This window comes from Streptomyces sp. NPDC012474 (genome assembly GCF_042955185.1).
Taxonomy (GTDB): Bacteria; Actinomycetota; Actinomycetes; order Streptomycetales; family Streptomycetaceae; genus Streptomyces; species Streptomyces cahuitamycinicus.
Genome location: NZ_JBIBEP010000016.1, coordinates 114,552 through 171,908, shown reverse-complemented (window position 1 = coordinate 171,908; position 57,357 = coordinate 114,552). Strand labels below are relative to the sequence as shown.

Sequence of the window (57,357 nt, the reverse complement as noted above, 5' to 3'; positions counted from 1 at the left end):
GGGGTGCGGAGGACCGCGCCCAGAGAATCACCAAGACCATCGCGCTCTTCGAGAAGAAGTACCCGAAGATCAAGGTGAAAACGGACTTCCAGTCTTATCTCGACTTCTGGAAGAAGTTCAACACCCAGGCTTCCGGCGGAAATCCGCCGGACGTGTTCCAGAATGCGATCGGCTTCCTCCGGAAATACGACGCCAAGAACGTGCTGCTGGATCTGAGCGAGCAGGCCGAGGCCGGCAACCTCCGGATGGAGGGATTCCGCGCGGGCCTCGAAAAGTTCGGCGAGATCGACGGCAAGCTCCTGGGCGTGCCGGTGGGTTCGAACTCCATGGCCCTGGTCATCGACAAGCCCGTCTACACCCGCGCCGGCGTCAAGCCCGAGCAGGGCTGGACCTGGGACGACTTCGACGCCGCGATGAAGAAGATCCGTGACAAGACCGGGCGCGCCGGCGACAGCGGCATGTACGGCGTCATGTACCTCTACGACCTGTACCTGCGCCAGAACGGCAAGGCCTTCTTCACCGAGGACGGGCTCGGCTTCACTGAGTCGGACCTGACGGACTGGTGGACCAAGGCCGAGAAGGGCGTCAAGGACGGCATCTACGCCGATGCCAAGAAGGTCGTCCAGAACAAGCCCAAGTCGGCCGTCGCCGCCGAGCTCGCCGGTGGCGAGTTCACCTGGGACAACTTCACCGTCCGCTACACCGCCGAGGGCAAGAGCGAGTACGGCCTGGCGCCCATCCCGACCACGGACGGCAAGAAGACCGGCCAGTACCTCGGCTCGTTGATGCTGAGCGCCTCCAAGCGCACCCAGCACCCCAAGGAAGTCGCCCAGTTCATCGACTTCATGGTCCACGACCCCGAGGTCGCCAAGATCATGGGCTACGACCGCGGCGTCCCCGCGACCCAGGCCCAGTACGACGCGTACAAGCCGACCGACGAGGTCAACAAGGCGATAGCCGCCTACGAGGAGTCCCTCGTCGAGGCCGGAGTCCTGGAGCCCATCACGCCGCATCCGAACGGCGCGGACATCTGTGAGTCCGCGTTCCTGCGCATCGCCGAGGAACTCGCCCTGGGCAAGAGGTCGGTGGACGAGGCCGTCCAGCAGTTCTTCACCGAGTCGAAGACGGCTCTCGGCACCTGATGGGAACCACCGTGACACACGCCCCAGCGATGGAGGGCCTGACTCAGGACTCCGAGCCGCGGCACGGTCCGGTGAAGCCCGAGCGCCCCGCCGCCCTCAAGCGGCGGCGGCGCCGGGAGAACCTGGCCGGCTATCTCTTCATGTCCCCGTGGATCGCCGGGTTCCTGCTCCTCACGGCGGGCCCGATGATCGCCTCGCTCTACTTCGCCTTCACCGACTACAACCTGTTCGACGCACCGAAGTGGATCGGCCTGGACAACTTCTCCGAGATGTTCGGGGATCCGCGCTGGCGCCACTCGGTGCAGGTGACACTCTGGTACGTCGCCGTCGGCACGCCGCTGAAGCTGCTCGCCGCCCTCGGCGTGGCGCTGCTGCTCGCCCAGAGCCGGCGCGGGCAGGCCTTCTACCGGGCCGCCTTCTACGCGCCGTCGCTCATCGGCGCGAGTGTCTCCATCGCGATCGTGTGGAAGGCGATCTTCTCGGACGACGCGGTCGTCGACCGTACCCAGAAGATCTTCGGGATCGACGTCGGCGGCTGGACCGGCGACCCGGACATGATCATCTACAGCCTGGTGGCGCTCACCGTCTGGCAGTTCGGCGCTCCCATGGTCATCTTCCTGGCCGGTCTCAAGCAGGTCCCGCGCGAGCTGTACGAGGCGGCCGAGGTCGACGGGGCGGGCAAGCTGCGGCGGTTCTGGAACATCACGCTGCCGATGATCTCCCCCGTCCTCTTCTTCAACGTCCTGCTGGAGACGATCCACTCCTTCCAGATCTTCAGCTCGGCGTACATCGTGGGCGGCGGCGCCGGCGGCAACGCCTGTGGTCCCGCCGACGGTTCGATGGTCTACACCTGCTACCTCTACGTCCAGGGCTTCGAGAACAGCCGCATGGGTCTGGCCTCCGCCATGGCCTGGATGCTGCTCGTCGCGGTCGCCCTGGTGACGGCGGTGTTGTTCTGGTCCCAGAAGCGCTGGGTGCACTACGAGGAGGGCGCCCGATGAGTGCTCAGGCCACCGACGTCACGCCGCGACGGGGCGGACTGCGGCACAGGCTGCCCGGCTCCATGGCCTGGCACGTCGGGTCCCTGCTGGTCCTCGCGGTGATCCTCTACCCGGTGATCTGGGTCATCGGCGGGTCCTTCAAGAAGAGCGAGGACATCGTCGGCAGCCTGGATCTCTTCCCGGGTGACCCGGTCGTCGACAACTACAAGAGCCTCGCCGACGGCATCGCCGACATCTCGGTCTCCACGTTCTTCTTCAACTCGCTCTTCCTCGCGGTCGGTTCGGTCATCGGCATCGTCCTGTCCTGCTCGCTGACGGCCTACGCCTTCGCGAGGATCAGGTTCGCGGGCCGCAATCTGCTGTTCACGCTGATGATCGGGACGCTCCTGCTGCCGTACCACGTGCTGCTGATCCCGCAGTACGTGCTGTTCCGCAACATGGACCTGATCAACACCTACACGCCGTTGCTGCTCGGGAAGTACCTGGCCACCGAGGCCTTCTTCGTCTTCCTGATGGTGCAGTTCATGCGCAACATGCCCAAGGAGCTGGACGAGGCGGCCCGCCTCGACGGCTGCGGGCACCTGCGGATCTACTGGTCGATCGTCCTGCCGCTGAGCCGCCCGGCCCTGATCACCAGTGCGATCTTCACCTTCATCAACTCCTGGAACGACTTCATGGGCCCGCTGATCTACCTCAACGAGCCCGACAAATACACCGTCTCGCTCGGCCTGAAGATGTTCGTCGACCAGGAAGGGGTGGCCAACTACGGCGGCATGATCGCCATGTCGCTGGTGGCGCTGCTGCCGGTGCTCGCCTTCTTCCTCGCCTTCCAGCGGTATCTGATCGACGGCATGGCCACCTCGGGTCTGAAGGGCTGAGGCGGACATGGCCGGGACACGGGTGAAGGCACGGGTGAAGACCCGGGGGGAGTCGGCACTGGCCGAGCGGTTCGCCGTGTTCGCCGAGTGCCTGCTGACCGGTGTGTGGATCGCCGTGGCCTCACTGGGCGTCGTCACCTATCCCGCCGCGTTCGCCGCCGGGGCGCGGCATCTGCGGCGCCGTACCGCCCATGAGCAGGGCGGTTGGCGAGAGTTCGTCGCCGACTTCCGCTCGGCCCTGCGCGGCGGGTGGCTCGCCGGGCTCGCCGGGTGGGCGGCGGTGGCCGCCGTCTGGGTGGACGTGCAGGCGGCGCGGGCGGGGATCCCCGGCGGGCCGCTCGTCGGGGCCGTCGGGGTCGTCGCGCTGATCGGGCTCGTCGTGGCCGGGCTGCGCGCGGCGGCGGTCTGGACGCCGGGAGCCCGCTGGCGGACGCTGCTCGCCGAGGCCGGGCGGCGGACGGTGCTCGATCCGGCCGGGTCCTTCCTGATCGTCTGCGGGCCGGCCGTGGTGGCCGTGTCCGCCTGGTTCGCCGCACCGCTGGCGATCGCCGTCCTCGGCGCTGTCGCGGCGGCGGCCGTCGCCGTGGAGGAGCGCTACCGGCACCGCTGAACGGCGGTGCCCCCTCCCAAGCCAGGTCGGCGCTCCGGCGCCCGCACCTCTCTATGTCATGCCCCTGACCATCGCGTTCCGCACGGAACCGCTTCCCGCACGGACGAGGAAAGGCAGCATCGCCATGTCTCCCATCCCCCGCAGATCCCTCCTCAAGGCAGCCGCCGTAGCCGGAGCCGCCGCCCAGTTCAGCTGGGCGGTGGGGGCCCAGAACGCCCAGGCCGCGCCCGGAGCCGACCCCGCCGACGCGGACCCGGTGACCCTCGACTGGCTGGAGGACGGCGGCCTCGGCGCCGCACCCGGCTCCACCGTCGGCGTGCCCTGGCCCAAGGGGGCGTACCAGAAGGACCAGACCTTCGCGCTGACGGACGCCGGCGGCAAGTCCGTCCCCGTGCAGTCCTGGCCGATCGCCTACTGGCCCGACGGCTCCCTCAAGTGGACCGCGCACGCGGTCGCCTCGGGTGACGGCAAGCTCACCCTCGCCGCCGGGACACCTGCCGCTCCCGGGAAGGAGGTCACCGTCGAGAAGCGCGGCGGCACCATCGACATCTCGACCGGCGTCATCACCGCGAGGATCGGCAAGTCCGGCTCCACCATCGTCAAGTCCGTCACCCGCGGCTCCACGGAGATCGCGAAGAACGGCCGGCTCGTGCTGGTCCGCCAGCCCGAGATCGAGGACGAGGACCAGGGCGCGGTCAGGACCGAGCGCTTCGACGGCACGATCTCCAAGGTCGAGGTCGAGCAGGCGGGCCCGGTCCGCGCGGTCGTCCGCATCGACGGCAAGCACCGCAAGGGCGGCCGCAGCTGGCTGCCGTTCTCGATCAGGCTCTACTTCTACGCGGGCGCCGACTCCTTCCGCATGGTGCACACCATCACCTACGACGGCAAGCAGGAGCCGGGCAAGGCCAGTGGTGACTTCATCCGCGGCCTCGGTGTCCGCTTCACCGTGCCGATGCGCGACGAGTCGTACGACCGCCACATCCGCATCGGCGGCGACGGCACCGGACTGCTGCGCGAGGCCGTCAAGGGCATCACCGGACTGCGCCGGGACCCGGGCGCGGCCGTGCAGGCGGCCCAGTTCGAGGGCAAGAAGCTGCCCGACCCCGCCACCTGGGACCAGCGGGTGACGACCCGGCTGCAGTACATCCCCGAGTGGGGCGACTACACCCTCTCCCAGCTCTCCGCCGACGGCTTCACGCTGCGCAAGCGCACCAAGAAGGGGCACGGCTGGGTCGCCGCGGGCGGTGGCCGGCGCGCCTCCGGCTTCGGCTACGTGGGCGGGGCGAGCGGCGGGTTCTCCTTCGGGCTGCGCGACTTCTGGGAGAAGTTCCCCGCCCAACTCGACATCCGGGACGCCCACACCGACGAGGCCGAGGTGACCCTCTGGCTCTGGTCGCCCGAGGCGCAGCCCATGGACATGCGCTTCTACCACGACGGCATGGGCCAGGACACCTTCCCGGAGCAGCTCGAAGGCCTCAACATCACCTACGAGGACTACGAGCCGGAGTTCGGCACCCCGTACGGCATCGCCCGCACATCCGAACTCCTCTTCTGGGCCAACGAGACGACCCCGAGCCCCGACCGGTTCGCCGAGCAGGTCGAGGCCGTCCGCGTGCTGCCCCAGCTGGCCGCCCCGCCCCAGCAGCTCATCAAGGCCAAGGTCTTCGGACCGGGGCTGTACTCCGAGCCCGACCGCTCCACCCCGGCCAAGGCGAAGATCGAGGACCACCTCGACTTCCTCTTCACCTACTACAAGGACCAGGTGGAGCAGCGTCGCTGGTACGGCTTCTGGGACTACGGCGACATCATGCACACCTACGACACGTTCCGGCACCAGTGGCGCTACGACATCGGCGGCTATGCCTGGGACAACTCCGAGCTGTCGCCGGACCTGTGGCTCTGGTTCGCCTACCTGCGCTCCGGCCGCGCCGACATCTTCCGCTTCGCCGAGGCGATGACCCGGCACACCGGCGAGGTCGACGTCTACCACCTGGGCAAATGGGCGGGCCTCGGCACCCGGCACGGCGTGCAGCACTTCGCCGACAGTGCCAAGCAGCAGCGCATCGCCAACACCACCTACCGGCGCTACTACTACTTCCTCACGGCGGACGAACGCGTCGGCGACCTCATGCACGCCAACGTCGACTCCGACGAGACGTTCCTCGCCCTCGACCCCCTGCGCAAGATCCGCACCGAGCCGTACACGCCCGACCGGCACGCCCTGTCGATCGGCTTCGGCACGGACTGGAGCGGCCTGGTGTCCGCCTGGCTGACGGAGTGGGAACGCAAGGGCCCCAAGTGGGAGAAGGCCAAGGCCCGCGTGCTGTCCACGATGGAGACCATCGCCGCCCAGCCCAACGGCTTCGTCCAGGGCAGCGGCCTGTACGACCTGGACACCGGGAAGTTCGCCGTGGCCAAGACCGCCAAGGTGGAGGTCTCGCACCTCTCGGCCGTCTTCGGCCTCAACGAGCTGTGCGCCGAGCTCATCGACCTGGTCGACATGCCGAAGTTCAACGAGGCGTACTTCGACTACTGCCGCTACTTCAACGCCACGAAGGCCGAACAGGCGGCACGCTACGGCTCCAACTTCGGCTCCCTGCTGCTCTTCCAGGGCCACTCGCGCCTCGACGCGTACGCGGCCGTCAAGACCGGGGACGAGAAGCTCGCCAAGCGGGCGTGGGAGAAGTTCTACAACTCCGACGGCTACAAGGAGTCCGCACCCTGGCGGACGGAGAAGGTGAGCGGCCCCGTCGCCCTGGTGCCGGGCAGCGAGGCCACCTGGGTGTCCACGAACGACACCGCGCTGTACGGCCTCGCCGCCATCGAGAACCTGGCACTGCTCGGCGACAAGATGCCGTAGCGGAGGGCTGAACGAGCGGAAGGCCGGAACGAGCGGTTCCCGTGGCAACGCCCCGGCGGGAACCGCTCGTCCCTAGTCGATGATCTGGTTGAAGAACAGGACCGCCGGGGCCACCACCCCGCCTCCTACGCTCACCGCGACCGGCCACACCTGGCCGGCCAGCGCCGCCAGGACGGTGGCACCGATGCCGACCAGGGCCGCCAGCAGGAAGACGATCGCGGCGCGCTGACTGATGAGGGGTCCGTCCCGGCCGGGCCCTCGGCGGTCGGCCTGTGCCACCTCGGTGCCCCCCTACCCGACGCCGTGAACGGGTTCGTACTCCGGCTGTCGCCCGGGGACGCCGTGGCCGTCCGGGCCCGGCACGTCCCACGGATCCTGCGCGGGACGCAGGAGTTCGAAGCGGACCCCGCGGCCGTCACCGCTCGTCCGGACCCCGTACACGGCGGGTTCGGGCAGGCTGTTGTAGTGGAAGGGCGTCGAGAAGTAGTAGGCGCCGGTGTCCGGGACGGTGATGAGGTCACCCGGTTCCAGGAGCGGCAACGCTCGGTCACGCGCCAGCAGGTCCCCGGCGAAGCAGGCGGGTCCCGCGATGTCCTGGCGGACCGGTCCGCCCCGCTTGGCCGTGCCGCTCCCGTCGTGCGCCTCGATCCGCAGCGGCCAGGCGTCGGGGTTGAACACCGTCCGGGTGGCCACCTGCACACCGGCGTGGGTGACCGCGATCGGCCGGCCGCCCATGCTCTTGGTGTACTCGACGTACGCGGCGGTGAAGCCGTTCTTGGCGAGGACGGACCGCCCGAACTCGGTGACGATCTCGTACCCGCCGGAGAACAGGGCGGGAGCCTGGGCGCGCAGCTGCCGCACGTACGTGTCGAAGGTCGGCGCGGTCTCGTCGTCGGCGAAGTTGACGGGCAGTCCGCCGCCGATGTCGATGCCCACGACCTGGCGCCGTCCGAGCGAGGCGTTGACCTCCTCGGCGAACGCCACGGCCTGCCCGACCCCGCCGGCCATGAGGTCGAGCGGGCAGCCCTGCGAACCGGCGTGTGTGTGCACCCAGGTCAGCCACGGGTGGTCGTGGTAGGCGCGCAACAACCGCTGCCGGCTTCCCGGGTCCGCGAGGGGGACGCCGAACTTCGAGGTGCTGGTCGCCGTGCTCATCGCGGCGATGCTGCCGCCGCCGAGCTGGGAGTTGACGCGTACCCCGATCCGCGAGACCGGGGCGCGGCCGTCCAGCGCCCGGTCGATCCTCGCCAGTTCCTGGTGGTTGTCCGCGTTGACGGCCACACCCAGGTCGAGGGCGTGCCGCAGTTCGGCCTCCGTCTTGGCGGGGGAGTCGAAGACGATGCGGTCCGGTGTGAACCCGGCGGCCAGCGAGCGGGCCAGCTCACCCGCGGTGGCCACCTCGCAGCCCATACCGAGCCGCCGCAGCTCCGCCAGCACCGGCACCAGGCAGTTCGCCTTGGCGGCGAACGCGTGCAGCACACCCGGCGCGGAGGGGAAGGCGCGGTGCAGGGATGCGACGGTCGCGGCGACCCCGTCGAGGTCGACGAAGGCGGCCAGCCGGGACCGGCCGGAGTCCAGCAGTCCCTGCCGCACCGCTTCCTTCAGGATCCGTTCGCGCCGCTCGGCGGCGGGGGTCAGTCCGGTCATGGTGAACCTTCCGGTGTCGTACGCGAGGCGCCCGGGACCGCCCCGGGTGGAACACCAGGCTGCGGCCCGCACCGGGACGGCGTCTTCGTCGAGTCGTCAAAGACCCGTGCCTCACCTACGGCGGCCGGGAGCAACAACTCCTCTGCCGACCCGAGGAGTTGTGTGATGCGACAGAAGGGGAGCCCTTCGATGGTGGCACCCGCCGAACGGCGCCCGGCGCGTGCCCGCTCACCCTCGGGGCCGGACGCTCAAGGGCGTGCGCCGTCGGCCCCTCCACTCAGACGCAACTGCACCTGGGCGAGCAGCCGGGCGTCGGGACTCTCCAGGTCCAGCCCCGACACCTGCCTGATCCGGCGCAACCGGTAGCGCAGACTGTTGGCGTGCACGCCCAGCGCGCGCGAAGCGGCGGACACGTCACCGAAGTGGTCGAGGTAGGCGCGGAGTGTCTCCACCAGGCAACTGCCGCCGTGATCGGCGTCGAACTCCCTCAGCCGGGCCACCGAGGTCCGCGGTGGCAGCGTCACGTCGCGCAGGGCGTCGACGACCTGAAGGATGCCCACGGTGTCCGCGACGTCCTCGCTGCGAGCGACGGTATGCGGTCCGGCGGCCGCGATGAGCGCCTGCAGGGCTCGTTCGGCCGACCGGCGTGATGCGGGCGCCCCTGCCAGGCCGGGAGCCACGTCGCCGAGCCCTACCTTCACCGGCGAGCCGACCGTCGCCGACAGCTGATCGGCCAGCGCGTTCCCGAGCCGCCTGACCTGGCCGTCGGCCCGCTGGGCGTCACGCTCCAGCCCGCTCACCAGAACCCATGCCCCGCCGCCGGCAGGGACCGCCACGACGCGGTGGCCCAGGGCCGCGCAGTGCAGGGTCAGCAGGCCGTACAGCCCGGACGGGCCGTCGTCCCCGGGCCGACCGGACCCGAGGCCCACCGCCAGGACGGCACAGGGCTCCCGGGGCGGCAGCGAGGCCCGCTCCGCGAGCACCTCGACCGATCCGCGGTCCTCCAGCAGCGCCCGGGCCGCATCCTCCACCAGCCGGCCGTCCGAGCTGTGGGTGCGGTGATGCAGCAGGTGGGCGGCGGCTGTGCGGGCCGCCGCGCGCAGCGTCTCCGCGGCGTTCGGCGACAGCGGGCGGCCGGCCACCGCCGCCACCCAGATGGACCCGAGCGCCTCTCCGCCCGCCCGCACCGCGCCCACCAGACGCTCCGGATCCTGCCCGTGAGCGGGCCGGTGCAGCACATCGCCCGCACCCCACAGCGCCTGGAAGAACCCCGCCTCCCGCATGGCCGCCACCCGCCAGGGCGGCACACGACGGCCGAGGATGGTCAGCCGGCGCATCTCGTCCACGTTCTCCTCGGTGGACGAGTACGCCAGCACCCGCGACTCCGTGTCCTCGATCGTCACCGAGCCCCCCACCAGGGCGGCCAGCGCATCGGCCAGTGAGTCCAGATCGCCCAGGGGCACACCACTGGTGGCGGGCATCGGGGGAGCACCCGCTGCGGCCAGCCCGGCCCTCAGCACTCCCACGAGCTGTGCCCAGGTGCACCAGGCGGTGCGGAAGAGCACCGCCGTACCGCCCTCCTCCGCGGCCGCCCGCAGCGCCCGCGAGGTGGGCTCCGGCCGTCCCGGGCCGAACACCACACCCGCCGCTTTGGCCTCACCGGCCCGGCGGACCACGTCGACCGCATGCGCCGAGCCCGGATCGACGCCGACCGCGAGCAGTAACTCCCGCGGTCTGATGACGGGTTCCAGGGCGTCCAGCACATGCACACCGGTGACCCGCGCCCGCAGTCCCCCGGGGGCCGTGTGCAACTCCACGGCTCCCACGCCCACCACCGAGAGCAGGCGCTCCAATGTCCCCTGGTCCCCGGCGCCCGCGCCCCGGCCCGGCGATTCCCCCAGGTCCGTCATGATGCCCCCCGCCTCCTGCCCGAGCGGGCCGCCGACGCGGCGCCCGATCGGAGAACGTATGACATCACGGGACTTGTCCGCAGTCGAGACGGCCTCGGAAGCTGTCAGTCCATCCTCCCCAGGACCGCCCGCACCCGCCGGACGTCCCGGATCCGCTGCTCGTACGTCGCCCCGAGGGCGAGCAGCAGGAGCCCGGCGAGGGCGGGAGGTGCCCAGCGGGGGAGCGCCCCCGTCACCTGCACGACGTACGGGGCGAGTTCGTGCAGGGTGACCAGGGCGAGGGCCGAGCCGCCGAGCAGCAGCGGCGCCTGGAGGTGGTGCCGGGCACCCAGCAGCGTGACCAGCAGCGCCGCACCGCCCAGCAGCAGTGGCCGCGTCCAGTGCGGGTCCGCCCAGGCCGCGACCAGGCTCGGCAGGAGCGTGACGGCGAGTCCCGGGCCGTACGCCGTCCAGGAGGAGGCATGCGGGTCGCGGCGTCGGCGCAGGGCGCCGACGAGCAGCGCCGGGACGGTCACCGGGAGCGTGTACGCCTCGGGCGTGCCGACGTCCCAGGCCGCGAGACGTACCCACGCGGCCAGCACGAACAGGGCCGTGGCCGCGTAGCCGACGGGACGGCGCCCGTCGCGCAGGGCCGTCCCCGCGGCGATCACCCCGCACAGGGCCAGCACCAGAGCCAGCATCGGCGGGTCGGTGACGGCGAGAGCCACGCCGAACAGACCGACGGCGGCGCCCACGGCCTCGACGGGCACCGTCGTCCGGGACGGGCCGAGGCGCGCCGCCAGCAGGGCGGCGGCACCGGCGACCGCCAGTACCGGCAGGGCGGTTCGGGCCGGCGGCCAGTCCGCCGCGGCACCCGACGCCGCGGCCAGCGCGGTGGCGTGCACGAGAGCGGCCGGAGCTGTGAAGGGGGCGACGCCTGCCCGCCACGAGGCCGCTGCGAACAGCGCTGTCAGCGCGGCCAGCACGACCAGGGTCGCGGACTGGGAGGCGAGCGAGACCAGGGTGAGGCCGACGGCCGTGACCAGGGCGAGGACGAGGGCCGTGACCTGCGCGGCCCCCTCCGTGATCCGGCACGCGTACAGGGCGACCGCCGTCACGACGCCCGGGACCAGCATCCCCGCCGAGTACGGAGCCTCGAAGACCGCGGGGAGCATCAGAGCCGTGGCCCAGACCAGCCCCACGGAACCCAGCCGGGCACGCCCACGCCGCTCCTGCGAGCGGACCGCCGCAGCGAGAACGGCAGCCACGGCCAGCAGCACCAGGGGGGCCACTGCCGCGTCCGGCGGCCAGGGCACATCGGCGGCCACCGCCGCTCGGGCGTCCGCCGGAGCGCCACTCCACACCCGGCCCAGCCGGCCGGCCGGTCCCAGCAGCACCACGGCGAGGACGGGCAGCGTCCACAGCACCGCCAGCGCCTGGGCGACACCGGAGGCCCACACGAAGCCCCTGCGCATGACGTCCGGCAGCCGTTCGGCCCGCACCGCCCCCAACAGGGCCACACCGACGGCCAGATGAGCCGGAACCGCCCACTGCGAGGGCACCCCGGAACGGGCCACCCCGCCGATTGCGGCCACCACGAGCAGCCCGGACGTGATCGCGAGGCCGAGTGCGTGCTTGCTGCCCGGTGCCTTCCGGGTGGTACCCAGGGCGATCGCCGCCGCGAGCAGGAGCAGTGCACCGGCACGGGCAGCGTCACCCGGACCGCCGGCCGTCAAGGACAGCCACCCGGCACCGAGAACACCCCAGCCGCCCATGCCGTACGCACCGACGACCGCGGTGATCCGCGCGGCGCCGGCCGTCAGCCGCGGCACCGCCACCGCGTCGAGCCCGGCCGTCACCAGCAGCGCGGCCGTGATCGCGTACGCACCGGCGCCGGCGGACAGGGCCCACAGCAGCAGCGGGAACTGGGCCGCGGCCAGGGCGCAGGGCAGGGGCAGGCGCAGCGCGGCCGTGACCGGCAGCAGGCCGTACGCGTACCAGGTCACCGTCAGCGCCGCGGACGCGGCGGCCGCGTACGCCGTGCCGTCCGTCCCGGGCAGGGCCGCCGCGTGCAGTGCGTAGGCGTCCAGGACGGTCAGGGCGAGCCCGAGGCCCGCCACGGACTCGGCCGTCGACCGCAGCCCCCGCTTCAGCAGCGCCATGGGCGCGGCGAGCGTGGCCAGCGTGAGCGCGCCGAGCACCAGGGCACGCCCTGCGATCCCCAGGTGCCCCCAGCTGACCAGTGTGAACACCGCCGCCGCCAGCGTCAGCAGGACACCGCCGAGGACCAGCAACAGGTTCTGAACGCTGGGCGCGGTCGTCTCCGGGCGGGGCGCAGCGGCGGGCGGCGGCTGGGCCGAGGCCTGGGCCCGCGACGGCTGCTGCGTCTGGTGCAGGGCCGCAACCAGCCAGGCGCGACGCGTCAGCAACTGGGCCCGGCGGGCGTCCAGTTGCCAGAGTTCGGCATCGAGGAGCCGCAATTCCTCGGCCGGGGGCGGAAGGTGGGTCATGGTTCGCAGTGTGGTCCGCGTCACCTCGCGCGGCATGAGTGCGGATACTCAGGCGCGTACTCAGACGGTCCGAGTCGCGACTGGGCAGACTTCCGCCATGGACTGGAACCATTACCGCTTCCGCAGCCTGTGGACCCTGCCCGCGCCTCCCGCCACCGTGTACGACGTGCTGGAGCGCCCCGAGGACTACCCGCGCTGGTGGCCCCAGGTGCGGGAGGTGACCCGGCTCGACGACACCACCGGGGTGATCCGCATCCGCTCCGTCGTGCCGTACGGCATGACCTTCACGGCGCGGGAGGTGCGGCGCGATCCCGCGGCCGGCGTGCTGGAGACCGCGCTGTCCGGGGACATGGAGGGCTGGGCACGCTGGACGGTCACGCCGCACGGCACGGGCAGTCTCGCGCGGTACGACCAGGCCGTCAGCGTGCACAAGCCGCTGCTGCGGCGGCTCGCCGTACCGGGACGGCCCGTCTTCCGCGCGAACCACGCGCTGATGATGCGGTCGGGGCGGCGCGGACTCCTCCGGCACCTGCGAGCGGTTTGAAGGAAGCGTGCCCGGACCTGTATTGTTCAGTGCGTTCCCGGGCGATTAGCTCAGTGGGAGAGCGCTTCGTTCACACCGAAGAGGTCACTGGTTCGAACCCAGTATCGCCCACCGGAAACAGCCGGTCCGTCGCAGACGGACCGGTTTTTTCATGCTCGGGACGGCGCGACTCAGGCCGCCGCCGGCAGGTCCGGGCGCAGCGGCCACGCCGGGTCGACCGCCTCGTCCACACCGCTGCGCGCGAACCACGCCTGCAGGCCCCGCGCCTGCGCCGCGTGCCACACCGCCTGCAGGGTGTGCAACTCGCCCGGGGCGAGACGCTCCAGCCGGGACGCGAACCGGCGGCCCACCGCCCGGGTGACCTCCAGCGCCGCCACGGCGTCGGCCGCCGCGTCGTGCGCGCCTTCCAGGGCGACGCCGTAGTGCGCGCACAGGTCGGTCAGGGTGCGGCGGCCCTTGCGGTAGCGGTCCAGGTGCTTGTCCAGGACCCGCGGGTCGAGCACGGACAGCGGCGCCGACTCGAACCAGCGGCCGAGCGCCGAGGCACGGTGGCGGCGCAACTCCCGGTCCAGCATGGTCAGATCGAACGGCGCGTTCATCACCACGACCGGGCGCCCGGCGTGCGCCTGCTCGGCCAGCGCCTGCGCTATCTCGTACATCACCGGCGCCGGCCAGCGGCCGTTGAGCCGCAGGTGCTCCTCCGTCAGCCCGTGCACCGCCGTCGCCTCGGCCGGCACCGGCACGCCCGGGTTCACCAGCCAGCGGCTCACCCGCGGCCGGGTGCCCGGCGCGTCCTGGACGACGACGGCGGCCGACACGATCCGGTCGGTCTCCACGTCCACGCCCGTCGTCTCCGTGTCGAAGGCGGCCAGCGGCCCCTCGTACCAGCACGTCGTCATAGCCACCACAACCCCTCGTTCACCATCGGCAGTTGACGCACCGTCCGCTGCCCGATCCGGTGATACCCGGGCTGTTTGCGCCGTACGCCGGAAGGAGACAACAGGAGTACGGGTTGTTGCAGTTCAGCGGCTCGCAACGGGGAATCACTTGTTCTGGAAGGCTGTTGGCCATGGCCATAGCGCAGCCCGAACGGGGCGGGCTGCTGCCCGAGCGCACGGCTCCCTCCCGCGGCACTCTCGCCACCACCGCCTGCATGGAGACACTGCAGGTCGGCTATCTGCACGCCGTCGCGGCGGCCGCCGGCTGCTCGCTCTCCCAGCCTTTTCCCGACAACGGCATCGACTGGCACGTCAGCCACAGCGCACCCGGGCACACGGTCGACGACGAGGTCACCATCAAGGTGCAGCTCAAGGCCACGTACCAGGTGCCGCCCAACCCGCCGGGCCGCACTTTCGCCTTCACGCTCGACAACGACCACCTGGCGAAACTGGCCCGCACACCCGTGTCGGTGCACAAGATCCTCGTGGTGATGCTGGTGCCGCGCGCCCAGGACGACTGGCTGCGCGCCGGCCACGAGCGGCTCGACCTGAGGCACTGCTGCTACTGGACCAATCTCGCAGGACAGCCGATCACCGGCCGCCGCCGCACCACCGTGCGGATACCGACCTCACGCATCTTCGACGACCGGGCCCTGTGCGAGATCATGACGCGGGTCGGGACGGGAGGGAAACCGTGACGCACCGCCCGACCGAGGAGCCACTGAGGCCCGTGCGGCCCCATCCCGTCGACACCCCCTGGAGCGGCGGCCCTCCGCCCGAGCCCGTCGACGTCGACCCGGCCGTGCTGAGCGCCCTGCTGCGCCGGCACGGCTGGCAGCGGCGCGGCGGCGCCCCCGGACACTACGGCCGCTGGACCCCGCCCGGACCCGGCGGCTCCGGCACCAGCCTCCTGGTGCCCGAGAGCCGCGCCTTCCCCGACAGCGACGACCTGCTCGGCGAGGCCCTGCTCGCCCTGTCCCGCAACGGCTCGCCGTCCGCCCGCGAGGTCCTCGTCTCCCTCGCCGTGCCCAGCGACGAGATCCGCTGGTGGCACGACGTCCCGGCCGGGCCCGCCGGCGCCGCGTCCTGGACCGTCGAGGACCGGCTGCGCGGCGCCGCCCGCCGGATGCTGCTCGCCGCGGCCCTCGCCACCCGCGCCCGGGCCGGCTACCACGGCGCCCGCCACCGGCGCTCCGCCGCCGCGGCCCTGCGACACGTCCTGGTCGGCTCCGCCACCGACGGCCGGCTCACCGCCTTCGTGCCCGTCGCGGGCGGCCGCCCCCTGGCGGTGCGCCTCCACCAGGCCCTGTTCGCAGCCCGGGAGGCCATCGACTACCAGCGGGCCACCGGCGGCATGGACGCCTTCGACGCGGCGGTCGAGGCCGGCGTGAGCCACGAGCTCACCGAGGCCCTCGTCGCCCTCGTCCGCGGCACGGAGGGCGCCCGGATCACCGTCGAGTGGGCGCCGGCGGCCGGTGCCCCTCAGGGCTGCGCGCCCTCCGCCGAGCCCGTCGAGTTCTCGCCCGGCGACCTGGCCGTGCTGCGTGAGGCGGGCGCCCGCTACCTGCGCGAGGAACCCGCCGTCACGGTCCGCATCACGGGAGCGGTGGTCCGGCTGCGCCGGTCCGGGCCGCGCGGCGACGGCACCGTACGGCTGCGCGTGCTGGCCGGGGCCGACATGCGATACGTCCGGATGACCCTCGACGAGGAGGCGTACCGGATCGCCGGGCACGCCCACCTCGTCGGGCTCCCGGTCCGGGTGCAGGGGCGGCTGGAGAGCCGGGACGGGTTCCGCCGCCTCACGGGAGCCCACGGGGTCGTCCCCGTCCAGGTCGACGACGCCGAGCGGGACCGCCTGATGAAGGAGCTCCACGAGAACCTCGACTTCTTCGAAGAGGCCTGCGGAGGGGACTGCGGGGACTGATTTCGCGAAGGGCCGTCCCGGGTCGGTACGATCCTTACTCGTGCGCGCGCTCCGGTATGGCGCCCGCGGCCCCCTTCAGTCAGGAGAGACCGGTGTCAGACGTCCGTGTGATCATCCAGCGCGATTCCGAGCGGGAAGAACGCGTGGTGACGACGGGCGCTACGGCCGCCGAGCTCTTCGCCGGCGAGCGCTCGATCATCGCCGCGCGCGTGGCCGGTGAGCTCCGGGACCTGTCGTACGCCCTGGCCGACGGCGACGAGGTCGAGGGCGTCGAGATCTCCTCCGAGGACGGCCTGAACATCCTGCGCCACTCCACCGCGCACGTCATGGCGCAGGCCGTGCAGGAGCTCCACCCCGAGGCCAAGCTCGGCATCGGCCCGCCCGTCAAGGACGGCTTCTACTACGACTTCGACGTCGAGAAGCCGTTCACGCCCGAGGATCTCAAGGCCATCGAGAAGAAGATGCAGGAGATCCAGAAGCGGGGGCAGCGCTTCTCCCGCCGAGTGGTGACCGACGAGGCCGCCCGCGAGGAGCTTGCCGGCGAGCCGTACAAGCTGGAGCTGATCGGCCTCAAGGGCTCCGCCTCGCACGACGACGGCGCGGACGTCGAGGTCGGCGCCGGCGAGCTGACGATCTACGACAACCTGGACGCCAAGACCGGCGACCTGTGCTGGAAGGACCTCTGCCGGGGCCCCCACCTGCCCTCGACCCGTGCCATCCCGGCGTTCAAGCTGATGCGCAACGCGGCCGCCTACTGGCGCGGCAGCGAGAAGAACCCCATGCTCCAGCGCATCTACGGCACCGCCTGGCCCACCAAGGACGAGCTGAAGGCACACCTGGAGTTCCTCGCCGAGGCCGAGAAGCGCGACCACCGCAAGCTCGGCAGCGAACTCGACCTGTTCTCCGTCCCGGAGCAGATCGGCTCCGGCCTCGCCGTCTTCCACCCCAAGGGCGGCATCATCCGCCGGGTCATGGAGGACTACTCGCGGCGCCGCCACGAGGAAGAGGGCTACGAGTTCGTCTACACCCCCCACGCCACCAAGGGGAAGCTCTTCGAGACCTCGGGCCACCTGGACTGGTACGCCGACGGCATGTACCCGCCCATGCAGCTCGACGAGGGCGTGGACTACTACCTCAAGCCCATGAACTGCCCGATGCACAACCTGATCTTCGACGCGCGCGGGCGTTCCTACCGTGAACTGCCGCTGCGCCTCTTCGAGTTCGGGACCGTCTACCGGTACGAGAAGTCGGGCGTCGTGCACGGCCTGACCCGGGCCCGCGGCTTCACCCAGGACGACGCGCACATCTACTGCACGCGCGAGCAGATGTCGGAGGAGCTCGACAAGACGCTCACCTTCGTCCTCGGCCTGCTCCGCGACTACGGCCTGACCGACTTCTACCTGGAGCTCTCCACCAAGGACCCGGAGAAGTTCGTCGGCTCGGACGAGGCCTGGGAAGAGGCCACGGAGACGCTCCGCCAGGTCGCCGAGAAGCAGGGCCTGCCCCTGGTCCCCGACCCGGGCGGCGCCGCCTTCTACGGCCCGAAGATCTCCGTCCAGACCAAGGACGCCATCGGCCGCACCTGGCAGATGTCGACGATCCAGCTCGACTTCAACCTGCCGGAGCGCTTCGACCTGGAGTACACGGGTCCCGACGGCGCCAAGCAGCGCCCCGTCATGATCCACCGCGCGCTGTTCGGCTCGATCGAGCGGTTCTTCGCGGTGCTCCTGGAGCACTACGCGGGTGCCTTCCCGGCGTGGCTCGCCCCCGTCCAGGCGGTCGGCATCCCGATCGGCGACGCGCACGTGGAGTACCTGGAGAAGTTCGCCGCGGAGGCCAAGAAGAAGGGCCTGCGCGTCGAGGTCGACTCCTCCTCCGACCGCATGCAGAAGAAGATCCGCAACGCCCAGAAGCAGAAGGTGCCCTTCATGGTCATCGCGGGCGACGAGGACATGTCCCACGAGTCGGTGTCCTTCCGCTACCGCGACGGCTCCCAGGAGAACGGCATCCCGTTCGACGAGGCCATCGCGAAGATCCAGAAGGTCGTGGAGGAGCGCGCTCAGGTCTGATCCCGCGCCGCACGGGCCCCTGGGAGCTCCCGGGGGCCTTTGCCGTCCCCCCAGCTCGACGCCATATGCTGCACTGCATGACGAGTGAGCCGGAGCAGCAGCTGGGAGTGGGGACGCAGGACGCGTTCCAGCGTCTGTGGACGCCCCATCGGATGGCCTACATCCAGGGTGAGAACAAGCCCACCGGCCCGGGCGCCGGCGACGGCTGCCCCTTCTGCTCGATCCCGGCCAAGTCCGACGAGGACGGGCTCGTCGTCCGGCGCGGCGAGCAGGTCTACGCGGTGCTCAACCTCTACCCGTACAACGGCGGGCACCTGATGACCGTGCCCTACCGGCACGTCGCCGACTACACCGACCTCACGGCGGGGGAGACCGCCGAGCTCGGCGAACTCACCAAGCAGGCCATGACGGCCCTGCGCACGGCCTCCGGCGCACACGGCTTCAACATCGGCATGAACCAGGGCACGGTCGCCGGCGCGGGCATCGCGGCGCACCTGCACCAGCACATCGTGCCGCGCTGGGGCGGCGACACGAACTTCATGCCGGTGGTGGGGCACACGCGGGTGCTGCCGCAGCTCCTGGCGGACACGAGGAAGATGCTGGCGGAGTCCTGGCCTTCGTAAGGCGCGGCATCAGGCGGCACAGTCGGCTTGTCGCACTGCCGGGTGGGCGCGCGGCCCGGCGCTGCGGGGTGCCGCCGCGCCCACCCTCCCCCAAGCTCTCGGCTTCGCTCGAGCAGGGGGGACCCTCATCGCCCCAGCGGCACGACTGCCCGCGGCGGCGCCGATCTGCCTACGCGTCGTAGACGTCCGCCTTCTTCGGCGAAGCCTCCTGAACCGCCCCGCTGAGCGCCGACGACCTGGACCCGAACTTCTCCACGTCCACCCCGTTCTCCCGCAACACCTTCAGCGCCGCCGCATGCACCACCCGCAGCACGGGCGTGGCCGCCCGCAGCGCGTCGTCGGCCATGAACCGGTGCCGCCACGGCTGGTCGGCCCACGCGTGCCGCAGACCGAACGGCTCCGGCAGCGTCAGGCTGCCGCCGAGCCAGTTCAGCAGCGGCGGATACCAGGTCAGCGGGGCGCGCGCGGCCAGTCGTACCACCTCGTCGGCGTCGATCAGCGGGAGCTTGACGGTGCGGGTCTCCCAGAACCGGAGAGACTTCTGCACCGACTTCTCCTTGGCCGCCGGCTTCTCGTTGAACAGCGGGTTGACCGGCCCCAGGGCGTGCCCGGTGACCTCGATGCGCAGCGTGTCGTGCAGCACGGTCACCGTGATCAGCATCGTGATCACCAGGTGGCCGTCCCACAGGGTCCACTGCACGCCCAGGTAGTGCCGGTCGCCGCTGCCGAACTGCTGCTTGTTGCAGATGTCCTGCACGGCGTGCGTCCGGACCGTGTACGCGTCGACGTCCGTGCCGCTCGGCCGGGACACCTCCGTCGCCTTCTCGCCGATCGGCGTGACGACCCAGTGCGTGATGGACGGTTTGGGGAAGCCGCCGGTGTTGATGGACGTGCGCTCCAGCATGCCGAGACCGCCCTGGATCGCCACGATGACGTCCCAGCTGCGGAACGGGTGGAAATCCTTGCCCGGATCGGCGGAGACCAGCTCCTCGGCCAGCTGCCAGCTGCCCCAGCGCGTGCCCATGCCGAGTATGCCCTTGGGGCCGGCGTAGAAGACCGAGTTCGACCGCTGCTCGGCGGCGAGCCGGGCCAGCTCCTTGCGGACCTGCTCGGCCGCGTCACCGGGGTTCCCGGGGACGGCCTCGGGGATCTTGGCGCCCACGCCACCGCCCGACAGCAGGCTCGACCAGCGATCGCGCAGGTCGCGGGCGGTCCGCTCGCAGATCTGCTTCGCCCAGAACCAGCCGACGACCGGCATGATCACCGCCGCGCGTCCGTACAGGGCCCAGAATCCCGTGAACGGCATGCGGATCAGGAACAGCACGGCCAGCGCGCCCACGGCGACCAGCAGGGTGGTGGCGAGCGCACCCGCGCGCTTGTCCTCGCGTTTGGCCATGGTGGTGCGCAGCGTGAACACCAGCAGCCACACGAGGAAACCGGGCAGGAAGAGCACTCCGCAGATCACCGTGATCGCCGAGAGCCAGTTGTCGCGGTCGCGGCGGATGCGGTGGGAGGCCAGGCAGTGCTCCACGACGACCTGGGGCTCGATGCCGAAGGACTGGATGACCGGCTTGCGCCCCGCCCCCAGCATCCGGTCGATCACCGCGCGGGAGAAGGCCTCGCCGAACCGGGGGCGGAAGATCTTCGCCCAGGAGCGCGGGGGAGTCACCTTGGACTGGTGCCACTCGTTGTCGGCGGCCAGGATCTTGGTGACCTCGTCGTCCCGGTACGCCGCCGCCGCCAGCGCGTAGGTCGCCGCCGTCTGGCCGCTCGCACCCGCCAGGGGCACCTGGGCCCCAGGGCTGAAGTCGAATCCGTCCGTCACTGCCGCCCCCATCGCTGCCGCATCCGCATCTGCGGCCTTCCCGACTTCCGCGCTCCGCACACCTGTTGATCAGGTCATCAGCGTATCCGTCCGGACCGGCAGGCGGGGGCGGGTGGCCTGTCAAGCCGCCCGCCCCCGCGCAGAGGAGCCGTCAGGGGGGCACTTGGTGGCGCCCGGCGCCAACTACGAGGCCTTGCGCTCCTCTTCACGCACCCGGTCCGCGACCTGCTGCGGCATCGGCTCGTGGCGCGCGTACCGGCGGCTGAACCCCGCCGTGCCGTGCGCCATCGACCGCAGGTCGATCGCGTACCGGCCGATCTCGATCTCGGGCACCTCGGCCCGGATCAGGGTGCGCCCGCCGGGTGTCTGCTCGGTGCCCAGCACCCGGCCGCGCCGCCCCGACAGGTCACTCATCACGGCGCCCACGAAGTCGTCGCCGACCAGCACCGACACCTCGGCGACCGGCTCCAGCAGATGGATCCGCGCGTCGGCCGCGGCCTCCCGCAGCGCCAGGGCGCCGGCCGTCTGGAAGGCGGCGTCGGAGGAGTCCACCGAGTGCGCCTTGCCGTCCAGGAGGGTCACCCGTACGTCGATGAGCGGATACCCGGCCACCACTCCCTTGGCCGCCTGGGCCCGTACGCCCTTCTCCACCGACGGGATGAACTGCCGGGGCACCGCGCCGCCCACGACCTTGTCGACGAACTCGACGCCGGACCCGCCGGGCAGCGGCTCGACCTCGATCTCGCAGATCGCGAACTGACCGTGCCCGCCGGACTGTTTGACGTGCCTGCCCCGGCCGGCCGACTTGTCCGCGAACGTCTCGCGCAGGGACACCCGGTGGGGGACGACGTCGACCTGGACGCCGTACCGGCTGCGCAGCCGCTCCAGGGCGACGTCGGCGTGCGCCTCGCCCAGACACCACAGGACGATCTGGTGGGTGTCCTGGTTCTGCTCCAGCCGCATCGTCGGGTCCTCGGCCACCAGCCGGGCCAGGCCCTGGGACAGCTTGTCCTCGTCCGGTTTGCTGTGCGCCTGGATGGCCAGCGGCAGCAGCGGGTCGGGCATCCGCCACGGCTCCATGAGCAGCGGGTCGTCCTTGGCGGACAGGGTGTCCCCGGTCTCGGCGCGGCTCAGTTTGGCCACACAGGCCAGGTCGCCCGCGATGACGTGCGACACCGGGCGCTGCTGCTTGCCGAACGGTGTGGACAGGGCACCGATCCGCTCGTCGACGTCGTGGTCCTCGTGCCCGCGGTCGGCCAGCCCGTGCCCGGAGACGTGGACCGTCTGGTCGGCGCGCAGGGTGCCGGAGAACAGGCGGATCAGCGACAGCCGGCCCACGTACGGGTCCGAGGAGGTCTTCACGACCTCCGCGACCAGCGGGGCGTCCGGGTCGCAGGGTTTGAGCTGGCGCGGCTTGCCGTCGATGGTCGTGACCCGCACCGTGTCGTGCTCCAGCGGCGTGGGGAAGCCGCGCGTGATCAGTTCCAGCAGTTCCACGGTGCCGAGCCCCTGCCGGGCGCCCTCACCGGCCGGGGCGGCGGCCAGGACGGGGAAGAAGACCCCGCGCGCCACGGCCCGCTCCAGGTCCTCGATCAGCGTCCTGACGTCGACCGGCTCCCCGCCGAGGTAGCGGTCCATGAGGGTCTCGTCCTCGCTCTCCGCGATGATCCCCTCGATCAGCCGGTTGCGGGCCTCCTCGATCATCGGCAGCTGGTCCTCACCCGGCTCGGACTCCTTGCGCTCGCCGGTCGAGTAGTCGAACAGCTTCTGCGACAGCAGCCCGATCAGGCCGGTGACGGGCGCGTGCCCGTCGGGCGCCTCGGGGCCTCGCAGCGGCAGATACAGAGGCAGGACCGCGTCGGGGTCGTCAGCGCCGAACGCCTCCGCACAGATCCGCGTCATCTCCTCGAAGTCGGCCCGCGCCGCCTCCAGGTGCGTGACGACGATGGCCCGGGGCATGCCCACGGCCGCGCACTCCTCCCACACCATGCGGGTCGAGCCGTCCACACCGTCCGAGGCCGAGACGACGAAGAGGGCCGCGTCCGCCGCCCGCAGACCGGCCCTGAGTTCACCGACGAAGTCGGCGTATCCGGGGGTGTCCAGAAGGTTGACCTTGATGCCGTCCCACTCGACGGGTACCAGGGAGAGCTGCACCGAGCGCTGCTGCCGGTGCTCGATGTCGTCGTAGTCGGAGACGGTGCCGCCGTCCTCGACGCGGCCCGCCCGGTTCACCGCCCCCGCCGTAAGTGCGAGGGCCTCCACCAACGTGGTCTTGCCCGATCCGGAGTGGCCGACCAGCACCACATTCCGTACGGACTGAGGGTGGTCGGCCGCTTGTGCCCTGCCGGCGGCCCCAGGGTGTGTCTGTGCCTTGTCGCCCATGATCCTGCCTCCCGTGCACGGTGAGGTCCCTGTGGGCGCGGACACGCGGGATCCGCGTGCGGTGCGGTGCGGCTCCGGCGACGCCCGCGGTCATTCGACCTTCCCACTCCCGTCACGGTGCGTCCATACGAACGACGTGACCGCGCCGCCCACCAGCGGCTCGCGGGTTCCCCCGAAAGGGGTGCGGGTGCCCGCACCTCGCCCCCGCGCGCGCGTGACTACGATGGGCCAGCCGGTGGCCAGCAGGGGCCAGACGGCCACACCGACCCTCGGGAAGGCCATGCTGAACAAGTACGCGCGTGCATTCTTCACGCGTGTCCTCACACCGTTCGCCGCGTTTCTGATCCGGCGGGGCGTCAGCCCCGACACCGTCACGCTGATCGGCACCGCCGGTGTGGTCGCGGGCGCGCTGGTCTTCTACCCCATGGGCGAGTTCTTCTGGGGCACGGTCGTGATCACGCTCTTCGTGTTCTCCGACCTCGTCGACGGCAACATGGCCCGACAGCTCGGCCGTTCCAGCCGCTGGGGAGCCTTCCTGGACTCCACGCTCGACCGGGTCGCCGACGGCGCGATCTTCGGCGGCTTCATCCTGTGGTACGCCGGTGGTGGCGACGATCTCGTCCTGTGCGCCGTCTCGATCTTCTGCCTGGCCAGCGGCCAGGTGGTGTCGTACACCAAGGCCCGGGGCGAGTCGATCGGTCTGCCGGTCGCGGTCAACGGGCTCGTCGAGCGGGCCGAGCGTCTGGTGATCTCCCTGGTCGCGGCCGGGCTCGCGGGCCTGCACGCGTTCGGTGTGCCCGGCATCCAGTACCTGCTGCCCGTCGCCCTGTGGATCGTCGCCGTGGGCAGCCTCGTCACGCTGATCCAGCGGGTCGTCACGGTCCGCCGCGAGTCCGCGGAGGCCGAGGAAGCCGAGGAGGCCGGGGAGGCCGGGGAGGCCGGGGAGGCGGCTGCCGTCCAGGAAGAGGCGCCCGCGCAGGACAATGAAGGCAAGCAGCAGAACGCCTCCCACGGGAGCGAGGCGGCCACGTGAGCGCACAGGACCGGCTGACGGACGGGCTGTACGGCCTGGGCTGGAGCACCGTCAAGAAGCTCCCCGAGCCGGCCGCCGTACGGCTCGGCCGGACCATCGCCGACCTGGCCTGGAAGCAGCGCGGCAAGGGCGTCCAGCGCCTGGAGAGCAACTACGCGCGCGTGGTGCCCGACGCGAGCCCCGAGCGCCTCGCCGAGCTGTCCCGCGCGGGCATGCGCTCCTACCTGCGCTACTGGATGGAGTCGTTCCGCCTCCCGGCCTGGAGCGCTGAGCGGATCAAGGGCGGCGTCGAGGTCAAGGACCTGCACCACCTCACCGAGGGCCTGGCCGCCGGCAAGGGCGTCGTCCTCGCCCTGCCGCACCTCGCCAACTGGGACCTGGCCGGCGCCTGGGTCACCACCAAGCTGGGCATCCCCTTCACGACGGTCGCCGAACGCCTGAAGCCCGAGACGCTCTACGACCGGTTCGTCGCCTACCGCGAGGGCCTCGGCATGGAGGTCCTGCCGCACAGCGGCGGCACCGCCTTCGGCACCCTGGCCCGGCGGCTGCGCGACGGCGGCCTGGTCTGCCTGGTCGCCGACCGCGACCTGTCCGCCTCCGGTGTCGAGGTCGACTTCTTCGGCGACACGGCACGCATGCCGGCGGGACCGGCCCTGCTCGCCCAGCAGACGGGCGCCCTGCTGCTCCCTGTCACCCTCTGGTACGACGACTCGCCGGTGATGCGGGGCCGCGTCCACTCGCCGGTCGACGTGCCCGAGTCGGGTACGCGCGCCGAGAAGACGTCCGTCATGACACAGGCGCTGGCCGACGCCTTCGCCACGGGGATCGCCGACCATCCGCAGGACTGGCACATGCTGCAGCGGCTGTGGCTCGCGGACCTCGATCCAGCGAAGGGAACCACGTGAGGATCGGCATCGTCTGCCCGTACTCCTGGGACGTACCGGGGGGCGTCCAGTTCCACATCCGTGACCTCGCCGAGTACTTCCTCCGCCTCGGCCACGAGGTCTCCGTCCTGGCCCCCGCCGACGACGACACCCCGCTGCCGGGGTACGTCGTCTCGGCCGGGCGCGCGGTGCCGGTGCCGTACAACGGGTCGGTGGCGCGGCTGAACTTCGGCTTCCTGAGCGCCGCCCGGGTACGCCGCTGGCTGCACGACGGCGCGTTCGACGTGATCCACATCCACGAGCCGACCTCTCCCTCGCTGGGCCTGCTGACCTGCTGGGCCGCCCAGGGCCCGATCGTGGCCACGTTCCACACGTCCAACCCGCGCTCCCGCGCGATGATCGCCGCGTACTCCATCCTCCAGGCCGCCCTGGAGAAGATCAGCGCCCGGATCGCGGTGAGCGAGTACGCCCGGCGCACGCTGGTGGAACACCTCGGCGGCGACGCGGTCGTGATCCCGAACGGCGTCGACGTCGACTTCTTCGCCGAGGCCGAGCCCAAGGCCGAGTGGCAGGGCGACACGATCGGCTTCATGGGGCGCATCGACGAGCCCCGCAAGGGACTCCCGGTGCTGATGAGGGCCCTTCCGAAGATCCTCGCCACCCGCCCGCAGACCCGGCTGCTGGTCGCCGGGCGCGGCGACGAGGAGGAGGCCGTGGAGTCCCTGCCGGCCGGGCTGCGTTCCCGCGTCGAGTTCCTCGGCATGGTCAGCGACGAGGACAAGGCCCGCTTCCTGCGCAGCGTCGACCTGTACGTCGCGCCCAACACCGGCGGCGAGAGCTTCGGCATCATCCTCGTCGAGGCCATGTCCGCCGGAGCCCCCGTCCTCGCCTCCGACCTGGACGCCTTCGCCCAGGTCCTGGACCGCGGGGCGGCCGGCGAACTGTTCCCCAACGAGGACGCCGACGCCCTGGCCGACGCGGCCCTACGGCTCCTGGCCGACCCGGAGCGGCTGGCGGAGCTGCGCGAGCGGGGGAGCGCCCACGTGCGGCGCTTCGACTGGTCGACCGTCGGCGCTGACATCCTGTCCGTCTACGAGACGGTGACGGCCGGAGCGGCGGCGGTCGCCGAGGACGAGCGGACGACCGGGCTGTGGGGGCGGCTGGGGTTCGCCCGGGACTGACACCGGGGCCGGCGGCCGGCCACCGGCGGGGCGGGGTGAACGGCGAGGACGCCCGTGCCGCTAGCCTTGCCGCCCGTGACCACCACTCTCATCTGGATCGCCGTCGCCCTGGTCGCGGTCGGGCTCTACCTGAGCTGGACCGCCGGCCGGCTCGACCGTCTCCATGCCCGGATCGACGCCGCCCGGGCCGCCCTGGACGCACAGCTGCTGCGCCGGGCCTCGGTGGCGCAGGAACTGGCGACCTCCGGGGTCCTCGACCCGGCCGCCTCGATCGTGCTGTACGAGGCCGCGCACGCCGCCCGGCAGGCCGAGGAGGAACAGCGGGAGGTCGCCGAGAGCGACCTGAGCCAGGCGCTGAGGGCGGTCTTCGGGGAGGCCCCGCAGGTGGAGGCGGTGCGCGAGGCGCCCGGGGGAGAGGAAGCGGCCCGCGAACTCACCGAGGCGGTCCGCAGGGTGCCGATGGCCCGGCGCTTCCACAACGACGCCGTACGGGCGGCCCGGGCCCTGCGCCGGCACCGCAAGGTGCGCTGGTTCCGCCTGGCCGGTCACGCGCCCTTCCCGATGGCCTTCGAAATGGACGACGAGCCTCCGGTGGCCCTGGTGGACCGGGCCGCCTGAGCCCCGTTCACACGGCGTTTTCCGGCCGACCGACACAAAAGGATCCACGGCGTTCTCATTGGCCCTTGCTGTGGCCTGGTTCTCTCGCGTTTCCTCAGTGCTGCAGAAACCCCCTTTCCCAGCAGCGAGGTCACCCGTGTCCATCTCCGAAAACCAGGCTCCCGAGACCGGTACCGCCCGAGTGAAGCGCGGCATGGCCGAGCAGCTCAAGGGCGGCGTCATCATGGACGTCGTCACTCCGGAGCAGGCGAAGATCGCCGAGGACGCGGGCGCCGTCGCCGTCATGGCCCTGGAGCGGGTCCCGGCCGACATCCGCAAGGACGGCGGCGTGGCCCGCATGTCCGACCCGGACATGATCGAGGGCATCATCGAGGCCGTCTCGATCCCGGTCATGGCCAAGTCCCGCATCGGCCACTTCGTCGAGGCCCAGGTCCTGCAGTCCCTCGGCGTCGACTACATCGACGAGTCCGAGGTCCTCACCCCGGCCGACGAGGTCAACCACTCCGACAAGTGGGCCTTCACCACGCCGTTCGTCTGCGGCGCCACCAACCTGGGCGAGGCCCTGCGCCGCATCGCCGAGGGCGCCGCGATGATCCGCTCCAAGGGCGAGGCCGGCACCGGCAACGTCGTCGAGGCCGTCCGTCACCTGCGCCAGATCAAGAACGAGATCGCTCGCCTGCGCGGCTACGACAACAACGAGCTCTACGCCGCCGCCAAGGAGCTGCGCGCCCCCTACGAGCTGGTCAAGGAAGTCTCCGAGCTCGGCAAGCTCCCCGTGGTGCTGTTCTCCGCCGGCGGTGTCGCCACCCCCGCCGACGCGGCCCTGATGCGTCAGCTCGGCGCCGAGGGTGTCTTCGTCGGCTCCGGAATCTTCAAGTCCGGCGACCCCGCCAAGCGCGCCGCCGCCATCGTGAAGGCCACCACCTTCTACGACGACCCGAAGATCATCGCGGACGCCTCCCGCAACCTCGGCGAGGCCATGGTCGGCATCAACTGCGACACCCTCCCCGAGGCCGAGCGCTACGCCAACCGCGGCTGGTAAGGCACAGGAACCCATGAGCGACACCCCCGTCATAGGCGTCCTGGCCCTCCAGGGCGACGTACGGGAGCACCTCGTCGCCCTGGCCGCGGCCGATGCCGTGGCCAGGCCGGTGCGGCGCCCCGAAGAACTCGCCGAGGTCGACGGCCTCGTCCTCCCCGGCGGCGAGTCCACCACCATCTCCAAGCTGGCCGTCTTGTTCGGCCTGATGGAGCCCCTGCGCGCACGCGTGCGGGACGGCATGCCCGTCTACGGAACCTGCGCGGGCATGATCCTGCTCGCCGACAAGATCCTCGACCCGCGCTCGGGTCAGGAGACCATCGGCGGCATCGACATGATCGTGCGCCGCAACGCCTTCGGCCGGCAGAACGAGTCCTTCGAGGCGGCCGTCGGCGTCCAGGGCGTCGAGGGCGACCCGGTGGAGGGCGTCTTCATCCGCGCCCCCTGGGTGGAGTCCGTCGGCGCCGCGGCCGAGGTGCTCGCCGAGCACGACGGCCACATCGTCGCGGTCCGTCAGGGCACCGCGCTGGCCACGTCGTTCCATCCGGAACTGACCGGCGACCACCGCGTCCACGCCCTGTTCGTCGACATGGTGCGCGCGAACCGGGCAGCCGAGTCCTTGTAGGATTCCTGCGTTCGTTGCTGAGATGGGTTACGCGAAGGAGACAGGCAGATGTCCGGCCACTCTAAATGGGCTACGACGAAGCACAAGAAGGCCGTGATCGATGCCAAGCGCGGCAAGCTCTTCGCGAAGCTGATCAAGAACATCGAGGTCGCGGCCCGCATGGGCGGCGTCGACATCGAGGGCAACCCGACGCTCTACGACGCCATCCAGAAGGCCAAGAAGTCGTCGGTCCCGAACAAGAACATCGACTCGGCGGTCAAGCGCGGTGGCGGTCTCGAGGCCGGTGGCGCCGACTACGAGACGATCATGTACGAGGGTTACGGCCCGAACGGTGTCGCGGTGCTCATCGAGTGCCTCACCGACAACCGCAACCGCGCCGCCTCCGAGGTCCGCGTCGCCATGACCCGCAACGGCGGCTCGATGGCCGACCCGGGCTCGGTGTCGTACCTGTTCAACCGCAAGGGCGTCGTGATCGTCCCCAAGGGCGAGCTGACCGAGGACGACGTGCTGACCGCCGTGCTCGACGCGGGCGCCGAGGAGGTCAACGACCTCGGTGAGAGCTTCGAGGTCCTCAGCGAGGCCACCGACCTGGTCGCGGTCCGCACCGCCCTCCAGGACGCCGGCATCGACTACGACTCCGCCGACGCCAACTTCGTCCCGACCATGCAGGTCGAGCTGGACGAGGAGGGCGCCAAGAAGATCTTCAAGCTGATCGACGCGCTGGAGGACAGCGACGACGTGCAGAACGTCTTCGCCAACTTCGACGTCAGCGACGAGGTCATGGAGAAGGTCGACGCGTAACGCGCCGCGCATGCCGCGATCTCGGCGGGCCGGGGGACACACGTCTCCCGGCCCGCTGTCGTTGTCGGTGGCAACGGATAGCCTGGCGTAGCCAAAGATCACCGTCCACGGACCGCGACCCTCCATCGAGGAACCACGACGGTGCTCAGCCAGGTCCGCGAGAGCGGCGGCGGTTCAGCCGCGAAAAGGGGAGGGCGCGTGCGCGTACTGGGGGTGGACCCGGGGCTGACCCGGTGTGGTGTCGGCGTGGTCGAGGGCGTCGCCGGACGGCCGCTCACGATGATCGGCGTCGGCGTCGTCCGCACGCCCGCGGACGCCGACCTCGGCCACCGCCTCGTCGCCGTCGAGCAGGGCATCGAGCAGTGGCTCGACGAGCACCGGCCCGAATTCGTCGCCGTGGAGCGCGTCTTCAGCCAGCACAACGTCCGCACGGTGATGGGCACCGCCCAGGCCAGTGCCGTCGCCATGCTCTGCGCCGCCCGCCGCGGCATCCCCGTGGCGCTGCACACCCCGAGCGAGGTCAAGGCGGCCGTCACCGGCAGCGGACGGGCCGACAAGGCGCAGGTGGGGGCCATGGTCACCCGCCTGCTCCGGCTCAGCGCACCGCCCAGGCCCGCCGACGCGGCCGACGCCCTCGCCCTCGCCATCTGCCACATCTGGCGCGCCCCCGCGCAGAACCGACTCCAGCAGGCCGTCGCCCTGCACACCGCCAAAGCACCGAAAGGCCGGACGGCATGATCGCCTTCGTCAGCGGCACAGTGGCCGCACTCGCTCCGGACGCCGCGGTCGTCGAGGTCGGCGGTGTCGGCATGGCCGTCCAGTGCACGCCGAACACGCTGTCCACGCTCCGCATGGGCCGGCCGGCCAAGCTGCACACCTCCCTGGTCGTCCGCGAGGACTCCCTCACCCTGTACGGCTTCGCCGACGACGACGAGCGGCAGATCTTCGAGCTGCTCCAGACGGCCAGCGGTGTGGGCCCCCGGCTGGCCCAGGCCATGCTCGCCGTGCACAGTCCGGACGCCCTGCGCCGGGCCGTCGCGACCGCCGACGAGAAGGCCCTGACCGCCGTCCCCGGCATCGGCAAGAAGGGCGCGCAGAAGCTGCTCCTGGAGCTGAAGGACCGGCTCGGCGCGCCCGTCGGCCCCCCGGCCGTGGGGGCTCCGGTCAGCACCGGCTGGCGCGACCAGCTGCACGCGGCCCTGATCGGCCTCGGGTACGCGACCCGGGAGGCCGACGAGGCCGTGACCGCGGTGACACCGCAGGCCGAGGCCGCCGAGGGCACGCCCCAGGTGGGGCAGTTGCTGAAGGCGGCCCTGCAGACGCTGAACCGCGCCCGCTAGTCCGAGCCGTCCGCACCCCCGTACCGAGATTCCGAGGCACACTCCATGAACTGGGACGACACGACCGACGCCGACGCCGCCGAGCGCCTGGTGGACTCCGGCGCCGACCGTGAGGACCAGGCCGTCGAGGCCGCCCTGCGCCCCAAGGACCTGGGCGAGTTCATCGGCCAGGAGAAGGTCCGCGAGCAGCTCGACCTCGTGCTGCGCGCCGCACGCGCGCGTGGCGCGACGGCCGACCACGTGCTGCTCTCCGGCGCCCCCGGCCTCGGCAAGACCACCCTGTCGATGATCATCGCGGCCGAGATGGACGCCCCCATCCGCATCACCTCGGGCCCCGCCATCCAGCACGCCGGCGACCTCGCCGCGATCCTCTCCTCCCTCCAGGAGGGCGAGGTCCTCTTCCTCGACGAGATCCACCGCATGTCCCGGCCCGCCGAGGAGATGCTGTACATGGCGATGGAGGACTTCCGCGTCGACGTCATCGTCGGCAAGGGCCCGGGAGCCACGGCCATCCCCCTGGAGCTGCCCCCCTTCACCCTGGTCGGCGCCACCACCCGCGCCGGCCTGCTGCCGCCCCCGCTGCGCGACCGCTTCGGCTTCACCGCGCACATGGAGTTCTACGAACCGGCCGAACTGGAGCGGGTCATCCACCGCTCGGCGAGCCTCCTCGAAGTCGGGATCGAGCCGGAGGGCGCCGCCGAGATCGCCGGACGCTCCCGCGGCACGCCCCGCATCGCCAACCGCCTGCTGCGCCGCGTCCGCGACTACGCGCAGGTCAAGGCCGACGGTCTGATCACCAGGGACATCGCCGCGGCGGCACTCGCCGTGTACGAGGTGGACGCGCGCGGCCTCGACCGACTCGACCGGGGCGTGCTGGAAGCCCTTCTCAAGCTGTTCGGCGGCGGCCCGGTCGGCCTCTCCACACTCGCTGTCGCGGTCGGGGAGGAACGTGAGACCGTGGAGGAGGTCGCCGAGCCCTTCCTCGTACGGGAGGGGCTGCTGGCCCGCACCCCGCGCGGCCGGGTCGCCACCCCCGCCGCATGGGCGCATCTCGGCCTCACCCCGCCGGGGTCCCAGACCACCGGAAACGGACAACAGGACCTGTTCGGGGCGTGACGGCGCCGTCACGGCTCCGGGCGGCGAGGTCATTGGCCGGAGCAGGAACCCCGGTGCCATGCTGAGCGTTGTTCCCTGCGCGCGGACTCGCTTAGACTCCGCCGATGCCGCCTTTGTCGGCGGCGTACACACCCCCAACCATCTGGCCGCTCACAGCGCGGTCGTGTGAAGGAAGTACCGACCCGTGAGTCTCCTGACCCTCCTCCCGTTCATCGTGCTCATCGGGGCCATGTTCCTGATGACCCGGTCGGCAAAGAAGAAGCAGCAGGCCGCCGCCGACATGCGGAACCAGATGCAGCCCGGCAGCGGTATCCGCACCATCGGGGGCATGTACGCCACGGTCAAGGAGGTCAACGAGGACACCGTCCTCGTCGACGCCGGGCCCGGCGTCGATCTCCTCTTCGCCAAGAACGCCATCGGCGCCGTCCTCACCGACGACGAGTACAACCGCATCGTCCACGGCGTCGAGCACGACCTGAAGTCCGACGCCGACATCGTCCCCGACGACGCCTCCTCCCTCACCGAGACCGGTGACTCCGCGGCCGACGCCCCCGCTGACGACAAGGCCGTCGACCTCGGCAAGAAGGACGCGGCCGATGAACCGGCCGACGAGGCGGCCGAGGCCGAGCCGGACGCAGAGCCGAAGAAGACCGACGGCGACTCCGAAGCGAAGTAGTCGTGGGCCCGGGGGGGGGGGGGGGGGGCCGCCCGCCCCCCCCCCCCCCCCCACCCCCCCCCCCCCCCCCCCCCCCCCCCCGCCCGCGCCGGGGGGGCGGCGCCCCCCCCCCCCCCCCCCGGGCCCACGCCCAGCTCGCACGGAGTCCCGACACCATGTCATGGCCGCCCGTCCGCCGATCCGGAGCGAGGTGGCCCGAGAGGGAGTACGAGAAGGTGGCCACACCTAAAAAGGGCAGGAACGCGAGCGCCCAGAGCAAGCCGGGGCGCTCGCTGGCCCTGATCCTGATCGCCATCGCGGCGCTCACCGGTGGGATGTTCGCCTCGGGGCACACGAAGCCGCGTCTCGGCATCGACCTCGCCGGCGGTACGAGCATCACGCTCCGCGCGGTCCCCGAGGCCGGCAACGAGTCGGCGATCAACAAGACCAACATGGACACCGCAGTCTCCATCATGGAGCGCCGTGTCAATGGTCTGGGCGTCTCCGAGTCCGAGGTCCAGACGCAGGGCCGGGAAAACATCATCGTCAACATTCCCAAGGGCACCAACTCGGAGCAGGCCCGCAAGCAGGTCGGCACCACCGCCAAGCTCTACTTCCGTCCGGTCCTCGCCACCGAGATCGCCGGCGGCAAGGGCGCGGCCAGCCCCTCTCCGAGCCCCACCGGCAGCCCCACGGACAAGCCGTCCGGCAAGGCCACCGACAAGCCCGAGGCCACCGACAAGGACTCCGCGTCCCCGTCCGCCTCCTCCACCACGCAGGGCCGTGCGGTCACGGACGCGCTGAAGGCCGACGCGACGCCCTCCGCGGGCCCCTCGGACAAGGGCGACAAGGCCGACCCCTCCCCGTCGGCGAGCGGCGGCAGCGCCGAGGCCGACGCGAGCGCGCTGCAGGCGAAGTACGCCAAGCTCGACTGCACCGACGAGAAGACCCGCGCCACCGTGGGTGACGGCGTCAAGGCCTCCGAGCCGACGCTGGCCTGTGGCAAGAACTCGCAGGAACAGTGGCAGAAGTACATCCTCGGCCCCGCCGAGGTCGACGGCACGGACGTCGACAAGGCCCAGGCCGTCCTGAACACCCAGACCGGTGCGGGCTGGACCGTCACGATGGACTTCACGGACGGCGGCGCCAAGAAGTTCGCGAACATCACCGGCAAGCTGGCGCAGAACCAGTCCCCGCAGAACCAGTTCGCGATCGTGCTGGACGGCGCAGTCGTCTCCGACCCCTTCGTCCGCCAGGCCCTGACCGGCGGCAACGCCGAGATCTCCGGCAACTTCACCCAGCAGTCCGCCCAGGACCTCTCCAACATGCTGTCGTACGGCGCGCTGCCGCTGACCTTCAAGGTCGACAGCATGACGACCGTGACCGCCGCGCTGGGCGGTGACCAGCTGCAGGCCGGGCTGATCGCCGGCGCGATCGGTCTCGCGCTGGTCGTCATCTACCTGCTGGCCTACTACCGCGGTCTGTCGTTCATCGCGATCCTCTCGCTGCTGGTCTCCGCCGCCCTCACCTACACGCTCATGGCCCTGCTCGGCCCGGCCATCGGCTTCGCGCTGAACCTGCCGGCCGTCTGCGGTGCCATCGTCGCCATCGGCATCACGGCGGACTCGTTCATCGTGTACTTCGAACGCGTCCGCGACGAGATCCGAGAGGGCCGCTCGCTGCGCCCCGCCGTCGAGCGGGCCTGGCCGCGCGCCCGGCGCACCATCCTGGTCTCAGACTTCGTGTCGTTCCTGGCCGCCGCGGTGCTCTTCCTCGTCACGGTCGGCAAGGTCCAGGGCTTCGCGTTCACGCTCGGCCTGACCACCCTGCTCGACGTGGTCGTCGTGTTCCTCTTCACCAAGCCGCTGCTCACCCTGATGGCCCGTCGCCCGTTCTTCGCGAACGGCCACAAGTGGTCCGGCCTCGACCCGAAGAGCCTGGGCGCCCAGCCGCCGCTGCGCCGCACCCGCCGCCCCGCCGCCCCCGTCGACCCGAAGGAGGCCTGAGATGTCGAAACTCGGCACCCTCGGCGCACGACTGCACCGTGGCGAGATCGGCTACGACTTCGTCAAGAACCGCAAGATCTGGTACAGCGTCTCCATCCTGATCACCATCCTGGCCATCGCCGGCCTGGCGGTCCGCGGACTGAACATGGGCATCGAGTTCCAGGGCGGCGCGGTCTTCAACACCCCGAAGAACACCTCCGCCTCGGTGTCCCAGGCGGAGGAGTACGCCGAAGCGGCCTCCGGCCACGACGCGATCGTCCAGAAGCTCGGCGACGGCAGCCTGCGCATCCAGGTCGCCGGCATCGACACCGGCGCGGCGAACGAGATCAAGAACACGCTCGCCGGCGACCTCAAGATCGACTCCGAGCAGATCAACGCCGAACTGGTCGGCCCGAGCTGGGGCGAGCAGATCGCCAACAAGGCCTGGCAGGGCCTCGGCATCTTCCTCGTCCTCGTCGTGATCTACCTGGCGATCGCCTTCGAGTGGCGCATGGCGGTCGCGGCGTTCGTCGCCCTGATCCACGACATCACCATCACGGTCGGGATCTACGCCCTGGTCGGCTTCGAGGTCACACCGGGCACGGTGATCGGTCTGCTGACCATCCTCGGCTACTCGCTCTACGACACGGTCGTGGTCTTCGACAGCCTCAAGGAACAGACGAAGGACCTGACCAAACAGACCCGCTGGACGTACAGCGACGTCGCCAACCGCTCGATCAACAGCACTCTGGTCCGCTCCATCAACACCACGGTCGTCGCCCTGCTGCCGGTCGCGGGCCTGCTGTTCATCGGTGGCGGTGTCCTCGGCGCCGGCATGCTGAACGACATCTCGCTGTCGCTGTTCGTCGGTCTCGCCGCCGGTGCCTACTCCTCGATCTTCATCGCCACGCCGCTCGTCGCCGACCTCAAGGAGCGCGAGCCGGCGATGAAGGCCCTGAAGAAGCGCGTCCTGGCCAAGCGGGCCCAGTCCGCAGCCCAGGGCGGGACCGAGGTCGACGACGAGGAGACGTACGCCGACGAGCCCGAGGGCGACGCCGCACCCGCGGTGGTCGGGCCGCGCAACCAGCCCTCATCCCGCAGCCGCGGCCGCGGCCGCCCCTCGGGCAAGCGCCGATGACCGGCATCAGGGAGCTGCTGCTCAGCCGCATCCGTGACGTGGCCGACTACCCGGAGCCGGGCGTGATGTTCAAGGACATCACCCCACTCCTGGCGGACCCGGCGGCGTTCACCGCCCTGACCGACTCCCTCGCCGAGATCGCCGAGCGCACGGGCGCCACGAAGGTCGTCGGCCTGGAGGCCCGCGGCTTCATCCTCGGCGCCCCGGTCGCCGTCCGCGCCGGTCTCGGATTCATCCCCGTGCGCAAGGCGGGCAAGCTCCCCGGAGCCACCCTCGCCCAGGCCTACGACCTGGAGTACGGCTCGGCGGAGATCGAGGTGCACGCCGAGGACCTCACCGCCGACGACCGCGTCCTGATCGTCGACGACGTCCTCGCCACCGGCGGCACCGCCGAGGCCTCGGTCCAGCTCATCCGCCGGGCCGGAGCCGAGGTCGCGGGACTCGCCGTCCTCATGGAGCTCGGCTTCCTGAACGGCCGCGTCCGCCTGGAGCCGGCGCTGAACGGTGCCCCGCTGGAGGCGCTGCTCACGGTCTAGCAACCCGCGCAGCGGGCCGGTGGGCACCGGCACGACACCGCGCAGGCGGGCACCGGAGGACCCGGTGCCCGCCTCGTGCGTTTCACGGGTAGACGGTCCTCACATTGGCCTGAAGGCGATCCCGGGGCCCAGGATGGCTACCATGGGGGTCCGGAGCCTGACCGGGGGACCCGGATCGCGCACGAGGAGCCCTCTTGCCAGACGAGGCCCAGCACCTGACCGCCGCCAAGCCCGAGTCCGCCTCGGCAGCCGCGGCGAAGCCCGCGCCGAACGCGCCCCACGCGAAGAACGACACCCGCGGGCCGGTCGAGCACGCCCAGGCGGCGCCGGTCGACAAGCCCGCCGAGCAGTCGCGGCCCAAGCCCACCCCGCCCGCGGTGCGCCAGACCCCCGGACAGCCGGCCCGCTCCGGCTCCTCCAACCGCGTCCGCGCCCGTCTGGCCCGGCTCGGTGTGCAGCGCGCCAACCCGTACAACCCGGTGCTGGAGCCGCTGCTGCGGATAGTGCGCGGCAACGACCCGAAGATCGAGACGGCCACGCTCCGCCAGATCGAGCGTGCCTACCAGGTCGCCGAGCGCTGGCACCGCGGCCAGAAGCGGAAGAGCGGCGACCCGTACATCACGCACCCCCTCGCCGTGACGACCATCCTCGCCGAGCTGGGCATGGATCCGGCCACGCTGATGGCAGGGCTGCTGCACGACACGGTCGAGGACACCGAGTACGGCCTGGACGACCTTCGCCGGGACTTCGGCGATGTCGTCACCCTGCTCGTCGACGGTGTCACCAAGCTGGACAAGGTCAAGTTCGGTGAGGCCGCGCAGGCCGAGACCGTGCGCAAGATGGTCGTCGCCATGGCCAAGGACCCGCGCGTCCTGGTCATCAAGCTCGCCGACCGCCTGCACAACATGCGCACCATGCGCTACCTCAAGCGCGAGAAGCAGGAGAAGAAGGCGCGCGAGACCCTGGAGATCTACGCGCCGCTCGCCCACCGCCTGGGCATGAACACCATCAAGTGGGAGCTGGAGGACCTCGCCTTCGCGATCCTCTACCCCAAGATGTACGACGAGATCGTCCGGCTGGTGGCCGAGCGTGCCCCCAAGCGTGACGAGTACCTGGCCATCGTCACCGACGAGGTCCAGCAGGATCTGCGCGCGGCCCGGATCAAGGCGACCGTCACCGGCCGCCCGAAGCACTACTACAGCGTCTACCAGAAGATGATCGTCCGCGGCCGGGACTTCGCGGAGATCTACGACCTGGTGGGCATCCGCGTCCTCGTGGACACCGTCCGCGACTGCTACGCGGCCCTCGGCACGGTGCACGCGCGATGGAACCCGGTCCCCGGCCGGTTCAAGGACTACATCGCGATGCCCAAGTTCAACATGTACCAGTCGCTGCACACGACGGTCATCGGCCCCGGCGGCAAACCGGTCGAGCTGCAGATCCGCACGTTCGACATGCACCGCCGCGCCGAGTACGGCATCGCCGCGCACTGGAAGTACAAGCAGGAGGCCGTCGCCGGCACGTCCAAGGTGCGCAGCGACGCCCCCAAGTCGTCCGGCAAGGGCAAGGACGACCACCTCAACGACATGGCGTGGCTGCGGCAGCTGCTGGACTGGCAGAAGGAGACCGAGGACCCGGGCGAGTTCCTGGAGTCCCTGCGGTTCGACCTGTCCCGCAACGAGGTCTTCGTCTTCACCCCCAAGGGCGATGTCATAGCGCTCCCGGCCGGTGCCACCCCGGTCGACTTCGCGTACGCCGTGCACACCGAGGTCGGGCACCGCACGATAGGCGCTCGCGTCAACGGCCGGCTGGTCCCGCTGGAGTCCACCCTCGACAACGGCGACCTGGTGGAGGTCTTCACCTCCAAGGCATCCGGCGCCGGCCCGTCCCGCGACTGGCTCGGCTTCGTCAAGTCACCGCGCGCCCGCAACAAGATCCGGGCCTGGTTCTCCAAGGAACGCCGCGACGAGGCGATCGAGCAGGGCAAGGACTCCATCGTCCGCGCCATGCGCAAGCAGAACCTGCCGATCCAGCGCATCCTGACCGGCGACTCCCTGGTGACCCTCGCGCACGAAATGCGCTACGCCGACATCTCCGCGCTGTACGCGGCGATCGGCGAGGGCCATGTCTCCGCTCAGAACATCGTGCAGAAGCTGGTCCAGGCCCTCGGCGGCGAGGAGGCCGCCACCGAGGAGATCGACGAGTCGGTCCCGCCGGCCCACGGCCGCGGCCGCAAGCGCCGTACCAGCGCCGACCCGGGCGTCGTCGTCAAGGGCGTCGAGGACGTGTGGGTCAAGCTGGCCCGCTGCTGTACGCCCGTGCCCGGCGACCCGATCATCGGCTTCGTCACCCGCGGCAGCGGCGTATCGGTTCACCGCAGCGACTGCGTGAACGTGGACTCACTCTCCCGCGAGCCCGAGCGCATCCTCGAGGTCGAGTGGGCGCCCACCCAGTCGTCGGTCTTCCTGGTCGCCATCCAGGTCGAGGCCCTGGACCGCTCCCGGCTCCTCTCGGACGTCACCCGCGTGCTGTCCGACCAGCACGTCAACATCCTCTCCGCGGCCGTCCAGACCTCCCGCGACCGCGTCGCCACCTCCCGCTTCACCTTCGAGATGGGCGACCCGAAGCACCTCGGTCACGTGCTCAAGGCGGTCCGGGGCGTGGAAGGCGTCTACGACGTGTACCGGGTGACGTCGGCGCGCAGCAGGACGTAACCGGCCGGTCGCACACGACCACACGAAAGGGGCTCCCGTACACCGTGTACGGGAGCCCCTTTCGGTCGACTGCTCAGCCTCCGAACTCCTGCAGGCCCTTCAGCGCCTGGTCCAGCAGCGCCTGCCGGCCGTCGAGCTCACGCTGGAGCTTGTCGGCCCTGGCGTTGTTGCCCTGCGCACGGGCCTGCTCGATCTGGCCCCGCAGCTTGTCCACGGCGGCCTGGAGCTGGCCGGTCAGACCCTCCGCACGCGCGCGTGCCTCCGGGTTCGTCCGGCGCCACTCGGCCTCCTCGGCCTCCTGGATGGCCCGCTCGACCGCGTGCATACGGCCCTCGACCTTGGGCCGGGCGTCGCGCGGCACGTGGCCGATGGCCTCCCAGCGCTCGTTCACGTTCCGGAACGCGGCCCGGGCCGCCTTGAGGTCCGTGATCGGCAGGAGCTTCTCGGCCTCCTCGGCCAGCTCCTCCTTGAGCTTGAGGTTCTCCGACTGCTCGGCGTCCCGCTCCGCGAAGACCGAGCTGCGGGCCGCGAAGAACACGTCCTGGGCGCCGCGGAAGCGGTTCCACAGGTCGTCCTCGTGCTCGCGCTGGGCACGGCCCGCGGCCTTCCACTCCGACATCAGCTCGCGGTAGCGCGCCGCTGTCACGCCCCAGTCCGTCGAGTTCGACAGCGCCTCGGCCTCGGAGACCAGCCGCTCCTTGGTCTTGCGGGCCTCCTCGCGCTGCGCGTCCAGCTGCGCGAAGTGCTGCTTGCGCCGCTTGGAGAACGCCGACCGCGCGTGCGAGAACCGGTGCCACAGCTCGTCGTCGGACTTGCGGTCCAGGCGCGGCAGACCCTTCCAGGTGTCCACCAGGGCCCGCAGCCGCTCACCGGCCGCCCGCCACTGGTCGGACTGCGACAGCTCCTCCGCCTCGGCGACCAGCGCCTCCTTGGACCTGCGCGCCTCGTCGGACTGCTTCGCGCGCTGCGCCTTGCGCTCCTCGCGGCGCGCCTCCACCAGCTCCACGAGCTTGTCCAGCCGGACCCGCAGGGCGTCCAGGTCGCCCACCACGTGGTGGGCGTCGACCTGCTCCCGGATGTGGTCGACGGCGGCCTGGGCGTCCTTCGCCGACAGGTCGGTGGTCTTCACTCGCTTCTCGAGGAGGCCGATCTCGACAACCAGGCCCTCGTACTTGCGCTCGAAATAGGCCAGCGCCTCCTCGGGGGAGCCCGCCTGCCAGGAACCGACGACCTGCTCGCCCTCGGCCGTACGCACGTACACGGTCCCCGTCTCGTCGACGCGGCCCCACGGGTCGCTGCTCACAGCGCCTCCTCCACATGATGCCTGCGAGGGGCCTGAAGCTCCCCCGGGCATCGTCCACAGTTTCGTCACGGCCAACATAGGCGACCGGCGGGGGGCCTGTCCGCATCCCGCGCGACCGAAATTTCGCAGTTGAGGGGTCAGGATTTCGTGATCGTGGCCTTGTTGATCACGACCGTCGCGTTGGGCGCCGTATTGCCCGTCTGGGGGTCGGGAGCCTGCGCTCCGGCCTTGGCGATTTTCTGCAGAACCTTCATGCCCGCCTCGGACACCGTGCCGAACGGTGTGTAGTCGGGCGGCAGCTGACTGTCCTGGTAGACGAGGAAGAACTGGCTGCCGCCGCTGTCGCGGCCCTGCTTCGTCTGGGCGTTGTACTGGTTCGCCATCGCGACCGTGCCCGCCGGGTACGTCCCGCCCTTGAGGCTCTTGTCCTTGAGGTTCTCGTCCGGGATGGTGTAGCCCGGTCCGCCCATGCCGGTGCCCTTCGGGTCGCCGCACTGCAGCACGTAGATGCCCTGGTTGGTGAGCCGGTGGCACTTGCTGTGGTCCAGGTAGCCCTTGCCGAGCAGGAAGTTGAACGAGTTCACGGTGTGCGGCGCAGCCGACGCCTTCAGCGCGACGTCTATCTCGCCGCAGGTCGTGTCCAGCTTCATCGTGTACTTCGCCGACTCGTCGATGGTCATGGCCGGTTCCTTCTTCCAGGTCTCCGACTTGACCTTGCCCGGAGCCGGCTTCTCGCACGGGTCCGGGGCCTTGCTGGGTGTGGCGCTCGGGGTGACGTCCGCGTTCGCGTTCTCCGTCTTGCCGTCGTCCTCGAACGGCTTGGTCAGGAAGACCGTCACCGAGAGCACCACGATCACGCCCAGAGTCGAGGCGATCACGGAGTTGCGGATGCGGGCCTTGCGTCGCGCGTCAGTGCGTCGCTGCTGCTGCCGCAAGAACTTCTCCCGGGCGAGCTGACGCCGCCGCTGTTCCTGGCTGACCACCGGGTTCTCTCCTCATGGGTCTAGAACGTCGACCGGTACGCGTGCGTCCTGTGTGCCGACCGCCTGCGTGTGCCCCGTACCGTATATGGGTTCGCTGAGGAATCGGCAGCGCCGGTAGGCTCTGTGAGCAGCCGTAGCCGCCCGTATCGACACAACGAAGGACGATCGTGCTCATTGCCGGGTTCCCCGCCGGGGCCTGGGGGACGAACTGCTACCTCGTCGCCCCCGCCGCCGGTGAGGAGTGCGTGATCATCGACCCCGGCCATCAGGCCGCCGACGGCGTCGCGGAGGCTATCGCCAAGCACCGGCTCAAGCCCGTCGCCGTCGTCCTCACCCACGGCCACATCGACCACGTGGCCTCGGTCGTCCCGGTGTGCGGCGCGCACGACGTGCCGGCCTGGATCCACCCCGACGACCGGTACATGATGAGCGACCCCGAAAAGGGGATCGGCCGGTCCATCGGCATGCCGCTGCTGGGCGAGCTGACCGTGGGGGAGCCCGATGACGTCAAGGAGCTGGCCGACGGGGCGAAGCTGGAGCTGGCGGGCCTGGAGCTGTCCGTCGCGCACGCGCCCGGCCATACCAAGGGGTCGGTGACCTTCGGTATGCCCGAGGCGGCGGACATCCCGCCGCTCCTCTTCTCGGGCGACCTGCTGTTCGCCGGCTCCATCGGACGCACCGACCTGCCCGGCGGTGACATGGCCGAGATGCTCGACTCGCTGGCCCGCGTGTGCCTGCCGCTCGACGACTCGACCGTGGTGCTGTCCGGCCACGGCCCCCAGACGACCATCGGCCAGGAGCGTTCCACCAACCCGTATCTGCGGCAGGTGGCGGCAGACCGCCAAGGACACGGCGCTGCCGAGGCTCCCCGACGAGGAATGTGACGAGACCTTCCGTGAGCACCTTCAAGGCCCCCAAGGGCACGTACGACCTGATCCCGCCGGACAGCGCCAAGTACCTCGCCGTCCGTGAGGCGATCGCCGCTCCGCTGCGCAACTCCGGCTACGGCTACATCGAGACGCCCGGCTTCGAGAGCGTCGAACTCTTCGCGCGCGGGGTCGGTGAGTCCACCGACATCGTGACCAAGGAGATGTACGCCTTCGAGACCAAGGGCGGCGACCGGCTCGCCCTGCGACCCGAGGGCACGGCCTCCGTCCTGCGCGCCGCGCTGGAGGCCAATCTGCACAAGGCCGGCAACCTCCCGGTCAAGCTCTGGTACTCCGGCTCGTACTACCGCTACGAGCGTCCCCAGAAGGGCCGCTACCGCCACTTCTCCCAGGTCGGCGCCGAGGCCATCGGCGCCGAGGACCCGGCGCTCGACGCCGAGCTGCTCATCCTGGCCGACCAGGCCTACCGCTCGCTGGGCCTCAGCGACTTCCGGATCCTGCTGAACAGCCTGGGCGACCAGGAGTGCCGCCCCGTGTACCGGACGGCGCTCCAGGAGTTCCTGCGCGGCCTGGACCTGGACGAGGACACCCTGCGGCGTGCGGAGATCAACCCGCTGCGCGTCCTGGACGACAAGCGCGAGTCGGTCCAGAAGCAGCTCGGGGACGCACCGCTGCTGCGTGACTACCTGTGCGACGCGTGCAAGGCGTACCACGAGGAGGTCCGCGAGCTGATCACGGCGGCGGGCGTCGCCTTCGAGGACGACCCGAAGCTGGTCCGCGGCCTGGACTACTACACCCGCACGACCTTCGAGTTCGTCCACGACGGCCTCGGTTCGCAGTCCGCGGTGGGCGGCGGCGGCCGCTACGACGGCCTGTCCGAGATGATCGGCGGCCCCGCGCTGCCGTCCGTCGGCTGGGCCCTCGGCGTCGACCGCACGGTCCTCGCCCTGGAAGCGGAGGGCGTCGAGCTCGAACTGCCCGCCACCACCAGTGTGTTCGCCGTCCCGCTCGGCGAGGAAGCCCGCAGGGTCCTGTTCGCCAAGGTCACGGAGCTGCGCAAGAACGGCATCGCGGCCGACTTCTCCTACGGCGGCAAGGGACTCAAGGGCGCCATGAAGAACGCCAACCGCAGCGGCGCCCGCTACACGGTCGTCGCCGGCGAACGCGACCTCGCCGAGGGCGTCGTCCAGCTCAAGGACATGGAGTCGGGAGAGCAGACGGCCGTCGGCGTGAACGAGATCGTGGCAGAGCTGGAAGCACGACTGGGCTGAGCCGCCACTCCTGCCTGGGCGGCGTCGCCCTCTCAGCCTGTCCGGCGTTGGAAGACGGGCGCGACTGTGCTCAACTGCCCGCTCCTGCCTGGGCGGTCTCGCCCTCTCAGCCTGTCCGGCGTTTGAGGACGAGGCCGTTCAGGCCGATCGGGGGTCCGGGGGGCGGAGCCCCCTGGCGGGGTCGAAGGGGCGGAGCCCCTGGTGGTGGGACGGGTAGGGGCGGCGGGGCGAGAACCCTCAGTCCAGCAGCCCGTACCGCAGCGCGCTCGTCACCGCCGCAGTCCGGTCGTCCACGCCCAACTTGCCGAAGACACGCAGCAGATACGTCTTCACCGTCGACTCGCCGATGAACAGCCGACGCCCGATCTCCGCGTTCGTGCAGCCCTCGGCCACCAGGCGCAGCACCGCTGTCTCGCGTTCCGACAGCCGCGGCCGCTCCGGCCTCGTCCGCAACTGGTCCACCAGCCGCGCCGCCACGGACGGGGCCAGGACCGTCTCGCCGCGCGCGGCGGCCCGCACGGCCTCCGCCAACTCCGCCCGCGGCAGGTCCTTCAGCAGGTAGCCCGCCGCCCCGGCCTCCACGGCCCGCAGAATGTCCCGGTCCGTCTCGTAGGTCGTCAGCACGACCACCCGGCATGCCAGCCCGGCCCGCGTCATCCGCTCGATGGCGTCCACGCCGCCACCGTCCGGCATCCGCAGATCCATCAGCACGATGTCGGGCCGCAACCGCGCCGCCAGCGCCTCCGCCTGCGGCCCGCTGGAAGCGTCGGCGACGACCTCCAGGTCGGACTCCGCACTGAGCATCGCCCGCAGCCCCTCCCGCACGACGGGATGGTCGTCGGCCAGGACGATCCGGATCACGGCGTCTCCCTCCTCACGACCGGCAGCCGGACGGTCACGACCGTGCCGTCGCCGGGGGCACTGCGCACCTCGGCGGTTCCGCCCGCCTCGACGGCCCGGGCCCGCAGCCCCGCCAGACCGTACCCACCGCGCACGGCGGCCGGGTCGAAGCCGGGCCCGTCGTCCCGTACGGAGACGGTCAGCATGGCGTCGGCGTACACCAGCGAGACCCCGACCGCGACCGAACTCCCCGCGTGCTTACGGGCGTTGGCCAGCGCCTCCTGGCAGGCGCGCAGGGCGACCACCTCGGGGCCGGCGGGCAGCATGCGGACCGGGCCGGCCACCTCCAGCGCCGCGTCGTGGCGCGCGGCGAGCCGGCCCAGCGCGTCCCGAAGGGAAGCGCCGTCCAGGTCGGCGGGCGCACCCCCGGCGACCAGGGCCCGGGCCTCGGCCAGGTTCTGCCGGGCCGTCTCGTCCATCAGGCGCAGATGACGCCGCGCCTCGGGCAGGTCGTGGTCCAGCTCCGCCTCGACCGCCTGGATCAGCATCACCAGACTGGTGAACCCCTGCGCGAGCGTGTCGTGGATCTCCCGGGCCAGCCGCTCCCGCTCGGCCAGCGCCCCGTGAGCCTCGGACAGCCGCCCGATCTCGTGCCGGCTCGCGTCCAGCTCCGCGATCAGCTCGGCCCGCTCCTGGCTCTGCTCGATGATCCGGATGATCCAGATGCCGACGGCGACCGAGAACACGAGACTCACCAGGGAGAACAACACGTTGAAGGCCACGTCCCGGCCACTGGGCCACCACAGCAGCGCCCAGCCCGCCACGGGCACGATGTTCACCACGGCCACGGCCACCAGCGCCGACCGCAACCGCAGCGTCATGAAGCACTGCGGGATCAGGGCGAAGGCCAGCAGCCGCGTCTCGCCCACCAGGACCGCCGACGGCAGGACAAGCGCCAGCGCAGCCGTCAGATAGCCGATCGCCCGCCGCTGGTCGGGCGGGTCGCCCTGGATCAGCCGACGACCGGCCACCACGTACAGCGGGACCAGCGGGACCAGCAGCGCCGCCGCTACCGCGCGGACCGGCCGGTCGGGGTGATCGGCGGCGAGCACGGAGACCGAGGTCGCCACCCAGATGAGCGCGAAGTACGTGTCCCAGAGCCGGAACGAGCGCTCCCAGTGGTAGGCGCTCGCGGCATCACTCATCCGGCGCGCCGGTCCTTCCAGCGGAACGTCAGCAGACACAGGGCCAATCCTCCGACGCACCACGCGGCCAGCACCAGAGCCACGCGCCCCGGCTCCCAGCTCCCCGCCTGCTCCAGCACCTGCGCGGACTCCGGCAGGAACACCCCGCGCAGCCCCTGGCACATCCACTTCAGCGGGAACAGCGCGCCGACGGTCAGCATCCAGTCCGGGATGGTGCCGATGGCGATGTACACCCCGGAGACGAACTGCAGCACCAGGAAGGGCAGGACGACCACCGAACTCGCGCTGTTGGCGGAGTTCGGGACCGAGCTGATCGCGATGCCGAGCAGAGCGCAGGCCGTGATGCCCAGCACGAAGATCCATGCCAGGTCGAACCAGCGTCCCGCGTCCGCCGGCAGGTCCACGCCGTAGCAGGTCGTGCCGACGAGGAGAAGGATCGCCGTCTCCAGCAGGCCGGTGAAGAGAACCAGCCAGATCTTGCCGAGGAAGTAGGCCGCCGGCGGCATCGGCGTGCCCCGCAGCCGGCGCAGCACCTTGTCCTGCCGCTCGATCGCGATGGAGATGCCGAGCGCCTGGAAGCTGGTCGACATGATCCCGGCGGCCATCATCGCGGGGACGTACAGCTGCGAGGCGGTGATGCCCGCGCCCTCCACGTCGTCCCGGAAGATCGACGCGAACAGGAACAACAGGACGACGGGGAAGGCGAACGTGAACACCACCTGGTCGCGCTGCCGGAAGAACTGCCTGATCTCCAGGGCGCCCCGCCGCAGCCCGAGTCCCCATGCCCCGGGCAGTCGTCCGACGCCCGCCGCACCGCGCTTGGGAACGACGGTCGTGGTCATCGCGCGTCCTCCTCGGACTGTCCGGTCAGCCGGAGGTAGACGTCCTCCAGTGTGGGGCGGCTCACCGTCAGCCCGGGGATCTCGCCGCCGCGGCGTCGCATGAGCTCCGCGACGGTCCGGGTCGGTGTCCCGGTGCGCTCCGCGCGAGGGGTGCCGTCCGGCTCGGTCCACGCGACGGTGGCCTCGGTGCCGTACCGCTCCCGCAGGGCTCCGGGCTCGCCCTCGGCGACGATCCGGCCACGGGCGACGACGGCCAGCCGGTGCACCAGCGCCTCCGCCTCCTCCAGGTAGTGCGTGGTGAGCACGATGGTCGTGCCGTCGTCGGCCAGGGCGCGGATCAGCGACCAGAACTGCCGCCGGGCCGCCGGGTCGAAGCCGGTCGTCGGCTCGTCCAGAAGCAGCAGGTCGGGACCTCCGATGACGCCGAGTGCCACGTCCAGACGCCTGCGCTGGCCGCCCGACAGCGCCTTGATCCGGCTGTCCGCCTTCGCCTCCAGGCCGACCAGACCGATGACCTCCTCCGGGTCCCGCGGCCGGGGGTAGTAGCGGGCGAAGTGCCGCACGGTCTCCCGGACCGTCAACTCGGCGGGCGCCGATTCGTCCTGCCAGACGATCCCGACGCGCGAGCGCCACGCGCGCGTGCCGGTCGCCGGGTCCGACCCGAGGACGGACACCTCGCCCGCGTCCCGGTCCCGGTTGCCCTGGAGGATCTCCACCGTGGTGCTCTTGCCCGCGCCGTTGGGTCCGAGCAGGCCGAACACCTCGCCCCGCCGGATGCCGAGATCGATGCCGTCCACGGCGGTCACGCCCCCGTAGCGCTTGCGCAGTCCCCTTACGTGCACGGCGAGTTCGTACCCCTGTGCTGTCATGCGACGAGCGTCGGCCGGAACGCAACCCTCAGGGACGACCGGGCGGTCATCCTTATGTCCACTGAACGGTGGACACGGGCGCCTGTGCGGCACAATGGCCCTGCCCGAAGATGTTCAGGACTCAAGTGACGGAATCGGCGTGATGAGCAAGACGACAGTCAGGGACGTCTCCACGGAGTCCGAGCCGGAGCGCGCCGAGATCGCGCCCCGCGCGGAGGGCGGCAGCCGGGCCCTGGCCCTGCTGCTGGTGATCACCGGCGCGGCCGGACTGCTCGCCGCGTGGGTCATCACGCTCGACAAGTTCAAGATCCTCGAGGCCAAGGTCGCGGGCACGACCTTCACGCCCGGCTGCAGCCTCAACCCCGTGGTCTCCTGCGGCAGCGTCATGGAGAGCAAGCAGGCCGCGGTCTTCGGCTTCCCCAACCCGATGCTCGGCCTCGTCGCCTACGCCGTCGTCATCGGCGTCGGCATGAGCCTGCTCGCCCGCGCCCGCTTCCCCCGCTGGTACTGGCTCACCTTCAACGCCGGCTGCCTCTTCGGCGTGGGCTTCTGCGCCTGGCTGATGTTCCAGTCCCTGTACCGGATCAACGCGCTCTGCCTGTGGTGCAGCCTGGCCTGGGTCGCCACCATCCTGATGTTCTGGTACGTGACGTCGTTCAACATCCGCAAGGGCTTCCTGCCCGCCCCGAGCTGGCTCAGGAGCTTCTTCGGCGAGTTCACATGGGTCATGCCCGTCCTGCACATCGGCATCATCGGCATGCTGGTCCTGACCCGCTGGTGGGACTTCTGGCTCAGCTGAACGGGGCCGTTCCAGCCCCGGGGCGGACTGTCAGTGCCGTGATTTAGGGTTTCTGACGTGGAGCCCGACCTGTTCACCGCCGCAGCCGAAGAACGCCAGGAGAAGGATCCGTCCTCCAGCCCCCTGGCGGTGCGGATGCGCCCGCGCACCCTCGACGAGGTCGTGGGCCAGCAGCACCTGCTGAAGCCGGGCTCACCCCTGCGCAGACTGGTCGGGGAGGCATCCGGCCCGGCCGGCTCCTCCTCGGTGCTCCTGTGGGGCCCGCCCGGCACCGGCAAGACCACCCTGGCGTACGTCGTCTCCAAGGCCACCGACGCCCGCTTCGTGGAGCTGTCGGCGATCACCGCGGGCGTCAAGGAGGTCCGCGCGGTCATCGACGGCGCCCGCCGCGCCTCCGGCGGGTACGGCAAGGAGACCGTCCTCTTCCTCGACGAGATCCACCGCTTCAGCAAGGCCCAGCAGGACTCCCTGCTCCCTGCCGTCGAGAACCGCTGGGTGACGCTCATCGCGGCCACGACGGAGAACCCGTACTTCTCGGTGATCTCGCCCCTGCTGTCCCGCTCCCTGCTGCTCACCCTGGAACCGCTCACGGACGAGGACATCAGGAGCCTCATCCGCCGAGCCCTCACCGACGAGCGGGGACTCAAGAGGGCCGTCACCCTCCCCGAGGAGACCGAGAGTCACCTCCTGCGTATCGCCGGCGGCGACGCCCGCCGTGCCCTGACCGCCCTGGAGGCGGCCGCCGGAGCCGCCCTCGACAAGGGCGAGGCCGAGATCGGCCTGACCACCCTGGAGGAGACGGTCGACCGGGCCGCCGTCAAGTACGACCGGGACGGCGACCAGCACTACGACGTGGCCAGTGCCCTGATCAAGTCCATTCGCGGCTCCGACGTCGACGCGGCCCTGCACTACCTGGCCCGCATGATCGAGGCCGGCGAGGACCCCCGCTTCATCGCCCGCCGCCTGATGATCTCGGCCAGCGAGGACATCGGCCTGGCCGACCCGACCGCCCTGCAGACCGCCGTCGCCGCCGCCCAGGCCGTCGCCATGATCGGCTTCCCCGAGGCCGCCCTCACCCTCAGCCACGCCACGATCGCCCTCGCCCTGGCACCCAAGTCCAACGCCGCGACCACCGCGATCGGCGCCGCCCTGGAGGACGTCCGCAAGGGCCTGGCCGGGCCCGTCCCGGCGCACCTGCGCGACAGCCACTACAAGGGCGCCACCAAGCTCGGCCACGGCCAGGGCTACGTCTACCCGCACGACCTGCACGAGGGCATCGCCGCCCAGCAGTACGCCCCGGACGAACTGAAGGACCGCGAGTACTACGCGCCGACCCGGCACGGTGCGGAGGCCCGCTACGCGGACGCGGTGGAGTGGACCCGTAAGAACCTCGGTCGAAAGCGGTCCTGAGCACCCTGTAAACTCGTCCGGAGTGCCGCGTCCCGTGCAGTCAGAACGGGACAGTCGGCCGGAGCCGGTCCCCGGACCGGTTCCAGGAGCGTCGCGCACCGTCGAACGGTGTCGCGGGCAGCCCACCACCACCGTCGCACGACGGAACCGGTCGGTGGGCCACTCGCGTGCTGCACGTATGTGCCCAGACCAGGGGAGCGGCTGCCCACCCGGGCCCGAAAGGGTCCCAGGCGGGTTTCCCCGGCTGCGGATGCGACCTCCCTCAACCCTGACAAGCCGGAAACCAGGAAAGAGAAGAAGACAGTGGCGAACCAGCCCCGTCCCAAGGTCAAGAAGTCGCGTGCCCTCGGCATCGCGCTGACCCCGAAGGCCGTCAAGTACTTCGAGGCCCGCCCCTACCCGCCCGGTGAGCACGGCCGCGGCCGCAAGCAGAACTCGGACTACAAGGTCCGTCTGCTCGAGAAGCAGCGTCTGCGCGCGCAGTACGACGTGTCCGAGCGCCAGCTCGTCCGCGCCTACGAGCGTGCCTCCAAGGTCCAGGGCAAGACCGGTGAGGCCCTGATCATCGAGCTGGAGCGCCGCCTCGACGCCCTGGTTCTGCGTTCGGGCATCGCCCGCACGATCTACCAGGCCCGCCAGATGGTCGTCCACGGCCACATCGCGGTCAACGGCAAGAAGGTCGACAAGCCCTCCTTCCGTGTCCGTCCGGACGACGTCGTGCAGGTGCGCGAGCGCTCCAAGGAGAAGACCCTCTTCACGATCGCTCGTGAGGGTGGCTTCGCCCCCGACGGTGAGACCCCGCGCTACCTCCAGGTGAACCTCAAGGGTCTGGCGTTCCGCCTGGACCGCGAGCCGAACCGCAAGGAGATCCCGGTGATCTGCGACGAGCAGCTCGTCGTCGAGTACTACGCCCGCTGATCCTCGGCAGGCACGCGGTACGTCAGCCCGCCGCTTCGCCCACCCGTCCGGGTGTGCGAGGCGGCGGGCTTTCGCGATTCCGCTTCTCCCGCGCGGGAAACCGGTACGGAGCGCAACCTCCGGCGCGATAGGCTCGTCGCACGACTTTTTGATGTTCAGGCACGTTTCAGGGAGCGGGTGCACACAGTGTCCGGTGGAGAGGTTGCCGGGATCCTGGTGGCCGTCTTCTGGGCGATCCTGGTCTCCTTCCTCGCCGTCGCGCTGGCGAGGGTGGCCCAGACGCTCAAGGCGACCACCAAGCTCGTGGCGGACGTGACCGACCAGGCCGTCCCGCTGCTGGCCGACGCCTCCGCGGCGGTGCGCTCCGCGCAGACCCAGATCGACCGGGTCGACTCGATCGCCTCCGACGTCCAGGAGGTCACGTCGAACGCCTCGGCGCTGTCGACCACCGTCGCCTCCACCTTCGGCGGCCCCCTGGTCAAGGTCGCGGCCTTCGGCTACGGCGTGCGCCGGGCCCTCGGCGGCCGCAAGGAGGACGTGCCCGCCAAGGCGTCCAGGCGTACCGTGATCGTGGGCCGTACGGTCGCCCGGCGCAGCGCCCGAGACAAGAGGGACTGAGAGCCAGCGATGTTCCGCCGCACCTTCTGGTTCACCACAGGCGTCGCCGCCGGTGTGTGGGCCACCACCAAGGTCAATCGCAAGCTGAAGCAGCTGACCCCCGAGAGCCTCGCGAAAACCGCCGGGAACAAGGCGATCGAGGCCGGTCACCGCATCAAGGACCGCGCGGTCGGCTTCGCGCTCGACGTCCGGGACAACATGGCCGTCCGCGAGGCCGAGCTGGGTGACGCCCTCGGGATCGACGAGAATCCCGAACTCCCCGGCCCCCGGCGGTTCGCGGCCATCGAGAACCGCAACAACCCGAAGTACGTCGAGGGTTCGGCGTACCAGACGTACCCGTACAACCGGAATGAGGACCACTGATGGAGTCGGCTGAGATTCGCCGCCGCTGGTTGAGCTTCTTCGAGGAGCGCGGTCACACCGTCGTCCCTTCGGCGTCGCTCATCGCGGACGACCCGACTCTGCTCCTCGTCCCGGCCGGCATGGTGCCCTTCAAGCCCTACTTCCTGGGTGAGGTCAAGCCGCCCTTCGACCGCGCCACCAGCGTGCAGAAGTGCGTGCGCACGCCGGACATCGAAGAGGTCGGCAAGACCACCCGGCACGGCACGTTCTTCCAGATGTGCGGCAACTTCTCCTTCGGTGACTACTTCAAGGAAGGCGCCATCAAGCTCGCCTGGGAGCTGCTCACCAGCGCCCAGGACAAGGGCGGTTACGGCCTCGCCCCCGAGCGTCTGTGGATCACCGTCTACAAGGACGACGACGAGGCCGAGCGCATCTGGCACGACGTCGTCGGTGTGCCGCAGGAGCGCATCCAGCGCCTGGGTAAGAAGGACAACTACTGGGACATGGGCGTCCCCGGCCCCTGCGGCCCGTGTTCCGAGATCAACTACGACCGCGGCCCCGAGTTCGGCGCCGAGGGCGGCCCCGCCGTCAACGACGAGCGGTACGTGGAGATCTGGAACCTCGTCTTCATGCAGTACGAGCGGGGCGAGGGCCCGGGCAAGGACTACCCGATCCTGGGAGACCTGCCGAGCCAGAACATCGACACCGGCCTCGGCCTCGAACGCCTCGCCATGATTCTGCAGGGCGTGCAGAACATGTACGAGATCGACACCTCGATGGCCGTCATCGACAAGGCCACCGAGCTGACCGGCGTCCGCTACGGCGACGCCCACGGCTCGGACGTCTCCCTGCGCGTGGTCACCGACCACATGCGCACCTCCGTGATGCTCATCGGAGACGGCGTCACCCCCGGCAACGAGGGCCGCGGCTACGTGCTGCGCCGCATCATGCGCCGCGCCATCCGCAACATGCGCCTGCTCGGCGCCACCGGTCCGGTCGTGAAGGACCTGATCGACACCGTGATCGAGATGATGGGCCAGCAGTACCCCGAGCTCATCACCGACCGTGAGCGCATCGAGAAGGTCGCTGTCGCCGAGGAGAACGCCTTCCTCAAGACGCTGAAGGCCGGCACCAACATCCTCGACACGGCCGTCACCGACACCAAGTCCGCCGGCGGCACCGTCCTGCCCGGCGACAAGGCCTTCCTGCTCCACGACACCTGGGGCTTCCCGATCGACCTCACCCTGGAGATGGCCGCCGAACAGGGCCTGTCCGTGGACGAGGACGGCTTCCGGCGCCTGATGAAGGAGCAGCGGGAGCGCGCCAAGGCCGACGCCCAGGCCAAGAAGACCGGGCACGCCGGCACCGGCGCCTACCGTGAGATCGCCGACCAGGCCGGTGCCACCGACTTCATCGGCTACACCGACACCGAGAGCGAGTCCACGATCGTCGGAATCCTCGTCGACGGCGCCTCCTCGCCGGCCGCCACCGAGGGCGACGAGGTCGAGATCGTCCTCGACCGCACCCCGTTCTACGCCGAGGGCGGCGGCCAGATCGGCGACACCGGCCGCATCAGGGTCGACACCGGCGCCGTCATCGAGGTCCGCGACTGCCAGAAGCCGGTCCCGGGGGTGTACGTCCACAAGGGCGTCGTCCAGGTCGGCGAGGTCACCGTCGGCGCCAAGGCCCAGGCCTCCATCGACGACCGCCGCCGCAAGGCCATCGCCCGCGCCCACTCGGCCACCCACCTGACCCACCAGGCCCTGCGTGACGCCCTCGGCCCGACGGCCGCCCAGGCCGGTTCCGAGAACCAGCCCGGCCGCTTCCGCTTCGACTTCGGCTCCCCGTCCGCCGTCCCGACGGCCGTGATGACCGACGTCGAGCAGAAGATCAACGAGGTGCTCGCCCGCGACCTGGACGTCCGTGCCGACGTCATGGGCATCGACGAGGCCAAGAAGCAGGGTGCCATCGCCGAGTTCGGCGAGAAGTACGGCGAGCGCGTGCGCGTCGTGACCATCGGCGACTTCTCCAAGGAGCTGTGCGGCGGCACCCACGTGCACAACACCGCTCAGCTCGGCCTGGTGAAGCTGCTCGGCGAGTCCTCCATCGGCTCGGGTGTCCGCCGGATCGAGGCCCTGGTCGGCGTGGACGCCTACAACTTCCTCGCCCGGGAGCACACGGTCGTCGCCCAGCTCCAGGAGCTGATCAAGGGCCGCCCGGAGGAGCTCCCGGAGAAGGTCTCCGCCATGCTCGGCAAGCTGAAGGACGCCGAGAAGGAGATCGAGAAGTTCCGCGCCGAGAAGGTCCTCCAGGCCGCCGGCGGTCTCGCCGAGTCCGCCAAGGACATCCGTGGCATTGCCGTCGTGACCGGTCAGGTCCCGGACGGCACGACCGCCGACGACCTGCGCAAGCTGGTCCTTGACGTGCGCGGACGGATCCAGGGCGGACGGGCCGCCGTCGTCGCCCTCTTCACGGTGGCGAACGGCAAGCCGCTGACGGTCATCGCCACCAACGAGGCCGCCCGCGAGCGCGGCCTGAAGGCCGGCGACCTGGTGCGTACGGCTGCCAAGACCCTCGGCGGCGGCGGTGGCGGCAAGCCGGACGTCGCCCAGGGCGGCGGCCAGAACCCGGCCGCCATCGGTGACGCCGTGGACGCCGTGGAGCGTCTGGTCACCGAGACCGCCAAGTAAGAGACGGGTCGGACAGCATGCGCAGAGGACGTCGACTCGCGATCGACGTCGGGGACGCCCGCATCGGGGTCGCCTCGTGCGACCCCGACGGGATCCTCGCCACCCCGGTGGAGACGGTCCCCGGGCGTGACATCCCCGCAGCTCAGCGACGGTTGAAGCAACTCGTCGAGGAGTACGAGCCCATCGAGATCGTGGTCGGTCTCCCGCGCTCCCTCAAGGGCGGGGAGGGCCCGGCCGCGGTCAAGGTCCGGGGCTTTGCCCAGGAACTGGCCCGCATGATCTCCCCGATTCCGGTGAGACTCGTCGACGAACGCATGACGACGGTGACGGCCAGTCAGGGACTGCGCGCCTCGGGTGTGAAATCCAAGAAGGGCCGGTCCGTCATCGACCAGGCAGCGGCCGTGATCATCCTGCAACAGGCCCTCGAATCCGAACGGGTGTCAGGTAAAGCACCCGGCGAAGGCGTCGAAGTGGTCATCTGATCGCGATACGGTAACGTTCCGCGCGATGCGACGGCATTCGAACAGCCGCCGCACAGCAAGAGGCGGGACGGGAGCCGAGCCGGAAGCCGCGCGACCGCCGCCTCGCGGCTCTAGGGGATCGATGACTGAGTATGGCCGGGGCCAAGGCTCCGAACCGTGGCATCCGGAGGACCCGTTGTACGGGGACGGCGGATGGGACGGACAGCAGGCCCACTCCGGCCAGCAGTCCGCTTACGGCGGCCAGCCGCAGCACTATCCGCAGCAGCCGCAGTACGGCGACTGGGGCACCGGTGAGCAGGCCGGATACGGCCAGACGCAGCAGCAGTACCCCTACGATCAGCAGTACGCGGCACAGAACCCCGAGCCCCAGCAGTACGCGGCACAGAACCCCGAGCCCCAGCAGTACCCGGCACAGAACCCCGGGCACCAGCAGTACCCGGGTCAGCACGACCACGGGCATCAGCAGACTCAGGGCTACCACCAGCAGCAGTACGACACCGGCGGCTGGGTCAACGACCCCCATCAGCAGGTCTCCTACCCCGGCGACCCGGGAGATCCGTACGGGCAGCAGGCCGGTGCGTACGACGAGGGCCGGCAGGACTACTACGGCACGCCCGAGGCGTATCCACCCCCGGAGCCGCCCGGCCGGCGCGGGGCCGAACCCGCTCCCGCGCCGGAACCGGAGACGGGCTGGGACCCCGGTCCCGACCAGGGCGAACACGCCTTCTTCGCGGGCGGCGACGACGATGACGACGGCGACGAGCCGGCGGAGCGCCGCGGGCGCGAGGACAAGCGGGGGCGCGGCGGCGGCAAACCGAAGAAGCGCCGCAACGGCATGGCCTGCCTGCTGGTCGTCGTGATCCTCGGCGGTGGCCTGGCCGGCGTCAGCTACTTCGGCTACCAGTTCTTCCAGGACCGTTTCGGCGACGATCCGGACTTCGCGGGTGGGGGCAACGGGCAGCAGGTGACGGTCGAGATCCCCGAGGGAGCACTCGGGTACAAGATCGGTCAGGTGCTGAAGAGCGCGGGGGTCGTCAAGAGCGTCGACGCCTTCGTCGCGGCCCAGGAGAGCAACCCCGAGGGCAAGAGCATCCAGGACGGCGTGTACACGCTGCAGAAGCAAATGTCGGCCGAGAGTGCGGTCGAACTGATGCTCAGTCCGAAGAGTCGCGACAACCTGATCATCGCCGAGGGCAAGCGCAACGCCGACGTCTACCGCCTCATCGACAAGCGGCTGGGCGTCAAGGGCGGCACCACCGCCGCGGTCGCCAAGAAGAACTACAAGAAGCTGGGCCTGCCCGCCTGGGCGCTGAACCATCCGGACGTCATGGATCCGCTGGAAGGATTCCTCTATCCGTCCAGCTACGGCGTCAGCAAGGGGCAGAAGCCCGAGGCCGTGCTCAAACAAATGGTGGGTCGGGCCGCCGCGACGTACAAGAAGGCCGGCGTCGAGAAGAAGGCCGAGAGCCTCGGACTCGAGAACCCGTGGCAGCTGATCACCGTCGCGAGCCTCGTCCAGGCCGAAGGCAAGACACACGACGACTTCCGGAAGATGGCCGAGGTGGTCTACAACCGTCTCAAGCCCACCAACACGGAGACCAACCAGCTGCTCCAGTTCGACTCGTCCTTCAACTACCTGAAGAACGAGAGCAACATCCACATCAGCGAGTCCGAGATCAACAGCAACAAGGACCCGTACAACACGTACACCAACAAGGGACTCCCGCCCGGTCCGATCGGCAATCCGGGAGACGTCGCGCTGCAGGCGGCCCTGAAGCCCACCAAGGAGGGCTGGATCTACTTCGTGGCGACCGACGGCGTGAGCAAGACCGAGTTCGCCAAGACCCATGCGCAGTTCCTGAAGCTGAAGGAAAAGTTCGATGCCAGCTCGGGCAACTGACGCCCGCCGTGCCGGAGTGCTCGGCAGCCCTATCGCCCACTCCCTCTCCCCGGTGCTGCACCGCACCGCCTACCAGGAGCTGGGCCTGGAAGGCTGGACGTACGACCGGTTCGAGGTCGACGAGGCCGGGCTGCCCGCGTTCTTCGAGACGCTCGGCGCCGAGTGGGCCGGGCTCTCGCTGACCATGCCGCTGAAGCGGGCCGTGATCCCGCTGCTCGACCGGATCAGCGAGACCGCCGCCTCGGTCGACGCCGTCAACACGGTCGTCCGCACCGCAGACGGTCGCCTGGCCGGCGACAACACCGACATCCCCGGCATGGCCGCCGCCCTGCGCGAACACGGCATCGACGAGGTCGACTCCGCCGCCATCCTCGGCGCCGGCGCCACCGCCTCCTCGGCGCTGGCCGCGCTGTCCCGGATCTGCCCGGGTGAGATCGCCGTGTACGTGCGCAGCGAGGCCCGGGCCGACGAGATGCGGCAGTGGGCGGAGCGGCTCGACGTCGCCGTCCGCATCGCCGACTGGGCGGACGCCGAGCAGGCGCTGCGTGCCCCGCTGGTGATCAGCACCACGCCGGCCGGTGTCACCGACGCCCTCGCCCGGTCCGTGCCCGAGCGGCCGGCCGCCCTCTTCGACGTCCTGTACGACCCCTGGCCCACCGAACTCGCCGCCCGCTGGTCGGCGTACGGCGGTGCCGTCGTCAGCGGCCTCGACCTGCTGGTGCACCAGGCCGTGCTCCAGGTCGAGCAGATGACGGGGCTGGCCCCGGCGCCCCTGGACGCCATGCGAAAAGCGGGCGAGCGGGCTCTCGCGGCCCGATAGGATCCGCTCTCGGTTCCGCAGGGGGCGGAACAGGGGAGGGGAACGTCCGTCATGTCCGCAGGCCTGCCTCAGGCTTCCGTCAAGTCCCAGATATTCGAGTCCCTGCTGGGATTCCTGCCCGACTGGGTGCAGATCACGGTGCTCGCCCTGATCGTGCTCGCCGTCGTGGCGTCCTGGGCCGTCAAGATCAAGCGCAAGATCGCCCACCGGCGTGCCGTCCGCAACGGGCAGCCGGTCCACGCCGCGGCCCGGTTCGGGCAGGGGAGCCGAGCGGACTACCTGGGGCAGTACGCCCCGCAGCAGACGCAGCCGGCCCCGCAGCAGGGCAGCGGGGCCGACCACCTGGGGGCGTACGCCCCGCAGCAGGCCCAGCCCGCGCAGCAGCCGAGCGGTGCCGACTTCCTCGGGTCGTACGCGCCGCAGCAGCGTCAGGCCGACGGTCCGTCCGCGAACGCGTCCGCTTGATGGACCGGCCGCCGGGCCAACGGCCCCGGCGTGGGAGGATCGGAGATGGTGGACCGGGCCGCGCACCCGGTCACGCCGTCGCCGTACGCGACGAGGCGCGTACACAGGGCAGTACCGGGGCGCGAGCATGGAGGAGCACCGTTGAGCAGGTTGCGCTGGCTGACCGCGGGGGAGTCCCACGGTCCCGCACTCGTCGCGACGCTGGA

The 57,357-nt window shown here is 70.9% G+C and carries 51 protein-coding genes and 1 tRNA gene (2 of these 52 running past the window's edge); 39 read left to right on the top strand and 13 right to left on the bottom strand.

Annotated elements, in window-relative coordinates; genetic code table 11:
* The 5 genes from ACFY9S_RS29940 to ACFY9S_RS29920 all read left to right on the top strand — a co-directional run.
* Nucleotides 1-1,142: the 3' portion of an extracellular solute-binding protein gene (locus ACFY9S_RS29940; protein WP_391134254.1), read on the top strand. The gene continues 148 nt to the left of window position 1, outside the view; only the last 1,142 of its 1,290 coding nucleotides appear in the window; its start codon lies beyond the left edge, outside the window; the stop codon is at nt 1,140-1,142.
* Entirely contained in the window at nt 1,142-2,143 is a 1,002-nt protein-coding gene (locus tag ACFY9S_RS29935; protein ID WP_180989739.1) for a carbohydrate ABC transporter permease, read from the top strand. The genes ACFY9S_RS29940 and ACFY9S_RS29935 overlap by 1 nt, the downstream gene beginning before the upstream one ends.
* Complete coding sequence (locus ACFY9S_RS29930; protein WP_391134250.1) at nt 2,140-3,021, top strand: ABC transporter permease subunit; 882 nt, start codon at nt 2,140-2,142, stop codon at nt 3,019-3,021. Before ACFY9S_RS29935 ends, ACFY9S_RS29930 begins: the two co-directional genes overlap by 4 nt.
* Before the next feature lie 7 nt (nt 3,022-3,028).
* Entirely contained in the window at nt 3,029-3,631 is a 603-nt protein-coding gene (locus ACFY9S_RS29925; RefSeq protein WP_391134247.1) for a hypothetical protein, read from the top strand.
* A 124-nt stretch (nt 3,632-3,755) separates the two neighbouring features.
* Complete coding sequence (locus tag ACFY9S_RS29920) at nt 3,756-6,491, top strand: Tat pathway signal sequence domain protein (protein ID WP_391134244.1); 2,736 nt, start codon at nt 3,756-3,758, stop codon at nt 6,489-6,491.
* A 72-nt stretch (nt 6,492-6,563) separates the two neighbouring features.
* Here ACFY9S_RS29920 and ACFY9S_RS29915 read toward each other — a convergent pair whose 3' ends face one another.
* The 4 genes from ACFY9S_RS29915 to ACFY9S_RS29900 form a co-directional block, all read right to left on the bottom strand.
* Entirely contained in the window at nt 6,564-6,770 is a 207-nt protein-coding gene (locus ACFY9S_RS29915) for a hypothetical protein (RefSeq protein WP_391134241.1), read from the bottom strand.
* 12 nt (nt 6,771-6,782) lie between these two features.
* Nucleotides 6,783-8,138 (bottom strand): diaminopimelate decarboxylase, encoded by a 1,356-nt coding sequence (locus ACFY9S_RS29910; RefSeq protein WP_391134238.1) that lies wholly within the window; start codon nt 8,136-8,138, stop codon nt 6,783-6,785.
* A 248-nt stretch (nt 8,139-8,386) separates the two neighbouring features.
* Nucleotides 8,387-10,048, bottom strand: coding sequence for a helix-turn-helix domain-containing protein (locus ACFY9S_RS29905; RefSeq protein ID WP_391134235.1), 1,662 nt, complete (start codon nt 10,046-10,048; stop codon nt 8,387-8,389).
* Between the two features lie 104 nt (nt 10,049-10,152).
* On the bottom strand, nt 10,153-12,537 hold the full coding sequence (locus ACFY9S_RS29900) for an SCO7613 C-terminal domain-containing membrane protein (RefSeq protein ID WP_391134232.1): 2,385 nt from the start codon (nt 12,535-12,537) through the stop codon (nt 10,153-10,155).
* 97 nt (nt 12,538-12,634) lie between these two features.
* Between ACFY9S_RS29900 and ACFY9S_RS29895 the strand changes: the two genes are divergently transcribed.
* Nucleotides 12,635-13,081 (top strand): SRPBCC family protein, encoded by a 447-nt coding sequence (locus tag ACFY9S_RS29895; RefSeq protein ID WP_391134229.1) that lies wholly within the window; start codon nt 12,635-12,637, stop codon nt 13,079-13,081.
* A gap of 39 nt (nt 13,082-13,120) precedes the next feature.
* Nucleotides 13,121-13,192: transfer RNA gene (locus ACFY9S_RS29890), tRNA-Val, on the top strand.
* Nucleotides 13,193-13,251: 59 nt separating this feature from the next.
* Here the strand turns inward: ACFY9S_RS29890 and ACFY9S_RS29885 are convergent.
* Complete coding sequence (locus ACFY9S_RS29885; protein ID WP_391134383.1) at nt 13,252-13,980, bottom strand: exonuclease domain-containing protein; 729 nt, start codon at nt 13,978-13,980, stop codon at nt 13,252-13,254.
* Between the two features lie 170 nt (nt 13,981-14,150).
* Here ACFY9S_RS29885 and ACFY9S_RS29880 point away from each other — a divergent pair, with 170 nt between their 5' ends.
* The 4 genes from ACFY9S_RS29880 to ACFY9S_RS29865 all read left to right on the top strand — a co-directional run bounded on the left by ACFY9S_RS29880 (nt 14,151) and on the right by ACFY9S_RS29865 (nt 18,635).
* Nucleotides 14,151-14,717, top strand: coding sequence for a DUF4365 domain-containing protein (locus tag ACFY9S_RS29880; RefSeq protein ID WP_102909702.1), 567 nt, complete (start codon nt 14,151-14,153; stop codon nt 14,715-14,717).
* Nucleotides 14,714-15,943, top strand: a complete 1,230-nt coding sequence (locus ACFY9S_RS29875) for a hypothetical protein (RefSeq protein WP_391134226.1) — start codon at nt 14,714-14,716, stop codon at nt 15,941-15,943. The genes ACFY9S_RS29880 and ACFY9S_RS29875 overlap by 4 nt, the downstream gene beginning before the upstream one ends.
* Nucleotides 15,944-16,035: 92 nt before the next feature.
* A complete protein-coding gene (gene thrS / locus ACFY9S_RS29870) occupies nt 16,036-18,012 on the top strand; it encodes a threonine--tRNA ligase (protein ID WP_391134223.1) in 1,977 nt (658 codons plus the stop codon).
* Between the two features lie 65 nt (nt 18,013-18,077).
* A complete protein-coding gene (locus tag ACFY9S_RS29865; RefSeq protein ID WP_161364015.1) occupies nt 18,078-18,635 on the top strand; it encodes an HIT domain-containing protein in 558 nt (185 codons plus the stop codon).
* 169 nt (nt 18,636-18,804) lie between these two features.
* On the opposite strand, the gene ACFY9S_RS29860 is transcribed toward ACFY9S_RS29865, so the two are convergent.
* Together ACFY9S_RS29860 and ACFY9S_RS29855 are read right to left on the bottom strand one after the other, a co-directional pair.
* Complete coding sequence (locus ACFY9S_RS29860; protein WP_391134220.1) at nt 18,805-20,472, bottom strand: hypothetical protein; 1,668 nt, start codon at nt 20,470-20,472, stop codon at nt 18,805-18,807.
* Nucleotides 20,473-20,643: 171 nt separating this feature from the next.
* A complete protein-coding gene (locus tag ACFY9S_RS29855; protein ID WP_391134217.1) occupies nt 20,644-22,842 on the bottom strand; it encodes an elongation factor G-like protein EF-G2 in 2,199 nt (732 codons plus the stop codon).
* A 223-nt stretch (nt 22,843-23,065) separates the two neighbouring features.
* Here ACFY9S_RS29855 and pgsA point away from each other — a divergent pair, with 223 nt between their 5' ends.
* The 15 genes from pgsA to relA all read left to right on the top strand — a co-directional run bounded on the left by pgsA (nt 23,066) and on the right by relA (nt 38,507).
* The gene (gene pgsA / locus ACFY9S_RS29850; RefSeq protein ID WP_391134380.1) at nt 23,066-23,875 is read left to right on the top strand and encodes a phosphatidylinositol phosphate synthase; all 810 of its coding nucleotides are present in this window, start codon (nt 23,066-23,068) and stop codon (nt 23,873-23,875) included.
* Nucleotides 23,872-24,780 (top strand): phosphatidylinositol mannoside acyltransferase, encoded by a 909-nt coding sequence (locus tag ACFY9S_RS29845; RefSeq protein ID WP_391134214.1) that lies wholly within the window; start codon nt 23,872-23,874, stop codon nt 24,778-24,780. The genes pgsA and ACFY9S_RS29845 overlap by 4 nt, the downstream gene beginning before the upstream one ends.
* Complete coding sequence (locus tag ACFY9S_RS29840; protein WP_391134211.1) at nt 24,777-25,940, top strand: glycosyltransferase; 1,164 nt, start codon at nt 24,777-24,779, stop codon at nt 25,938-25,940. The genes ACFY9S_RS29845 and ACFY9S_RS29840 overlap by 4 nt, the downstream gene beginning before the upstream one ends.
* Before the next feature lie 75 nt (nt 25,941-26,015).
* On the top strand, nt 26,016-26,558 hold the full coding sequence (locus ACFY9S_RS29835) for a hypothetical protein (RefSeq protein ID WP_102909694.1): 543 nt from the start codon (nt 26,016-26,018) through the stop codon (nt 26,556-26,558).
* 136 nt (nt 26,559-26,694) lie between these two features.
* On the top strand, nt 26,695-27,600 hold the full coding sequence (gene pdxS / locus ACFY9S_RS29830; protein WP_031139038.1) for a pyridoxal 5'-phosphate synthase lyase subunit PdxS: 906 nt from the start codon (nt 26,695-26,697) through the stop codon (nt 27,598-27,600).
* 13 nt (nt 27,601-27,613) lie between these two features.
* Entirely contained in the window at nt 27,614-28,222 is a 609-nt protein-coding gene (gene pdxT, locus ACFY9S_RS29825; RefSeq protein ID WP_391134208.1) for a pyridoxal 5'-phosphate synthase glutaminase subunit PdxT, read from the top strand.
* A 48-nt stretch (nt 28,223-28,270) separates the two neighbouring features.
* Nucleotides 28,271-29,023, top strand: coding sequence for a YebC/PmpR family DNA-binding transcriptional regulator (locus ACFY9S_RS29820; RefSeq protein WP_102909692.1), 753 nt, complete (start codon nt 28,271-28,273; stop codon nt 29,021-29,023).
* A 198-nt stretch (nt 29,024-29,221) separates the two neighbouring features.
* Nucleotides 29,222-29,761, top strand: a complete 540-nt coding sequence (gene ruvC / locus ACFY9S_RS29815; protein ID WP_097215554.1) for a crossover junction endodeoxyribonuclease RuvC — start codon at nt 29,222-29,224, stop codon at nt 29,759-29,761.
* On the top strand, nt 29,758-30,363 hold the full coding sequence (ruvA, locus tag ACFY9S_RS29810) for a Holliday junction branch migration protein RuvA (protein WP_391134204.1): 606 nt from the start codon (nt 29,758-29,760) through the stop codon (nt 30,361-30,363). The genes ruvC and ruvA overlap by 4 nt, the downstream gene beginning before the upstream one ends.
* A gap of 45 nt (nt 30,364-30,408) precedes the next feature.
* Nucleotides 30,409-31,479, top strand: a complete 1,071-nt coding sequence (ruvB, locus tag ACFY9S_RS29805; protein WP_391134201.1) for a Holliday junction branch migration DNA helicase RuvB — start codon at nt 30,409-30,411, stop codon at nt 31,477-31,479.
* A 184-nt stretch (nt 31,480-31,663) separates the two neighbouring features.
* Nucleotides 31,664-32,155, top strand: coding sequence for a preprotein translocase subunit YajC (gene yajC, locus ACFY9S_RS29800; protein WP_391134198.1), 492 nt, complete (start codon nt 31,664-31,666; stop codon nt 32,153-32,155).
* Between the two features lie 215 nt (nt 32,156-32,370).
* On the top strand, nt 32,371-34,140 hold the full coding sequence (secD, locus tag ACFY9S_RS29795; RefSeq protein ID WP_391134195.1) for a protein translocase subunit SecD: 1,770 nt from the start codon (nt 32,371-32,373) through the stop codon (nt 34,138-34,140).
* Nucleotide 34,141: 1 nt separating this feature from the next.
* Nucleotides 34,142-35,257 carry a protein translocase subunit SecF gene (secF, locus tag ACFY9S_RS29790; RefSeq protein ID WP_391134192.1) on the top strand — a complete coding sequence of 372 codons (1,116 nt, stop codon included), beginning with the start codon at nt 34,142-34,144 and terminating at the stop codon, nt 35,255-35,257.
* Nucleotides 35,254-35,793 (top strand): adenine phosphoribosyltransferase, encoded by a 540-nt coding sequence (locus ACFY9S_RS29785; protein WP_391134189.1) that lies wholly within the window; start codon nt 35,254-35,256, stop codon nt 35,791-35,793. The genes secF and ACFY9S_RS29785 overlap by 4 nt, the downstream gene beginning before the upstream one ends.
* 194 nt (nt 35,794-35,987) lie before the next feature.
* Nucleotides 35,988-38,507 (top strand): GTP pyrophosphokinase, encoded by a 2,520-nt coding sequence (relA, locus tag ACFY9S_RS29780; protein WP_391134186.1) that lies wholly within the window; start codon nt 35,988-35,990, stop codon nt 38,505-38,507.
* A gap of 73 nt (nt 38,508-38,580) precedes the next feature.
* Here relA and ACFY9S_RS29775 read toward each other — a convergent pair whose 3' ends face one another.
* The gene (locus tag ACFY9S_RS29775; protein WP_391134183.1) at nt 38,581-39,810 is read right to left on the bottom strand and encodes a DUF349 domain-containing protein; all 1,230 of its coding nucleotides are present in this window, start codon (nt 39,808-39,810) and stop codon (nt 38,581-38,583) included.
* A 137-nt stretch (nt 39,811-39,947) separates the two neighbouring features.
* Nucleotides 39,948-40,793: a peptidylprolyl isomerase gene (locus ACFY9S_RS29770; RefSeq protein WP_391134180.1), complete on the bottom strand. Its 846-nt coding sequence runs from the start codon at nt 40,791-40,793 to the stop codon at nt 39,948-39,950.
* 167 nt (nt 40,794-40,960) lie between these two features.
* Here ACFY9S_RS29770 and ACFY9S_RS29765 point away from each other — a divergent pair, with 167 nt between their 5' ends.
* Complete coding sequence (locus tag ACFY9S_RS29765) at nt 40,961-41,677, top strand: MBL fold metallo-hydrolase (protein ID WP_391134177.1); 717 nt, start codon at nt 40,961-40,963, stop codon at nt 41,675-41,677.
* Nucleotides 41,678-41,688: 11 nt separating this feature from the next.
* A complete protein-coding gene (gene hisS / locus ACFY9S_RS29760; protein WP_391134174.1) occupies nt 41,689-42,951 on the top strand; it encodes a histidine--tRNA ligase in 1,263 nt (420 codons plus the stop codon).
* A 237-nt stretch (nt 42,952-43,188) separates the two neighbouring features.
* On the opposite strand, the gene ACFY9S_RS29755 is transcribed toward hisS, so the two are convergent.
* Genes ACFY9S_RS29755 through ACFY9S_RS29740 form a run of 4 tightly spaced genes read right to left on the bottom strand, consistent with a single transcriptional unit; the run spans nt 43,189 to nt 46,707 of the window.
* A complete protein-coding gene (locus ACFY9S_RS29755; RefSeq protein WP_391134171.1) occupies nt 43,189-43,812 on the bottom strand; it encodes a response regulator in 624 nt (207 codons plus the stop codon).
* On the bottom strand, nt 43,809-44,996 hold the full coding sequence (locus ACFY9S_RS29750; RefSeq protein WP_391134168.1) for a histidine kinase: 1,188 nt from the start codon (nt 44,994-44,996) through the stop codon (nt 43,809-43,811). Before ACFY9S_RS29750 ends, ACFY9S_RS29755 begins: the two co-directional genes overlap by 4 nt.
* Nucleotides 44,993-45,838 carry an ABC transporter permease gene (locus ACFY9S_RS29745; protein ID WP_391134165.1) on the bottom strand — a complete coding sequence of 282 codons (846 nt, stop codon included), beginning with the start codon at nt 45,836-45,838 and terminating at the stop codon, nt 44,993-44,995. Before ACFY9S_RS29745 ends, ACFY9S_RS29750 begins: the two co-directional genes overlap by 4 nt.
* Nucleotides 45,835-46,707 carry an ATP-binding cassette domain-containing protein gene (locus ACFY9S_RS29740; RefSeq protein ID WP_391134162.1) on the bottom strand — a complete coding sequence of 291 codons (873 nt, stop codon included), beginning with the start codon at nt 46,705-46,707 and terminating at the stop codon, nt 45,835-45,837. The genes ACFY9S_RS29745 and ACFY9S_RS29740 overlap by 4 nt, the downstream gene beginning before the upstream one ends.
* Before the next feature lie 142 nt (nt 46,708-46,849).
* Here ACFY9S_RS29740 and ACFY9S_RS29735 point away from each other — a divergent pair, with 142 nt between their 5' ends.
* The 11 genes from ACFY9S_RS29735 to aroC all read left to right on the top strand — a co-directional run.
* A complete protein-coding gene (locus tag ACFY9S_RS29735; RefSeq protein ID WP_391134159.1) occupies nt 46,850-47,506 on the top strand; it encodes a vitamin K epoxide reductase family protein in 657 nt (218 codons plus the stop codon).
* 57 nt (nt 47,507-47,563) lie between these two features.
* Nucleotides 47,564-48,916, top strand: coding sequence for an AAA family ATPase (locus tag ACFY9S_RS29730; protein ID WP_391134156.1), 1,353 nt, complete (start codon nt 47,564-47,566; stop codon nt 48,914-48,916).
* Nucleotides 48,917-49,219: 303 nt separating this feature from the next.
* Nucleotides 49,220-49,834 carry a 30S ribosomal protein S4 gene (gene rpsD, locus ACFY9S_RS29725; RefSeq protein ID WP_030843106.1) on the top strand — a complete coding sequence of 205 codons (615 nt, stop codon included), beginning with the start codon at nt 49,220-49,222 and terminating at the stop codon, nt 49,832-49,834.
* 177 nt (nt 49,835-50,011) lie between these two features.
* Nucleotides 50,012-50,452: a DUF948 domain-containing protein gene (locus tag ACFY9S_RS29720; protein ID WP_391134153.1), complete on the top strand. Its 441-nt coding sequence runs from the start codon at nt 50,012-50,014 to the stop codon at nt 50,450-50,452.
* A 9-nt stretch (nt 50,453-50,461) separates the two neighbouring features.
* Nucleotides 50,462-50,815, top strand: coding sequence for a hypothetical protein (locus ACFY9S_RS29715; RefSeq protein WP_391134150.1), 354 nt, complete (start codon nt 50,462-50,464; stop codon nt 50,813-50,815).
* Nucleotides 50,815-53,484, top strand: a complete 2,670-nt coding sequence (gene alaS / locus ACFY9S_RS29710) for an alanine--tRNA ligase (RefSeq protein WP_391134147.1) — start codon at nt 50,815-50,817, stop codon at nt 53,482-53,484. The genes ACFY9S_RS29715 and alaS overlap by 1 nt, the downstream gene beginning before the upstream one ends.
* A gap of 17 nt (nt 53,485-53,501) precedes the next feature.
* Complete coding sequence (ruvX, locus tag ACFY9S_RS29705) at nt 53,502-53,966, top strand: Holliday junction resolvase RuvX (protein WP_102911939.1); 465 nt, start codon at nt 53,502-53,504, stop codon at nt 53,964-53,966.
* Between the two features lie 121 nt (nt 53,967-54,087).
* Complete coding sequence (gene mltG / locus ACFY9S_RS29700; RefSeq protein WP_391134143.1) at nt 54,088-55,866, top strand: endolytic transglycosylase MltG; 1,779 nt, start codon at nt 54,088-54,090, stop codon at nt 55,864-55,866.
* On the top strand, nt 55,847-56,686 hold the full coding sequence (locus ACFY9S_RS29695; protein WP_391134140.1) for a shikimate dehydrogenase: 840 nt from the start codon (nt 55,847-55,849) through the stop codon (nt 56,684-56,686). The genes mltG and ACFY9S_RS29695 overlap by 20 nt, the downstream gene beginning before the upstream one ends.
* Before the next feature lie 51 nt (nt 56,687-56,737).
* A complete protein-coding gene (locus tag ACFY9S_RS29690; protein ID WP_391134138.1) occupies nt 56,738-57,151 on the top strand; it encodes a hypothetical protein in 414 nt (137 codons plus the stop codon).
* A 141-nt stretch (nt 57,152-57,292) separates the two neighbouring features.
* A protein-coding gene (aroC, locus tag ACFY9S_RS29685; RefSeq protein WP_391134135.1) for a chorismate synthase crosses the window boundary here: on the top strand, nt 57,293-57,357 show its start. 1,120 nt of this gene lie beyond the right edge of the window; only the first 65 of its 1,185 coding nucleotides appear in the window; the start codon lies at nt 57,293-57,295; the stop codon falls past the right edge of the window.

What these genes read in the sequence shown, in the direction of transcription:
- ACFY9S_RS29695 (WP_391134140.1), top strand. Translation starts at nt 55,847, where the DNA reads ATGCCAGCTCGGGCAACTGACGCCCGCCGTGCCGGAGTGCTCGGCAGC.
- mltG (WP_391134143.1), top strand. Translation starts at nt 54,088, where the DNA reads ATGACTGAGTATGGCCGGGGCCAAGGCTCCGAACCGTGGCATCCGGAG.
- ruvB (WP_391134201.1), top strand. Translation starts at nt 30,409, where the DNA reads ATGAACTGGGACGACACGACCGACGCCGACGCCGCCGAGCGCCTGGTG.
- ACFY9S_RS29880 (WP_102909702.1), top strand. Translation starts at nt 14,151, where the DNA reads ATGGCCATAGCGCAGCCCGAACGGGGCGGGCTGCTGCCCGAGCGCACG.
- ACFY9S_RS29900 (WP_391134232.1), bottom strand. Translation starts at nt 12,537, where the DNA reads ATGACCCACCTTCCGCCCCCGGCCGAGGAATTGCGGCTCCTCGATGCC.
- ACFY9S_RS29895 (WP_391134229.1), top strand. Translation starts at nt 12,635, where the DNA reads ATGGACTGGAACCATTACCGCTTCCGCAGCCTGTGGACCCTGCCCGCG.
- ACFY9S_RS29820 (WP_102909692.1), top strand. Translation starts at nt 28,271, where the DNA reads ATGTCCGGCCACTCTAAATGGGCTACGACGAAGCACAAGAAGGCCGTG.
- ACFY9S_RS29860 (WP_391134220.1), bottom strand. Translation starts at nt 20,472, where the DNA reads ATGGGGGCGGCAGTGACGGACGGATTCGACTTCAGCCCTGGGGCCCAG.
- ACFY9S_RS29865 (WP_161364015.1), top strand. Translation starts at nt 18,078, where the DNA reads ATGCTGCACTGCATGACGAGTGAGCCGGAGCAGCAGCTGGGAGTGGGG.
- secF (WP_391134192.1), top strand. Translation starts at nt 34,142, where the DNA reads ATGTCGAAACTCGGCACCCTCGGCGCACGACTGCACCGTGGCGAGATC.
- ruvA (WP_391134204.1), top strand. Translation starts at nt 29,758, where the DNA reads ATGATCGCCTTCGTCAGCGGCACAGTGGCCGCACTCGCTCCGGACGCC.
- ACFY9S_RS29935 (WP_180989739.1), top strand. Translation starts at nt 1,142, where the DNA reads ATGGGAACCACCGTGACACACGCCCCAGCGATGGAGGGCCTGACTCAG.
- ACFY9S_RS29750 (WP_391134168.1), bottom strand. Translation starts at nt 44,996, where the DNA reads ATGAGTGATGCCGCGAGCGCCTACCACTGGGAGCGCTCGTTCCGGCTC.
- ruvX (WP_102911939.1), top strand. Translation starts at nt 53,502, where the DNA reads ATGCGCAGAGGACGTCGACTCGCGATCGACGTCGGGGACGCCCGCATC.
- ACFY9S_RS29715 (WP_391134150.1), top strand. Translation starts at nt 50,462, where the DNA reads ATGTTCCGCCGCACCTTCTGGTTCACCACAGGCGTCGCCGCCGGTGTG.
- ACFY9S_RS29920 (WP_391134244.1), top strand. Translation starts at nt 3,756, where the DNA reads ATGTCTCCCATCCCCCGCAGATCCCTCCTCAAGGCAGCCGCCGTAGCC.
- ACFY9S_RS29925 (WP_391134247.1), top strand. Translation starts at nt 3,029, where the DNA reads ATGGCCGGGACACGGGTGAAGGCACGGGTGAAGACCCGGGGGGAGTCG.
- ACFY9S_RS29855 (WP_391134217.1), bottom strand. Translation starts at nt 22,842, where the DNA reads ATGGGCGACAAGGCACAGACACACCCTGGGGCCGCCGGCAGGGCACAA.
- ACFY9S_RS29690 (WP_391134138.1), top strand. Translation starts at nt 56,738, where the DNA reads ATGTCCGCAGGCCTGCCTCAGGCTTCCGTCAAGTCCCAGATATTCGAG.
- ACFY9S_RS29785 (WP_391134189.1), top strand. Translation starts at nt 35,254, where the DNA reads ATGACCGGCATCAGGGAGCTGCTGCTCAGCCGCATCCGTGACGTGGCC.
- ACFY9S_RS29740 (WP_391134162.1), bottom strand. Translation starts at nt 46,707, where the DNA reads ATGACAGCACAGGGGTACGAACTCGCCGTGCACGTAAGGGGACTGCGC.
- ACFY9S_RS29735 (WP_391134159.1), top strand. Translation starts at nt 46,850, where the DNA reads ATGAGCAAGACGACAGTCAGGGACGTCTCCACGGAGTCCGAGCCGGAG.
- ACFY9S_RS29910 (WP_391134238.1), bottom strand. Translation starts at nt 8,138, where the DNA reads ATGACCGGACTGACCCCCGCCGCCGAGCGGCGCGAACGGATCCTGAAG.
- pgsA (WP_391134380.1), top strand. Translation starts at nt 23,066, where the DNA reads ATGGGCCAGCCGGTGGCCAGCAGGGGCCAGACGGCCACACCGACCCTC.
- ACFY9S_RS29905 (WP_391134235.1), bottom strand. Translation starts at nt 10,048, where the DNA reads ATGACGGACCTGGGGGAATCGCCGGGCCGGGGCGCGGGCGCCGGGGAC.
- ACFY9S_RS29930 (WP_391134250.1), top strand. Translation starts at nt 2,140, where the DNA reads ATGAGTGCTCAGGCCACCGACGTCACGCCGCGACGGGGCGGACTGCGG.
- alaS (WP_391134147.1), top strand. Translation starts at nt 50,815, where the DNA reads ATGGAGTCGGCTGAGATTCGCCGCCGCTGGTTGAGCTTCTTCGAGGAG.
- ACFY9S_RS29745 (WP_391134165.1), bottom strand. Translation starts at nt 45,838, where the DNA reads ATGACCACGACCGTCGTTCCCAAGCGCGGTGCGGCGGGCGTCGGACGA.
- ACFY9S_RS29885 (WP_391134383.1), bottom strand. Translation starts at nt 13,980, where the DNA reads ATGACGACGTGCTGGTACGAGGGGCCGCTGGCCGCCTTCGACACGGAG.
- pdxT (WP_391134208.1), top strand. Translation starts at nt 27,614, where the DNA reads ATGAGCGACACCCCCGTCATAGGCGTCCTGGCCCTCCAGGGCGACGTA.